The 54,407-nt window shown below is 51.3% G+C and carries 49 protein-coding genes, 3 pseudogenes and 1 other annotated feature; of the genes and pseudogenes, 36 read left to right on the forward strand and 16 right to left on the reverse strand.

Annotated features, from left to right (window positions below; genetic code table 11):
• Positions 1-84 precede the first annotated feature (84 nt).
• The 6 genes and pseudogenes from K0778_RS28605 to K0778_RS15885 form a co-directional block, all read left to right on the forward strand.
• A pseudogene (locus tag K0778_RS28605) lies at positions 85-529 on the forward strand (prophage tail fiber N-terminal domain-containing protein); the annotation flags it as partial.
• A gap of 2,928 nt (positions 530-3,457) precedes the next feature.
• Entirely contained in the window at positions 3,458-3,697 is a 240-nt protein-coding gene (locus K0778_RS15865) for a hypothetical protein (RefSeq protein ID WP_153449098.1), read from the forward strand.
• Positions 3,697-4,014, forward strand: coding sequence for a hypothetical protein (locus K0778_RS15870; protein WP_153449099.1), 318 nt, complete (start codon positions 3,697-3,699; stop codon positions 4,012-4,014). The genes K0778_RS15865 and K0778_RS15870 overlap by 1 nt, the downstream gene beginning before the upstream one ends.
• Before the next feature lie 172 nt (positions 4,015-4,186).
• Positions 4,187-4,372, forward strand: a pseudogene (locus tag K0778_RS15875) (hypothetical protein); the annotation flags it as partial.
• Entirely contained in the window at positions 4,372-4,956 is a 585-nt protein-coding gene (locus K0778_RS15880) for a tail fiber assembly protein (protein ID WP_153449100.1), read from the forward strand. The pseudogene K0778_RS15875 and the gene K0778_RS15880, both read left to right, overlap by 1 nt.
• A gap of 30 nt (positions 4,957-4,986) precedes the next feature.
• Positions 4,987-5,217 (forward strand): annotated as a pseudogene (locus tag K0778_RS15885) (recombinase family protein).
• 183 nt (positions 5,218-5,400) lie between these two features.
• Here K0778_RS15885 and K0778_RS15890 read toward each other — a convergent pair.
• Positions 5,401-7,005 carry a TIR domain-containing anti-phage reverse transcriptase gene (locus tag K0778_RS15890; protein ID WP_029365257.1) on the reverse strand — a complete coding sequence of 535 codons (1,605 nt, stop codon included), beginning with the start codon at positions 7,003-7,005 and terminating at the stop codon, positions 5,401-5,403.
• A 357-nt stretch (positions 7,006-7,362) separates the two neighbouring features.
• Complete coding sequence (locus K0778_RS15895; protein ID WP_001217545.1) at positions 7,363-7,623, reverse strand: DinI-like family protein; 261 nt, start codon at positions 7,621-7,623, stop codon at positions 7,363-7,365.
• A gap of 219 nt (positions 7,624-7,842) precedes the next feature.
• On the opposite strand from K0778_RS15895, the gene prfC reads away from it, so the two are divergent.
• The 5 genes from prfC to K0778_RS15920 all read left to right on the forward strand — a co-directional run bounded on the left by prfC (position 7,843) and on the right by K0778_RS15920 (position 12,689).
• Complete coding sequence (gene prfC / locus K0778_RS15900) at positions 7,843-9,429, forward strand: peptide chain release factor 3 (protein WP_000202564.1); 1,587 nt, start codon at positions 7,843-7,845, stop codon at positions 9,427-9,429.
• Positions 9,430-9,821: 392 nt separating this feature from the next.
• A complete protein-coding gene (gene osmY / locus K0778_RS15905) occupies positions 9,822-10,427 on the forward strand; it encodes a molecular chaperone OsmY (protein WP_001295748.1) in 606 nt (201 codons plus the stop codon).
• Positions 10,428-10,553: 126 nt separating this feature from the next.
• Positions 10,554-10,715: a DUF1328 domain-containing protein gene (locus K0778_RS15910; protein WP_000490275.1), complete on the forward strand. Its 162-nt coding sequence runs from the start codon at positions 10,554-10,556 to the stop codon at positions 10,713-10,715.
• A 121-nt stretch (positions 10,716-10,836) separates the two neighbouring features.
• On the forward strand, positions 10,837-11,910 hold the full coding sequence (locus K0778_RS15915) for a patatin family protein (protein ID WP_001299799.1): 1,074 nt from the start codon (positions 10,837-10,839) through the stop codon (positions 11,908-11,910).
• Entirely contained in the window at positions 11,907-12,689 is a 783-nt protein-coding gene (locus tag K0778_RS15920; protein ID WP_000563058.1) for a metal-dependent hydrolase, read from the forward strand. The genes K0778_RS15915 and K0778_RS15920 overlap by 4 nt, the downstream gene beginning before the upstream one ends.
• A gap of 314 nt (positions 12,690-13,003) precedes the next feature.
• On the opposite strand, the gene K0778_RS15925 is transcribed toward K0778_RS15920, so the two are convergent.
• Together K0778_RS15925 and K0778_RS15930 are read right to left on the reverse strand one after the other, a co-directional pair.
• Positions 13,004-13,867 (reverse strand): YjjW family glycine radical enzyme activase, encoded by an 864-nt coding sequence (locus tag K0778_RS15925; protein ID WP_001088378.1) that lies wholly within the window; start codon positions 13,865-13,867, stop codon positions 13,004-13,006.
• Positions 13,839-15,389, reverse strand: a complete 1,551-nt coding sequence (locus K0778_RS15930) for a YjjI family glycine radical enzyme (protein ID WP_063084553.1) — start codon at positions 15,387-15,389, stop codon at positions 13,839-13,841. Before K0778_RS15930 ends, K0778_RS15925 begins: the two co-directional genes overlap by 29 nt.
• A 257-nt stretch (positions 15,390-15,646) precedes the next feature.
• Between K0778_RS15930 and deoC the strand changes: the two genes are divergently transcribed.
• The 4 genes from deoC (at position 15,647) to deoD (ending at position 19,949) form a co-directional block, all read left to right on the forward strand.
• Positions 15,647-16,426, forward strand: coding sequence for a deoxyribose-phosphate aldolase (gene deoC, locus K0778_RS15935; RefSeq protein WP_001295412.1), 780 nt, complete (start codon positions 15,647-15,649; stop codon positions 16,424-16,426).
• A gap of 126 nt (positions 16,427-16,552) precedes the next feature.
• Positions 16,553-17,875 (forward strand): thymidine phosphorylase, encoded by a 1,323-nt coding sequence (gene deoA, locus K0778_RS15940; protein WP_000477811.1) that lies wholly within the window; start codon positions 16,553-16,555, stop codon positions 17,873-17,875.
• Positions 17,876-17,926: 51 nt separating this feature from the next.
• The gene (gene deoB, locus K0778_RS15945) at positions 17,927-19,150 is read left to right on the forward strand and encodes a phosphopentomutase (protein WP_000816471.1); all 1,224 of its coding nucleotides are present in this window, start codon (positions 17,927-17,929) and stop codon (positions 19,148-19,150) included.
• Positions 19,151-19,229: 79 nt separating this feature from the next.
• Positions 19,230-19,949, forward strand: a complete 720-nt coding sequence (deoD, locus tag K0778_RS15950) for a purine-nucleoside phosphorylase (protein ID WP_000224879.1) — start codon at positions 19,230-19,232, stop codon at positions 19,947-19,949.
• Positions 19,950-20,109: 160 nt separating this feature from the next.
• Here the strand turns inward: deoD and K0778_RS15955 are convergent, their stop codons facing one another.
• The 3 genes from K0778_RS15955 to K0778_RS15965 are packed head-to-tail and all read right to left on the reverse strand — an operon-like array spanning position 20,110 to position 22,093.
• Positions 20,110-20,373 carry a helix-turn-helix domain-containing protein gene (locus tag K0778_RS15955; protein ID WP_000566155.1) on the reverse strand — a complete coding sequence of 88 codons (264 nt, stop codon included), beginning with the start codon at positions 20,371-20,373 and terminating at the stop codon, positions 20,110-20,112.
• Between the two features lie 31 nt (positions 20,374-20,404).
• Positions 20,405-21,421 carry a lipoate--protein ligase LplA gene (gene lplA, locus K0778_RS15960; protein WP_000105890.1) on the reverse strand — a complete coding sequence of 339 codons (1,017 nt, stop codon included), beginning with the start codon at positions 21,419-21,421 and terminating at the stop codon, positions 20,405-20,407.
• A 27-nt stretch (positions 21,422-21,448) separates the two neighbouring features.
• The gene (locus K0778_RS15965; protein ID WP_000124615.1) at positions 21,449-22,093 is read right to left on the reverse strand and encodes a YtjB family periplasmic protein; all 645 of its coding nucleotides are present in this window, start codon (positions 22,091-22,093) and stop codon (positions 21,449-21,451) included.
• A gap of 105 nt (positions 22,094-22,198) precedes the next feature.
• Here K0778_RS15965 and serB point away from each other — a divergent pair, with 105 nt between their 5' ends.
• From serB to nadR, 3 genes are read left to right on the forward strand one after another with little or no spacing between them, the layout of a single operon-like run.
• Positions 22,199-23,167 (forward strand): phosphoserine phosphatase, encoded by a 969-nt coding sequence (serB, locus tag K0778_RS15970; RefSeq protein ID WP_001132956.1) that lies wholly within the window; start codon positions 22,199-22,201, stop codon positions 23,165-23,167.
• A gap of 48 nt (positions 23,168-23,215) precedes the next feature.
• Positions 23,216-24,598 carry a DNA repair protein RadA gene (gene radA / locus K0778_RS15975; protein WP_001029698.1) on the forward strand — a complete coding sequence of 461 codons (1,383 nt, stop codon included), beginning with the start codon at positions 23,216-23,218 and terminating at the stop codon, positions 24,596-24,598.
• 20 nt (positions 24,599-24,618) lie between these two features.
• Positions 24,619-25,851, forward strand: coding sequence for a multifunctional transcriptional regulator/nicotinamide-nucleotide adenylyltransferase/ribosylnicotinamide kinase NadR (gene nadR, locus K0778_RS15980; protein ID WP_000093813.1), 1,233 nt, complete (start codon positions 24,619-24,621; stop codon positions 25,849-25,851).
• Positions 25,852-26,157: 306 nt separating this feature from the next.
• Here nadR and ettA read toward each other — a convergent pair whose 3' ends face one another.
• The gene (ettA, locus tag K0778_RS15985; RefSeq protein ID WP_000046749.1) at positions 26,158-27,825 is read right to left on the reverse strand and encodes an energy-dependent translational throttle protein EttA; all 1,668 of its coding nucleotides are present in this window, start codon (positions 27,823-27,825) and stop codon (positions 26,158-26,160) included.
• A 210-nt stretch (positions 27,826-28,035) separates the two neighbouring features.
• Here ettA and sltY point away from each other — a divergent pair, with 210 nt between their 5' ends.
• Both sltY and trpR read left to right on the forward strand, forming a co-directional pair.
• Positions 28,036-29,973, forward strand: a complete 1,938-nt coding sequence (sltY, locus tag K0778_RS15990) for a murein transglycosylase (RefSeq protein WP_063084552.1) — start codon at positions 28,036-28,038, stop codon at positions 29,971-29,973.
• 89 nt (positions 29,974-30,062) lie between these two features.
• Positions 30,063-30,389, forward strand: a complete 327-nt coding sequence (gene trpR / locus K0778_RS15995; protein ID WP_000068679.1) for a trp operon repressor — start codon at positions 30,063-30,065, stop codon at positions 30,387-30,389.
• Between the two features lie 84 nt (positions 30,390-30,473).
• Here trpR and yjjX read toward each other — a convergent pair whose 3' ends face one another.
• Positions 30,474-30,995 (reverse strand): inosine/xanthosine triphosphatase, encoded by a 522-nt coding sequence (yjjX, locus tag K0778_RS16000; RefSeq protein ID WP_001341279.1) that lies wholly within the window; start codon positions 30,993-30,995, stop codon positions 30,474-30,476.
• A 51-nt stretch (positions 30,996-31,046) separates the two neighbouring features.
• Between yjjX and gpmB the strand changes: the two genes are divergently transcribed.
• The gene (gene gpmB, locus K0778_RS16005; protein WP_000942344.1) at positions 31,047-31,694 is read left to right on the forward strand and encodes a 2,3-diphosphoglycerate-dependent phosphoglycerate mutase GpmB; all 648 of its coding nucleotides are present in this window, start codon (positions 31,047-31,049) and stop codon (positions 31,692-31,694) included.
• Here the strand turns inward: gpmB and robA are convergent.
• Positions 31,691-32,560, reverse strand: a complete 870-nt coding sequence (gene robA / locus K0778_RS16010) for an MDR efflux pump AcrAB transcriptional activator RobA (protein ID WP_000371666.1) — start codon at positions 32,558-32,560, stop codon at positions 31,691-31,693. The genes gpmB and robA overlap by 4 nt on opposite strands.
• A gap of 210 nt (positions 32,561-32,770) precedes the next feature.
• On the opposite strand from robA, the gene creA reads away from it, so the two are divergent.
• Genes creA through creD form a run of 4 tightly spaced genes read left to right on the forward strand, consistent with a single transcriptional unit; the run spans position 32,771 to position 36,780 of the window.
• Positions 32,771-33,244 (forward strand): protein CreA, encoded by a 474-nt coding sequence (gene creA / locus K0778_RS16015; RefSeq protein ID WP_000875487.1) that lies wholly within the window; start codon positions 32,771-32,773, stop codon positions 33,242-33,244.
• A gap of 12 nt (positions 33,245-33,256) precedes the next feature.
• Positions 33,257-33,946 (forward strand): two-component system response regulator CreB, encoded by a 690-nt coding sequence (gene creB, locus K0778_RS16020; protein ID WP_001188663.1) that lies wholly within the window; start codon positions 33,257-33,259, stop codon positions 33,944-33,946.
• Positions 33,946-35,370, forward strand: coding sequence for a two-component system sensor histidine kinase CreC (gene creC, locus K0778_RS16025; protein ID WP_001219614.1), 1,425 nt, complete (start codon positions 33,946-33,948; stop codon positions 35,368-35,370). The genes creB and creC overlap by 1 nt, the downstream gene beginning before the upstream one ends.
• A 57-nt stretch (positions 35,371-35,427) precedes the next feature.
• Entirely contained in the window at positions 35,428-36,780 is a 1,353-nt protein-coding gene (gene creD, locus K0778_RS16030; RefSeq protein WP_153449102.1) for a cell envelope integrity protein CreD, read from the forward strand.
• Positions 36,781-36,839: 59 nt separating this feature from the next.
• On the opposite strand, the gene arcA is transcribed toward creD, so the two are convergent.
• Entirely contained in the window at positions 36,840-37,556 is a 717-nt protein-coding gene (gene arcA, locus K0778_RS16035; protein WP_001194358.1) for a two-component system response regulator ArcA, read from the reverse strand.
• 95 nt (positions 37,557-37,651) lie between these two features.
• Here arcA and yjjY point away from each other — a divergent pair, with 95 nt between their 5' ends.
• From yjjY to K0778_RS16070, 7 genes are all read left to right on the forward strand, one after another.
• Positions 37,652-37,792 (forward strand): protein YjjY, encoded by a 141-nt coding sequence (gene yjjY, locus K0778_RS16040; RefSeq protein WP_001303782.1) that lies wholly within the window; start codon positions 37,652-37,654, stop codon positions 37,790-37,792.
• 399 nt (positions 37,793-38,191) lie between these two features.
• Complete coding sequence (locus K0778_RS16045) at positions 38,192-38,878, forward strand: tRNA/rRNA methyltransferase (RefSeq protein ID WP_001223181.1); 687 nt, start codon at positions 38,192-38,194, stop codon at positions 38,876-38,878.
• A gap of 213 nt (positions 38,879-39,091) precedes the next feature.
• On the forward strand, positions 39,092-39,157 hold the full coding sequence (thrL, locus tag K0778_RS16050; protein ID WP_001386572.1) for a thr operon leader peptide: 66 nt from the start codon (positions 39,092-39,094) through the stop codon (positions 39,155-39,157).
• Positions 39,093-39,212 (forward strand) — a sequence feature (Thr leader region). (Overlaps the previous gene by 65 nt.)
• A gap of 25 nt (positions 39,213-39,237) precedes the next feature.
• Positions 39,238-41,700 (forward strand): bifunctional aspartate kinase/homoserine dehydrogenase I, encoded by a 2,463-nt coding sequence (thrA, locus tag K0778_RS16055; RefSeq protein ID WP_001264699.1) that lies wholly within the window; start codon positions 39,238-39,240, stop codon positions 41,698-41,700.
• A gap of 1 nt (position 41,701) precedes the next feature.
• On the forward strand, positions 41,702-42,634 hold the full coding sequence (gene thrB, locus K0778_RS16060) for a homoserine kinase (protein WP_000241648.1): 933 nt from the start codon (positions 41,702-41,704) through the stop codon (positions 42,632-42,634).
• The gene (gene thrC, locus K0778_RS16065; protein ID WP_000781063.1) at positions 42,635-43,921 is read left to right on the forward strand and encodes a threonine synthase; all 1,287 of its coding nucleotides are present in this window, start codon (positions 42,635-42,637) and stop codon (positions 43,919-43,921) included. It abuts the gene before it with no gap.
• A gap of 213 nt (positions 43,922-44,134) precedes the next feature.
• Complete coding sequence (locus K0778_RS16070; protein ID WP_000738721.1) at positions 44,135-44,431, forward strand: DUF2502 domain-containing protein; 297 nt, start codon at positions 44,135-44,137, stop codon at positions 44,429-44,431.
• A 152-nt stretch (positions 44,432-44,583) separates the two neighbouring features.
• Here K0778_RS16070 and yaaA read toward each other — a convergent pair whose 3' ends face one another.
• Positions 44,584-45,360: a peroxide stress protein YaaA gene (gene yaaA / locus K0778_RS16075; RefSeq protein WP_000906203.1), complete on the reverse strand. Its 777-nt coding sequence runs from the start codon at positions 45,358-45,360 to the stop codon at positions 44,584-44,586.
• 69 nt (positions 45,361-45,429) lie between these two features.
• On the reverse strand, positions 45,430-46,860 hold the full coding sequence (locus K0778_RS16080; RefSeq protein ID WP_001112563.1) for a sodium:alanine symporter family protein: 1,431 nt from the start codon (positions 46,858-46,860) through the stop codon (positions 45,430-45,432).
• A gap of 278 nt (positions 46,861-47,138) precedes the next feature.
• Here K0778_RS16080 and tal point away from each other — a divergent pair, with 278 nt between their 5' ends.
• Both tal and mog read left to right on the forward strand, forming a co-directional pair.
• Positions 47,139-48,092, forward strand: a complete 954-nt coding sequence (gene tal, locus K0778_RS16085; RefSeq protein WP_000130189.1) for a transaldolase — start codon at positions 47,139-47,141, stop codon at positions 48,090-48,092.
• Positions 48,093-48,206: 114 nt separating this feature from the next.
• On the forward strand, positions 48,207-48,794 hold the full coding sequence (mog, locus tag K0778_RS16090; RefSeq protein ID WP_001094682.1) for a molybdopterin adenylyltransferase: 588 nt from the start codon (positions 48,207-48,209) through the stop codon (positions 48,792-48,794).
• Positions 48,795-48,828: 34 nt separating this feature from the next.
• Here the strand turns inward: mog and satP are convergent, their stop codons facing one another.
• From satP to K0778_RS16105, 3 genes are all read right to left on the reverse strand, one after another.
• Complete coding sequence (gene satP / locus K0778_RS16095; protein WP_000528538.1) at positions 48,829-49,395, reverse strand: acetate uptake transporter; 567 nt, start codon at positions 49,393-49,395, stop codon at positions 48,829-48,831.
• Positions 49,396-49,543: 148 nt separating this feature from the next.
• Positions 49,544-50,257: an acidic protein MsyB gene (msyB, locus tag K0778_RS16100; RefSeq protein WP_001102383.1), complete on the reverse strand. Its 714-nt coding sequence runs from the start codon at positions 50,255-50,257 to the stop codon at positions 49,544-49,546.
• Positions 50,258-50,282: 25 nt separating this feature from the next.
• Entirely contained in the window at positions 50,283-50,687 is a 405-nt protein-coding gene (locus K0778_RS16105; RefSeq protein WP_000843568.1) for a DUF2541 family protein, read from the reverse strand.
• 376 nt (positions 50,688-51,063) lie between these two features.
• Between K0778_RS16105 and dnaK the strand changes: the two genes are divergently transcribed.
• On the forward strand, positions 51,064-52,980 hold the full coding sequence (dnaK, locus tag K0778_RS16110) for a molecular chaperone DnaK (protein ID WP_000516135.1): 1,917 nt from the start codon (positions 51,064-51,066) through the stop codon (positions 52,978-52,980).
• A gap of 88 nt (positions 52,981-53,068) precedes the next feature.
• Entirely contained in the window at positions 53,069-54,199 is a 1,131-nt protein-coding gene (gene dnaJ / locus K0778_RS16115; protein ID WP_001118464.1) for a molecular chaperone DnaJ, read from the forward strand.
• Positions 54,200-54,407 lie beyond the last annotated feature (208 nt).

Below are 54,407 nucleotides of genomic sequence, written 5' to 3' on the forward strand. Positions count from 1 at the left end.
GTGTCGGTTATAAGTTCTGATTAGCCAGGTAACACAGTGTTATGACAGCCCGCCGGTTCAGGCGGGCTTTTTTGTGGGGTGAATATGGCAGTAAAGATTTCAGGTGTACTGAAAGACGGCACAGGAAAACCGGTACAGAACTGCACAATCCAGCTGAAAGCAAAACGTAACAGCACCACGGTGGTGGTGAACACGCTGGCCTCAGAAAATCCGGATGAAGCCGGGCGTTACAGCATGGACGTTGAGTACGGTCAGTACAGCGTTATTCTGTTGGTGGAAGGCTTCCCGCCATCGCATGCCGGGACCATCACCGTGTATGAAGACTCACAACCGGGTACGCTGAATGATTTTCTCGGTGCCATGACGGAGGATGATGCCCGTCCTGAGGCACTGCGCCGTTTTGAACTGATGGTGGAAGAGGTGGCGCGTAACGCGTCCGCGGTGGCACAGAACACGGCAGCCGCGAAGAAGTCAGCCAGACAGGCCGAAGAGTACAAGAATGATGCCTCTGAATATGCACGGAATAAGTTCACATTCTATAAAACCTCAAGCGATCCAGATGGCACCATCGCAGGGCTGGCAGCAACTACAGACGGCCAGTCGTTCTGGGTAGCCCAGGGGCCAGATGCGCTTTCTGCTGCATGGCAGTATCAAAACAAAGCAGGTGTGGCCGTACTGCAGGCGAAGCAGCCCGGCACTGCTGCGGTAACAGGAACCATCCGAGTATTTCCGACAACAACGGCAGCCCAGGCAGATGCAGATGCTGGTAATATTTTAAATGGGGGAAAATGCTTTGCATTAAACGCATCAGAAAATATTATTGCTGATGAATATACAAATACCTCAGGAACTTTAACGCCTACAGGGAGAAAAATAGCCAGCAGGAAGTCAGTGGTAATTGGGTGTGTTGATTCGTGGGTTAATAACAACCTTTATCCCTTTGATTCATTGTCATCGCCGAATGAAAACTCGGTATCGATGAATGTAGCTGCTGTAAGCACTATTGCATACCGAGAGGCTTACTCTGCTTTATTATCTCCTGTTGCTGTAGGAGATATTATCACTGTCCGTTATAAATACAGCGGAACCGGAGGCGCCCCAACCATTGGATTAAAAACATCGCTGAACGGCACATTTGTGAGTAATCAGCCAACGTTGACCTCTTCAAATGACTGGCAGGAATTGCAGCTTACCGCTACCGCAGCTACAGCAACGCTCCTGGCTATCAGCGTTAATACAAGGCTTGCAACCACTGTTCAGTTATCGATTATCGCCTACGCATCGAAGAAGAATGCTATTACTACAGCAATTCTTAACTCACTGGATAGCATTTCCAGTTTAAATGGGAAGGTGCGTATTGGTTCTGTAGATTCGTGGGTTAATAACAACGGATACCCATTCTCTGTTTTCTCGCAGGTTAATAACAACCGAGTAAATTACGTCAATTCGACGGGCGTCTATTCGGAGATGTATGCGAATATTAACGTGGCATCCGGGGCAACAGTTGAGCTTAATTATGCACTGAATATAACTTCCGGCAGGCTTTTTGCGCGTCTGGCTAATGGTAGTACATGGACTGGTGACGAAGTGCAGTTGGCTGGGGGTGGAGTACGGCAGACAGTTAAACTTGTCGCTTCAGCTGACACTAAACAACTTAAAATATACTCAAAAGCAGAAGTTTCATCAGGGAGTATATTTGCAGAGGTAAACTATGGACAGAAAAATGCTCTGACAGAACAGATCGATTCTCTGTATTCAGCCATCGCTTCAGCTAATGCTATTCTTGCGATCTTGTCACAAGATTCTACCTTCGACTCTTTCGTTAAAAGTTCACCTTACACATATACGCTTTCTGATGCTGGAACCGCGTATAAGCAATTGTTGAACACAATCAACGCAATATCCGACGCGTCAACCGTGAAGATGATGTACAAAATCACATCAGAAGACGCAGCGCTGAAAATCCAGAGTAGGAACGGTAACGCGTGGGGGGCGAACGAAAAGGCGCTAATCGCTGACGGGAAATACCACGAGGTAGACCTCGCAATCGCATCGGGTCAGGTTTTCTCCGGGTGGGGCGTATATTCTCCTGCCAAATCTGGCGGTTACACAGCCGATGTGACGATGATTCCGATTTCGGCAGATGGGGTATTTTTCACCCCGGCAACGGCCATCCTGTACGGGCTAATGGCATCTTCTATTTCCCTTGACAGCCGCGTAACAGCCCTGGAGAGTGGGCAGGTAACAAACCAGAATACCGACGTTATTTTTCCATCATACTTCTACGCAGTGGATGGTCGCCCGCAGCGCTTCTACGGTGCCAACATGGTCAGCGGTGACAGGCCTTGGCGTAATGGAGCAGATATCGTCCTGTCAAGTCATGGTTATGAAGGTAAATCGGTACTGCTTAAAGATGCGGTTCCTGACGCGATGATAATGCCATCGGAAATTAATGGCCCAACGCTGAATATTAATGCCCGCGCAGACGGCTCTGGGAATGTATTCCGGAAGAAAGCAGCCTTCACCAAGCTGGCGGCGACTCAAACAGGAAGCGTAAAAGTCGCCACAATAATGGACAGCCTTGGAGAGCGGTGCGTCCCGTGGCTTTATTTTGCCATTAATGCTACGGGCGCCACCTATGTCGGGGCTGGTTCAAGGACCACTCGCGGCATGACCGATGACGGCGGCTATGTTCTGCCAAATACACCGGCTGCAGGCATCCCATTTGACGGTCGTGGGGGCTGGACGACGTTCGACTATATCGGGAAGACGCAGAAGACGAACTTCTCGCAGCCCTTCCTGCGAGATGCGGTAGCTGCCGATTTCGCCGCTTATCCACAGTACTGTTACGACAAGGCCTACTCTGGCCAGAGCTATGCAGATAACCCTAATCTGGCGGGGTATCACATTTTTGATGTCACTGCGTGGATGGCGGCGTCAGGGGTGAGCACCAGCGACAAACTGGTAGTTGTTATTCAGCTAGGATACAACGACCTCTACTATAGCTATACGCCTCAGCAGACCGTTGATGCGCAGGAATTCATGATCGCCAAATTCAGGGAGAAAATAGCGAATTCCCGTTTCGTTATTTCTCACCAGGCATTTGGCTGGTCAGGAGTCAGCGCACCGCAGAACTGGCCTGACTTTGCCAAATGGATAACGGAGAAGATCAGGAAGTTCGACAATCGCCTGAGCGAAAAGATAATTGTGGCGCCTGCATGGGCACAGCTGAGCTACAAATACGGGATGAACGAAACTATCACAGCAACCAGTGATACGGGTGTTCAGACTGTATCGTTACCTGATGACGTCCACCCCGGAGAGCTTGGGGGAGCGCAGTGGGGTGATGCTCTGGTTGCTCCTGTTCTTGCAGCATGGAACTGGTAGAGAAGGGTCTTGATCTGCTCTCGCTTTAAAACTACTGTATATAAAAACAGTGTTTATCGGAGGGCAGATCATGCTTCGACAGTCAGACATCGCCGCGGCTTTCCGCGAGTCAATTTTGCGCAGTTCCAAGTGGTTCCAGTACCTTCACACCCGCGACTTCGTTACTTCGCTGCGCCGGCGCGGCATCCACTTTTCCGAGGTGGAGGCTAACGCCTGGATCGCACGCGAGCAGACGTATTTCGTCGATAAGACGCCGGACCATAGCGAAAACAGGCTGTGGATGATGGCCAACATGGGGAGGGTGATCTAATGGGATTCCCTTCACCCGCGACGGACTACGTCGAGCAAAGGTTGTCTGTTAACTTGATCTGCAATGTCGGCCCAAACACGCTAGTTTTCGAGCGATCTGGTGGTTACGTTGTACTGGATATCTCCCTGAAGCCGAAGCAGGGTAGCCAACTACTTATACAGCACGGCGGCGGGACGGAGCTTGCCACGCTGAGAGGAAAGTCACTGATTACTGAAGATGGTGAAGCGATCGAGGGCGAGGCCTTGGACGATGTTAATGTCATCGGCGTCGTGACGTTTACTATCTGCGATGTGCGCCAGGACAATGCGGTTGTTTAGTTGCTGTCAATTGATGGGAGATTTCGCGTGGCAGGCCTCTTGGGGCATGGGTGGGGCATGAAAAATCAGTGAATTTCGCCAAACATTGCAAACAACACATGTTGATTGCTATCTCCAGCCATTGAAAATGGCGCTCCTGGACGATATTTGTCGATTTTTAAATTTACCGCGTCACGCGCACTCTGTATCGGGTACTGCTGCAAGCGCAGGCGCACATGCACATACTGTCAGTATTGGTGCTCATACGCACTCGGTTGCGATTGGCTCACATGGACACACCATCACCGTTAACGCTGCTGGTAACGCGGAAAACACCGTCAAAAACATCGCATTTAACTATATTGTGAGGCTTGCATAATGGCATTCAGAATGAGTGAACAAGCACGGACCATAAAAATTTATAATCTGTTGTCCGGAACTAATGAATTTATTGGTGAAGGTGACGCATATATTCCACCTCATACAGGTCTGCCTGCAAACAGTACCGATATTGCACCGCCAGATATTCCTGCTGGCTTTGTGGCTGTTTTCAACAGTGATGAGGCATCGTGGCATCTCGTTGAAGACCATCGGGGAAAAACGGTCTATGACGTGGCTTCCGGCGACGCGTTATTTATTTCTGAACTCGGCTCATTACCGGAAAATGTCACCTGGTTGTCGCCGGAAGGGGAATATCAGAAGTGGAACGGCACAGCCTGGGTGAAAGATGCAGAAGCAGAAAAACTGCTCCGGATCCGAGAGGCGGAAGAAACAAAAAACAGCCTGATGCAGGTAGCCAGTGAGCATATTGCGCCGCTTCAGGATGCTGCAGATCTGGAAATCGCAACGGAGGAAGAAACCTCGTTGCTTGAAGCCTGGAAGAAGTATCGGGTGTTGCTGAATCGTGTTGATACATCAACTGCACCTGATATTGAGTGGCCTACAGTACCTGTTATGGAATAATCGTTACTGCTGTAGCCATAATAACGTCATATACAAGAGCTTGCTGGATTACGAAGTATGCGCGCTGATTTTGAAGATAAAATCAGTGGTACAAAGTCCGAAAGGCCTGGGCTGAAAAAACTACTCAGAATATTATCGGCAGGTGACACACTGATTGTCTGAAAGCTGGACTGACTGGGGGCGTTTTTTCTTCCATGTTATGGGGCTCAGGCCGAAATGGAACGTGAACTGACTGTTAAGAGAACAATAGTCGGGTTTTGAGGCTGCGAGATTACATAGAGTTAATTGGTTGATTAATAGGGTATAGAGGTTATCCAACTATTCGTTACGACATATATTGTTGTTACCTACAAGTTATGAAAAATATATTATTTTATTGATTTTTTGTATGTGCAGATTAATACTTAATACGCATCAATCTGCACATTTGCTTTTGTGAGAGAATTATCGTTGTAAGAGTGATTTAATATTGTTGGCGACTACTTCAGGATTATTATCATAGACCATATAATACTTATCACTAAGTAAAGGTAATGATAGGTTTACGACCTCCTCGTCTTCTTTTTTTAATAAGGTCAAAAGTTTTACGTCGCCACTCGATATTTCGCTGGCTAAAACTGCCCTTAATTCTTTTTGAGGCCATTCCTTATTGACTGAATTAGCAGATAAAATAGCGATGACATATTTTGATTTAACTAGTGCTGCATTTATTTTCTCAATTAAGGAGTCGCCCCATTTTATCTCAACATGATCTATGAAGGCTGAAATTTTAAGTTTAGTTAACTCGTCATATATTGGAATTGCAATGTCTTTTTTGTCTTCGCTTGCATGGCATATAAAAACATCAAAGTTTTCTGTTTCTTTCATTGCTCGCAATCCTTCTTGGGTTTTTAATGGATCGTTATGACTCATGTATGACATCAGTTTTAAATATCCTGGATAGTCTTTCCCTCTAACCATTTTTATAAAGCTAAGCCTTCCATAAATATGATTTCGGAAAATTTGAATTGCGTGGTTATTATCCTTTGCCTGATATCCTTTTTCTGTAGCAAAGAGAAGTGCATACTTTAGCTTATCATCTGTCCATCTATGAATCATTGAACGTGTAATTCTTATATATCTTCTGTTAATGTTAACTTTATCATTAACCACTAAGCCAGTAACACTTTGTCTTGTATTTCTGGTTTGAACTCTAAATTTATCATAATTTATTTTAAAGCCATTTTTTGAAATAATATTGTCTATAGTTTCACTAAGACTATAACTTCCGTCGTCGTTTTTTTTGATTATATCAATATTTCTCTGATTGAAAGAAAAAGTTATGTCGTCAGCATACCTAGAATAAGATATTTTTTTTCTTCCTGCAAATTGGGTGAGCTGTTTGTCTAGAGAAGCTGATGCAATATTTGCTAATATTGGCGATGTACACGCACCTTGAGGTAATTTTCCATTGTGAGTACATAACTGAGCTAAAACAGTAGCTGCTGGATGAGCAAAATTAAAAGGTTTACTTTTAAATATTCCATAAACCCTAGCAAAACTTATTGATTCGAAATAGTTTTCTAGGTCAATGTTTACGACAAAATTTTTTTTAATATGCATCCCAGCATTAGTAATGATGCTCTTTCCTTTTATAAAACCATGAGCAGATTTCTTTGGCCTGTAGAAATATTCAAGAACAGGCTTTAGTCTCGTTTGGAGTATCGATAGACCGCCACAAGGAGCATTAATGACTCTTTTTTTACCATTCTTCTTTTCTATTTCAAAAGTACGATAATTATCTTTTTTATGATATAGTATATAAAGTAATTGGCCAGCAGGAACTCCAAGTAAATTGGCAATATCACTTACTGATGTTATAGCAATTTCCCCTGACTCAATCAATATGCATATTTTAATCAGGTTATCAGGGGGAGTAACTTCAGTGCTAGTAAGTGTGTGGTTTATCCATTTAATTTTATGTCCATTGCTGTATGGTTTAGGTTCAATTTGAGGAAGTTCAGATATGAAGTCAGGGCTTTTTTTATTGGCTAATGCGAAGTTATGCATTAATAATTTATCATGTAGCGACAAAACCAACTCCTATCGGATTGTAAACGTTTCGGCTCTGCCCAATCACTTTGCGCATCACTTAGCGGACCACTAGTTAAGAAGCGTTACCATCGACTGAACGGTGGCGTATGTCCTAACATTAGTTCCTTCGAGGCGAAACAACCTCACAAATTTAAGGCAGAGCCGTAGTTTATGATTATCATATTAATAACTAAAAGTGAAGTAAAAATATGCTACTGGAAATCTATTGTTCACTATACAGCTGGTTTCTCCGTTATGAGTATTTATTCAGTAAGTGCATCTTGTCTGTCTATATAGTAGTAGCGCGTTTCTCGCTCACAATAGTCATTAACTTCATTTATGGTTGGAGTATACAAACCACTCGTCAGCAGACTCCCAGGTATCTTTCAGAGTTTCCTGAACAAAAGTTTTAGCTAAATCTTTATCAGTGGTGCGCGTAACAGAAAGGCCATCATTGCTGGTGGCTTTTACGATCACCTCTACATCGTCATAACGCTTACTGATGCGTCGGGTTAATTCTTCCTTTAACGCATCCACAGCACCGTTTGGCATTTTAGTCATTTTCTCTTTGGCTATGCAGATCTCAATACGCATAAAACTCCCTCTACACTGTGTTTGCATACAGCATTATTTTTAACTGTATAAATAAACAGTGTCAATAGAGCAAAGATTGCTGCATGTACAAATGTTCTTTGGCTACAAATACACCTACTGATCATGTTCTGCTATGCTCTGATACCTCCAAAATGTACAATCAGCGGCATGAATTTTTCTTTGTACATATGATTGTACATAATCAAAGAGACAACAATTATGACAAGCCTTTTGGCCGCAGAGGTAGCGAAAAGAAGAACCTTTGCAATTATTTCTCACCCGGACGCCGGTAAGACTACCATCACCGAGAAGGTGCTGCTGTTCGGACAGGCCATTCAGACCGCCGGTACAGTAAAAGGCCGTGGTTCCAACCAGCACGCTAAGTCGGACTGGATGGAGATGGAAAAGCAGCGTGGGATCTCCATTACTACGTCTGTGATGCAGTTTCCGTATCACGATTGCCTGGTTAACCTGCTAGACACCCCGGGGCACGAAGACTTCTCGGAAGATACCTATCGTACCCTGACGGCGGTGGACTGCTGCCTGATGGTTATCGACGCCGCAAAAGGTGTTGAAGATCGTACCCGTAAGCTGATGGAAGTTACCCGTCTGCGCGACACGCCGATCCTCACCTTTATGAACAAACTTGACCGTGATATCCGCGACCCGATGGAACTGCTCGATGAAGTTGAGAACGAGCTGAAAATCGGCTGCGCACCGATCACCTGGCCGATTGGCTGCGGCAAGCTGTTTAAAGGCGTTTACCACCTTTATAAAGACGAAACCTATCTCTATCAGAGCGGTAAAGGTCACACCATTCAGGAAGTCCGCATTGTTAAAGGGCTGAATAACCCGGATCTCGATGCTGCGGTTGGTGAAGATCTGGCGCAGCAGCTGCGTGACGAACTGGAACTGGTGAAAGGCGCGTCTAACGAGTTCGACAAAGAATTGTTCCTTGCGGGCGAAATCACTCCGGTATTCTTCGGTACTGCGCTGGGTAACTTCGGTGTCGATCATATGCTGGATGGCCTGGTGGAGTGGGCTCCTGCGCCGATGCCGCGTCAGACTGATACCCGTACCGTAGAAGCGAGCGAAGACAAATTTACCGGCTTCGTATTTAAAATTCAGGCCAACATGGACCCGAAACACCGCGACCGCGTGGCGTTTATGCGCGTGGTATCCGGTAAATATGAAAAAGGCATGAAGCTGCGCCAGGTGCGCACCGCGAAAGACGTGGTGATCTCTGACGCGCTGACCTTTATGGCGGGTGACCGTTCGCACGTTGAAGAAGCGTATCCTGGCGATATCCTCGGCCTGCACAACCACGGCACCATTCAGATCGGCGACACCTTTACCCAGGGTGAGATGATGAAGTTCACCGGTATTCCGAACTTCGCACCAGAACTGTTCCGTCGTATCCGCCTGAAAGATCCGCTGAAGCAAAAACAGCTGCTCAAAGGGCTGGTACAGCTTTCCGAAGAGGGCGCGGTGCAGGTGTTCCGTCCGATCTCCAACAACGATCTGATCGTTGGTGCAGTTGGTGTGCTGCAGTTTGATGTAGTGGTATCGCGCCTGAAGAGCGAATACAACGTTGAAGCAGTATATGAATCAGTCAACGTTGCCACCGCCCGCTGGGTAGAATGTGCAGACGCGAAGAAATTCGAAGAGTTCAAGCGTAAGAACGAAAGCCAACTGGCGCTTGATGGCGGCGATAACCTCGCTTACATCGCTACCAGCATGGTCAACCTGCGCCTGGCGCAGGAACGTTATCCGGACGTTCAGTTCCACCAGACCCGCGAGCATTAATTCTTGCCTCCAGGGCGCGGTAGCCGCTGCGCCCTGTCAATTTCCCTTCCTTATTAGCCGCTTACGGAATGTTCTTAAAACATTCACTTTTGCTTATGTTTTCGCTGATATCCCGAGCGGTTTCAAAATTGTGATCTATATTTAACAAAGTAATGACATTTCTGACGGCGTTAAATACCGTTCAATGCGTAGATATCAGTATCTAAAGCCGTCGATTGTCATTCTACCGATATTAATAACTGATTCAGAGGCTGTAATGGTCGTTATTCATCACCCATCGCTTTTGTGATGGCGACCATTGACTTCTGTAGAGGGTGAAGTCTCTCCCTATTCAGCAATGCAACCTCGTGTTGCCAGGCTCAAATTACGAGCAAACATACAGGAATAAATCGATGACTATGACAAGACTGAAGATTTCGAAAACTCTGCTGGCTGTAATGTTGACCTCTGCCGTCGCGACCGGCTCTGCCTACGCGGAAAACAACGCACAGACTACCAATGAAAGCGCAGGGCAAAAAGTCGATAGCTCTATGAATAAAGTCGGTAATTTCATGGATGACAGCGCCATCACCGCGAAAGTGAAGGCGGCGCTGGTGGATCATGACAACATCAAGAGCACCGATATCTCTGTCAAAACCGATCAAAAAGTCGTGACCCTGAGCGGTTTCGTTGAAAGCCAGGCTCAGGCCGAAGAGGCAGTGAAAGTGGCGAAAGGCGTTGAAGGGGTGACCTCTGTCAGCGACAAACTGCACGTTCGCGACGCTAAAGAAGGCTCTGTGAAGGGCTACGCGGGTGACACCGCCACCACCAGTGAAATCAAAGCCAAACTGCTGGCGGACGATATCGTCCCTTCCCGTCATGTGAAAGTTGAAACCACCGACGGCGTGGTTCAGCTCTCCGGTACCGTCGATTCCCAGGCACAGAGCGACCGTGCTGAAAGTATCGCCAAAGCGGTAGATGGTGTGAAAAGCGTTAAAAATGATCTGAAAACTAAGTAATTCGTCGTAATTCGTCCTCCCGAACTTTGTCGGGAGGCGCGATGTGCACCACACTAAAAATATCGCATTGAGTGATTTTCACGCTCATATCAAGCGGTGACATTAACTATGGTAAAGGAGACGCTTATGTTTCGTTGGGGCATCATATTTCTGGTTATCGCGTTAATCGCCGCCGCACTTGGGTTTGGTGGTCTGGCCGGTACCGCTGCAGGCGCAGCTAAAATTGTCTTTGTCGTCGGGATTATTCTGTTCCTGGTGAGTTTGTTCATGGGCCGAAAACGACCCTAGATTTCAGACCATTAAGAAAATTTTATCCAAAGCCAGTCCAGCGGACTGGCTTTTGCGGTTTTAGCGAATAATAAATTGCGTTACTTTGTCATTCTTTCACAACAAAAACAGGAAGGCAGAGGTGGGGCAGCGAATACCTGTAACGCTTGGTAATATTGCGCCGTTGTCGCTAAGGCCGTTCCAGCCTGGACGAATAGCTCTGGTGTGCGAAGGCGGCGGACAGCGTGGAATTTTCACGGCTGGCGTGCTGGATGAGTTTATGCGCGCGCAGTTTAATCCTTTCGATCTTTATCTCGGCACATCTGCCGGGGCGCAGAACCTCTCGGCGTTTATCTGCAATCAGCCCGGTTACGCGCGCAAAGTCATCATGCGCTATACCACAAAACGCGAATTTTTCGATCCATTGCGCTTTGTCCGTGGAGGAAATCTTATCGATCTCGACTGGCTGGTGGAGGCCACCGCAAGCCAGATGCCGTTGCAAATGGATACCGCCGCGCGGTTGTTTGACAGCGGCAAATCGTTTTATATGTGCGCCTGTCGTCAGGATGACTACGCGCCTAATTACTTTTTACCAACCAAACAAAACTGGCTGGATGTGATTCGCGCCTCCAGTGCGATACCTGGCTTTTATCGTAGCGGAGTGTCGCTGGAAGGCATTAACTACCTGGATGGCGGGATCAGTGATGCGATTCCGGTTAAAGAGGCGGCAAGGCAGGGCGCTAAAACGTTGGTCGTCATCCGCACTGTGCCGTCACAAATGTACTACACGCCGCAGTGGTTCAAACGCATGGAACGCTGGCTGGGTGACAGTAGCCTGCAGCCGCTGGTCAATCTGGTGCAGCATCATGAAACCAGCTATCGTGACATTCAGCAATTTATTGAGAAACCACCGGGCAAGCTGCGGATATTCGAAATTTATCCACCGAAACCATTACATAGTATCGCGCTTGGCAGTCGGATTCCGGCGCTGCGTGAAGACTATAAACTTGGGCGTTTATGCGGTCGTTATTTCCTCGCCACGGTTGGCAAGCTATTAACTGAAAAAGCGCCGCTTACCCGCCATCTGGTGCCAGTGGTGACGCCGGAATCGATCGTTATTCCGCCTGCGCCAGTCGCCAACGATACGCTGGTTGCCGAAGTGAGCGATGCTCCGCAGGCGAACGACCCGACATTTAACAATGAGGATCTGGCTTGATTTGCCGTTTTATCGATACCCACTGCCATTTTGATTTCCCGCCGTTTAGTGGCGATGAAGAGGCCAGCCTGCAACGCGCGGCACAAGCGGGCGTAGGCAAGATCATTGTTCCGGCGACAGAGGCGGAAAATTTTGCCCGCGTGCAGGCGTTAGCGGAAAAATATCAACCGCTGTATGCCGCATTGGGGTTGCATCCGGGGATGTTGGAAAAACATAGCGATGTGTCTCTTGATCAGCTACAGCAGGCGCTGGAAAGGCGTCCGGCGAAGGTGGTGGCGGTGGGGGAGATCGGTCTGGATCTCTTCGGCGACGATCCGCAATTTGAGAGGCAGCAGTGGTTACTCGACGAACAGCTGAAACTGGCGAAACGCTACGATCTGCCGGTGATCCTTCATTCCCGGCGTACACACGACAAACTGGCGATGCATCTTAAACGTCACGATTTACCGTGCACTGGCGTGGTTCACGGTTTTTCCGGCAGCCTGCAACAGGCCGAGCGGTTTGTACAGCTGGGCTACAAAATCGGCGTAGGCGGTACTATCACCTATCCACGCGCCAGTAAAACCCGCGATGTCATCGCAAAATTACCGCTGGCATCGTTGTTGCTGGAAACCGACGCGCCGGATATGCCGCTCAACGGCTTTCAGGGGCAGCCTAACCGACCGGAACAGGCTGTGCGGGTGTTTGACGTGCTTTGCGAGTTGCGCCCGGAACCAGAAGATGAGATTGCCGAAGTGTTGCTTAATAATACGTATGCGTTGTTTAGCGTTAGTGGGTAGTTTACCCTTCGTAGGCAGCATCCGGCAGTCGGCGCATAATGCCTGATGCGACGCTTGTCGCGTCTTATCATGCCTACAGGTTTGTGCCGAACCGTAGGCCGGATAAGGCGTTCACGCCGCATCCGGCAGTTGGCGCACAATGCCTGATGCGACGCTTGTCGCGTCTTATCATGCCTACAGGTTTGTGCCGAACCGTAGGCCGGATAAGGCGTTCACGCCGCATCCGGCAGTCGGCGCATAATGCCTGATGCGACGCTTGTCGCGTCTTATCATGCCTACAGGTCTGTGCCGAACCGTAGGCCGTATCCGGCATGTCACAAATAGAGCGCCGGAAATATCAACCGGCTCACCCCGCGCACCTTTAACGCATCAGCCAACGGCTCAACGTCTTCCGGCGTGGCGCTCGCCCAGCTTTGCGCCTCGCCATACACGCCGTGGGCATGAAACGCGTTCAGGCGTACCGGAACATCGCCAAGTCCCTTGATAAACACCGCCAGTTCTTCGATGTGTTGCAAATAATCCACCTGGCCAGGGATTACCAGCAAACGCAGTTCCGCCAGCTTACCGCGCTCTGCCAGCAAACAGATGCTGCGCTTAATCTGCTGATTATCGCGTCCGGTTAATTGTTGATGACATTCGCTCCCCCACGCTTTGAGATCGAGCATTGCGCCGTCACACACCGGGAGTAATTTTTCCCAGCCGGTTTCGCTCAACATACCGTTACTGTCCACGAGGCAGGTGAGGTGGCGCAGTTGCGGATCGTTTTTGATGGCTGTAAACAGCGCCACCACAAACGGCAGCTGGGTCGTGGCTTCGCCGCCGCTTACCGTTATCCCTTCGATAAACAGCACCGCTTTGCGGATATGGCTAAGCACCTCATCCACGCTCATGGATTGCGCCATTGGCGTGGCATGTTGCGGACACATCTTCAGGCAGGTATCACACTGCTCGCAGACCACAGCGTTCCACAGCACTTTGCCGTCAACAATCTGCAACGCCTGATGCGGACACTGTGGCACGCACTCTCCGCAATCATTGCAGCGTCCCATCGTCCACGGATTGTGACAGTTTTTGCAGCGCAGATTGCAGCCCTGCAAAAACAGAGCCAGACGACTGCCTGGCCCGTCAACGCAGGAGAAGGGGATAATCTTACTGACTAAAGCGCATCTGCTGTTCATGGCTTATCACGCGCGGCTGGCGTTCCAGAATACGAGTGTTGCGTGCGGCTTCTTCGCCCAGCCAGGTGGTGTTGGTGCGTGAACCTTCGGCGCGATATTTTTCTAAATCCGACAAACGCACCATATAACCGGTAACGCGAACCAGATCGTTACCGCTGACATTGGCGGTAAATTCACGCATTCCGGCTTTAAAGGCACCGAGGCAAAGATGTACCAGTGCCTGCGGGTTACGTTTGATGGTTTCGTCGAGGGTCAGAATGTCGCTGATGCCGGAATAATAATAAGCATGATGCGGGGCGACAGTTTGCAGATGGGTGATCGGATCTGGCTCATCGCCATACGGCAAACGCGCGCCCGGCGTGGTGCCGATATCGGAACTGATCCCCGACTGTGCGTGTAACATGGCGCGTTTTTGCCAGCCATATTTCACGGGGGTATTGGCGACAAACTCCGCCAGTTGCGCGCTGATGCGATAACCCACTTCATTTGCGGCGGCTTCTTTACCGTAGCGCGCGGCAATCCCTTCTTTCTCACACAGCAAGTTAACCGCTTCCGCCAGCCCATACATGCCAAACATTGGCACAAAACGTTCAGGGTTAATCAGCCCTTCTTTCACCAGGAAGCTATTCTCAAAGAAGTGTGATTGTTGATAGAGGAATTCACACCGCGCATCGATGATGGCGATCTGCTGCTGGCAGTAGTGCGGTAGAGTGCGCGTAAAGAAGTCATCCAGCGATTCGCTGCGCTCGGCAATGGCTTTCAGGTTAAGGCGTACCAGCGTGCTGCCACCACCCGCCAGCGGCAGTGAGTTGTAACAGCTCACAATCCCGTAGCCCCCTTTTGTGAAAATTTTATCATGCACCGGACCGTTGGCGATGTGCGGTTTGCTACATTCACAGATGTTCTTCGCCACTTCCAGCAGCAGGTCATCAGGGGTGATTTCTGGATCGTAGATAAAGGTCAGGTTCGGTGAAACCTGCTTCAACTCTGCATCTGCACGTAATATCGCACGGGTGATGGGCGAATCAGACGGGCCGATATTGGCGTGCATAAAGGCGTCTGGCAGGGTTCTGTCGAGGTAACGCCAGAAACGTTTTATTCGAATATCGATCTCGTCTTGTGTTAGAATTCTAACATACGGTTGCAACAACGCATCCAGTTGCCCCAGGTAGACCGGCATCGATGTGACCGACGGTACGTGGTGGTAAAGAATGGTCAGCAGAGAGAGTGCGTCATCAAGATCTTTCGCGCCTTCCAGCTCCAGCCATTCGGAACCGTTCGCCAGAAAACGGGCGTAATCGGGTAAGACATAGCGCGGTTTGTACGGCGCATGACCTTCAAACATATCGCAGATTACACCCTCATCCAGCGCGCGGCGGGCCTCGGCAGGCAGCTGCGGATAAGGCAGATTGTTTTCTGCTTCCAGTGCCAGAAAATGGCGCTTCTGCTCCGGGCTAAGCACTGGGCTGGTGACAATTTGCTGGCAACGTTGTTGCAGTGCATTTTCATGAGAAGTGGGCATCTTCTTTTCCTTTTATGCCGAAGGTGATGCGCCATTGTAAGAAGTTTCGTGATGTTCACTTTGATCCTGATGCGTTTGCCACCACTGACGCATTCATTTGAAAGTGAATTATTTGAACCAGATCGCATTACAGTGATGCAAACTTGTAAGTAGATTTCCTTAATTGTGATGTATATCGAAGTGTGTTGCGGAGTAGATGTTAGAATACTAACAAACTCGCAAGGTGAATTTTATTGGCGACAAGCCAGGAGAATGAAATGACTGATCTGAAAGCAAGCAGCCTGCGTGCACTGAAATTAATGGACCTGACCACCCTGAATGACGACGACACCGACGAGAAAGTAATTGCTCTGTGTCATCAGGCCAAAACCCCGGTCGGCAATACCGCCGCTATCTGTATCTATCCTCGCTTTATCCCGATTGCTCGCAAAACGCTGAAAGAGCAGGGCACCCCGGAAATCCGAATCGCTACGGTAACCAACTTCCCACACGGTAACGATGACATCGAAATCGCGCTGGCAGAAACCCGTGCGGCAATCGCCTACGGTGCAGATGAAGTTGACGTTGTGTTCCCGTACCGCGCGCTGATGGCGGGCAACGAGCAGGTTGGTTTTGACCTGGTGAAAGCCTGTAAAGAGGCTTGCGCGGCAGCGAATGTACTGCTGAAAGTGATCATCGAAACCGGCGAACTGAAAGACGAAGCGCTGATCCGTAAAGCGTCTGAAATCTCCATCAAAGCGGGTGCGGACTTCATCAAAACCTCTACCGGTAAAGTGGCTGTGAACGCGACGCCGGAAAGCGCGCGCATCATGATGGAAGTGATCCGTGATATGGGCGTAGAAAAAACCGTTGGTTTCAAACCGGCGGGCGGCGTGCGTACTGCGGAAGATGCGCAGAAATATCTCGCCATCGCAGATGAACTGTTTGGTGCTGACTGGGCTGATGCGCGTCACTACCGCTTTGGTGCTTCCAGCCTGCTGGCAAGCCTGCTGAAAGCGCTGGGTCACGGCGACGGTAAGAGCGCCAGCAGCTACTAAGTAAGATGCTTTACGCCTGATGCGCTGCGCTTATCAGGCCTACGAGACGTATCTACCCGTAGGCCGGATAAGGCGTAGACGCATCCGGCAAAAGCCGCCTCATACTCTTTTCCTCGGGAGGTTACCTTGTTTCTCGCACAAGAAATTATTCGTAAAAAACGTGATGGTCATGCGCTGAGCGATGAAGAAATTCGTTTCTTTATCAACGGTATTCGCGACAACACTATCTCCGAAGGGCAGATTGCCGCCCTCGCGATGACCATTTTCTTCCACGATATGACAATGCCTGAGCGTGTCTCGCTGACCATGGCGATGCGAGATTCAGGAACCGTTCTCGACTGGAAAAGCCTGCATCTGAATGGCCCGATTGTTGATAAACACTCGACCGGCGGCGTCGGCGATGTGACTTCGCTGATGTTGGGGCCGATGGTCGCAGCCTGCGGCGGCTATATTCCGATGATCTCTGGTCGCGGCCTCGGTCATACTGGCGGTACGCTCGACAAACTGGAATCCATCCCTGGCTTCGACATTTTCCCGGATGACAACCGTTTCCGCGAAATTATTAAAGACGTCGGCGTGGCGATTATCGGTCAGACCAGCTCACTGGCTCCGGCGGATAAACGTTTCTACGCGACCCGTGATATTACCGCAACCGTGGACTCTATCCCGCTGATCACTGCCTCGATCCTGGCGAAGAAACTGGCGGAAGGTCTGGATGCGCTGGTGATGGACGTGAAAGTGGGTAGCGGCGCGTTTATGCCGACCTACGAACTCTCTGAAGCCCTTGCCGAAGCGATTGTTGGCGTGGCTAACGGCGCTGGCGTGCGCACCACCGCGCTGCTCACCGACATGAATCAGGTACTGGCCTCCAGTGCAGGTAACGCGGTTGAAGTTCGTGAAGCGGTGCAGTTCCTGACGGGTGAGTATCGTAACCCGCGTCTGTTTGATGTCACGATGGCGCTGTGCGTGGAGATGCTGATCTCCGGCAAACTGGCGAAAGATGACGCCGAAGCGCGCGCGAAATTGCAGGCGGTGCTGGACAACGGTAAAGCGGCAGAAGTCTTTGGTCGTATGGTAGCGGCACAAAAAGGCCCGACCGACTTCGTTGAGAACTACGCGAAGTATCTGCCGACAGCGATGCTGACGAAAGCAGTCTATGCTGATACCGAAGGTTTTGTCAGTGAAATGGATACCCGCGCGCTGGGGATGGCAGTGGTTGCAATGGGCGGTGGACGCCGTCAGGCATCTGACACCATCGATTACAGCGTCGGCTTTACTGATATGGCGCGTCTGGGCGACCAGGTAGACGGTCAGCGTCCGCTGGCGGTTATCCACGCGAAAGACGAAAACAGCTGGCAGGAAGCGGCGAAAGCGGTGAAAGCGGCAATTAAACTTGCCGATAAAGCACCGGAAAGCACACCAACTGTCTATCGTCGTATCAGTGAATAACGGTATACTGATCTGATCATTTAAATTTGAAGCACTGAGTACGGAGAACATATGAAACGTGCATTTATTATGGTGCTGGACTCATTCGGCATCGGCGCTACAGAAGATGCAGAACGCTTTGGTGACGTCGGGGCTGACACCCTGGGTCATATCGCAGAAGCCTGTGCCAAAGGCGAAGCTGATAACGGTCGTAAAGGCCCGCTCAATCTGCCAAATCTGACCCGTCTGGGGCTGGCGAAAGCACACGAAGGTTCTACCGGTTTCATTCCGGCGGGAATGGACGGCAACGCTGAAGTTATCGGCGCGTACGCATGGGCGCACGAAATGTCATCCGGTAAAGATACCCCGTCTGGTCACTGGGAAATCGCCGGTGTCCCGGTTCTGTTTGAGTGGGGATATTTCTCTGATCACGAAAACAGCTTCCCGCAAGAGCTGCTGGATAAACTGGTCGAACGCGCTAATCTGCCGGGTTACCTCGGTAACTGCCACTCTTCCGGTACGGTCATTCTGGATCAGCTGGGCGAAGAGCACATGAAAACCGGCAAGCCGATTTTCTATACCTCCGCTGACTCTGTGTTCCAGATTGCCTGCCACGAAGAAACCTTTGGCCTGGATAAACTCTACGAACTGTGCGAAATCGCCCGTGAAGAGCTGACCAACGGCGGCTACAACATCGGTCGTGTTATCGCTCGTCCGTTTATCGGTGACAAAGCCGGTAACTTCCAGCGTACCGGTAACCGTCACGACCTGGCTGTTGAGCCGCCAGCACCGACCGTGCTGCAGAAACTGGTTGATGAAAAACACGGTCAGGTGGTTTCTGTCGGTAAAATTGCCGACATCTACGCCAACTGCGGTATCACCAAGAAAGTGAAAGCAACTGGCCTGGACGCGCTGTTTGACGCCACCATCAAAGAGATGAAAGAAGCGGGTGATAACACTATCGTCTTCACCAACTTCGTTGACTTCGACTCTTCCTGGGGCCACCGTCGCGACGTCGCCGGTTATGCTGCGGGTCTGGAGCTGTTCGACCGCCGTCTGCCGGAGCTGATGTCTCTGCTGCGCGATGACGACATCCTGATCCTCACTGCTGACCACGGTTGTGATCCGACCTGGACCGGTACTGACCACACGCGTGAACACATTCCGGTACTGGTTTACGGCCCGAAAGTAAAACCGGGCTCACTGGGTCACCGTGAAACCTTCGCGGATATCGGCCAGACTCTGGCAAAATATTTTGGTACTTCTGATATGGAATATGGCAAAGCCATGTTCTGATAATGGGTGCGGCTTGATGCCCTCACCCCGGCCCTCTCCCACAGGGAGAGGGTGAAAACATGTAGATAAGGATAAAACAATGGCTACCCCACACATTAATGCAGAAATGGGCGATTTCGCTGACGTAGTTTTGATGCCAGGCGACCCGCTGCGTGCAAAGTATATTGCTGAAACTTTCCTTGAAGATGCCCGTGAAGTGAACAACGTTCGCGGTATGCTGGGCTTCACCGGTACTTACAAAGGCCGCAAAATTTCCGTAATGGGTCACGGTATGGGTATCCCGTCCTGCTCCATCTACACCAAAGAACTGATCACCGATTTCGGCGTGAAGAAAATTATCCGCGTGGGTTCCTGTGGCGCAGTTCTGCCGCACGTAAAACTGCGCGACGTCGTTATCGGTATGGGTGCCTGCACCGATTCCAAAGTTAACCGCATCCGTTTTAAAGATCATGACTTTGCCGCTATCGCTGACTTTGACATGGTGCGTAACGCGGTAGACGCGGCTAAAGCACTGGGCGTTGATGCTCGCGTGGGTAACCTGTTCTCCGCTGACCTGTTCTACTCTCCGGACGGCGAAATGTTCGACGTGATGGAAAAATACGGCATCCTCGGCGTGGAAATGGAAGCGGCTGGTATCTACGGCGTGGCTGCAGAGTTTGGCGCGAAAGCCCTGACCATCTGCACCGTGTCTGACCACATCCGCACTCACGAGCAGACCACTGCCGCTGAGCGTCAGACCACCTTCAACGACATGATCAAAATCGCACTGGAATCCGTTCTGCTGGGCGATAAAGAGTAATTGTGTTTCGCTGAAAGGCGAACGTCGTGTTAAGCCGGAGCAGGAGACTGCTCCGGCTTTTTAGTATCTATTCATCAATAGCAACTGATTTATAGATTTACTATTATTTTTCATATGGATAGAAAATAAAATCCATTCAAGTATCTATTCACGAATCTATTCATTTATGTTCAGCCGTCATCCAGGAAGGGCATATCAGCAACTCTGGTGGACAACCATAAATTTCTGCCATTTTGCTTTTGATGTTTGAGCTAAGCCGTTCCGTCTTTTCGATCTGTTTTAGAGAATTAATCGAGATACCTAACATTTTACTTACTTCAGCAAGCGATAATTTATGCCTGATACGCACGGCGGCTAGCCAGGAAATACGCTGGCTTAACATTAAATTGATAATCTCCCGCTCCTGGTTTTCCAGATCGATCATATTCCCTTCCTTTGGTATTTTAATCAGCGAGTTACCTTACCGCCCCCGCTATCCACGTCGACAACTCCCGTAGCTCTTTTTCCTGGTCCGGGAAGTCAACCAACAGCGCTTCGCACTCTTGTTGCAGCATATCCGCGCGGTACAGGCAGCCTTGCAGTCGCCCGGCGAGGGCTTCCAGCGGCGCGGGGTTGAGGCTGTCGGTAAACACCTGGGCGCGGGTGATATGGCCTTTTTCAACGTCGAAATGCAGTTCCACGCCGCCCCAGCTAAAGCGTTCATCCAGCAGATGCGAGAATGCCGGAGCCTGACCGAAGTTCCATTCCCAGCTACTCTGACGGGCAAAGGTTTCGGCGAAGTTTGGCAAGTCTGGCGTTTTGTCCGGGGAGATGATTTCCGCTTCTACACGCTCGCCATAATGGGCGAAAAAGGCCTTGGTTATGACCTCGCAAACCTGCTCATGGGTGATCCCCGGCAGCAGCTCGGTGAGGTTGGTCACGCGGGAACGCACTGAGGTAATGCCTTTCGCCGCCAGTTTCTTTTTATCCGGATTGAGATAGTTTGCCAGGCGGCTAAGGTCGGCATTGAGCAGCAAAGTGCCGTGGTGGAAGCCACGATCTTTGGTTTCGCGATAGGCCGAGCCTGAGACTTTGCGGTCGCCTTCGACTGTTTTCACCACCAGATCGTTACGCCCGGACGCTTCGGCGCTGACGCCGAGCGCGTTCAGCGCATTGAGCACAATCGACGTAGAGATGGTTTTATCGTACTCCGGCTTGCCAGCCATAAAGGTAAAGCAGGTATTGCCGAGATCGTGGAACACCGCGCCGCCACCGCTACTGCGCCGCGCCAGGCGGACGTTATCTTCTTCCATCCGCCGGGTATTACACTCTTTCCACGGGTTCTGCGCGCGACCAATCACTACCGTGTCGGCATTGCGCCAGAGAAACAGAACGCGCTGCGTGGCGGGCATTTGGCGAAAAATACACTCTTCCACCGCCAGGTTAAACCACGGGTCGTAAGAGTCAGAGATGAGCAGGCGTAATGTGGACATAACGATTTCCTTTCTTGTAGTAATGGGTCACTCTTTTTTCTCGCTTTCTTCCTCTTCCGGCACCGGTTTGCTGGCGGTTAACAGGAAGGGCGATTGCTGCCAGCGGGTGCGTTTACCCTGTAGCAGCGTGCGGGTCAGCACTACGCCGATTGCCAGTGAGAGCAGCAACATCAGGCGTAAAATGTTAGTGGTGTTATCCACCTGTTGGGCTTCGGTGGCGAGCGTATGGGTGTCGAGTGTCAGGCGCAGATAGCCGAGCGGTCCGTTTTTACCCGCAATTGGCTCGACAATCTGCTGGTTAAAATAGCCGCCTGCTTTTTTACCGTCGAGCGCCAGCCGGTCGCGCACTTCGACGCTTTCGCCTGAACGGGCGATAAGATCGCCTTGTTCGTCATACACACCCGCGTCGAGGATGCGGCTTTCATCCGTTAACTGATCGAGGATCGCCTGAATGCGTTTTTCATCTGGTGAGTCGGTACGCATCAGCGGTGCAACGTTCAGCGTCACCTGACGCGCCAGGGTGCGGGCCAGTTCTTCCAGCTGTGGATTACGCTGTCGCTGGTGGTTTTGACTAAACCATGACGCCCCCTGCATCAGTGCCACTAACAAGGCAAGACAGAACAGGACAATCACTGCCCGATGCAGCCGGAATTTCAGTTTTGTGCGAGCCATCTTCCACCCTTTGAAAATTTGAGACTTAATGTTGCCAGAAGCAATGGATACAAGGTAGCCTCATGCGTTATTTTCCCTGCTTCGAACGATTTTACAGGAGCCTTAATGCCTAACATTACCTGGTGCGACCTGCCTGAAGATGTCTCTTTATGGCCGGGTCTGCCTCTTTCATTAAGTGGTGATGAAGTGATGCCACTGGATTACCACGCAGGTCGTAGCGGCTGGCTGCTGTATGGTCGTGGGCTGGATAAACAACGCCTGACCCAATACCAGAGCAAACTGGGCGCGGCGATGGTGATTGTTGCCGCCTGGTGCGTGGAAGATTATCAGGTGATTCGTCTGGCAGGTTCACTCACCGCGCGCGCTACGCGCCTGGCCCATGAAGCGCAACTGGATGTCGCGCCGCTGGGGAAAATCCCGCACCTGCGCACGCCGGGTTTGCTGGTGATGGACATGGATTCCACCGCCATCCAGATTGAATGTATTGATGAAATTGCCAAACTGGCCGGAACGGGCGAGATGGTGGCGGAGGTAACCGAACGGGCGATGCGCGGCGAACTCGATTTTACCGCCAGCCTGCGCAGCCGCGTGGCGACGCTGAAAGGCGCTGATGCCAATATTCTGCAACAGGTGCGTGAAAATCTGCCGCTGATGCCAGGCTTAACGCAGCTGGTGCTCAAGCTGGAAACGCTGGGCTGGAAAGTGGCGATTGCCTCCGGCGGCTTTACTTTCTTTGCTGAATACCTGCGCGACAAGCTGCGCCTGACCGCCGTGGTAGCCAATGAACTGGAGATCATGGACGGTAAATTTACCGGCAATGTGATCGGCGACATCGTTGACGCGCAGTACAAAGCGAAAACTCTGACCCGCCTCGCGCAGGAGTATGAAATCCCGCTGGCGCAGACCGTGGCGATTGGCGATGGAGCCAATGACCTGCCGATGATCAAAGCGGCAGGGCTGGGGATTGCCTACCATGCCAAGCCAAAAGTGAATGAAAAGACGGAAGTCACCATCCGTCACGCTGACCTGATGGGGGTATTCTGCATCCTCTCTGGCAGCCTGAATCAGAAGTAATTGCCTGCCCGTCATCCTGCGGGCGGCACAGCATTAACGAGGTACACCGTGGCAAAAGCTCCAAAACGCGCCTTTGTTTGTAATGAATGCGGGGCCGATTATCCGCGCTGGCAGGGGCAGTGCAGTGCCTGTCATGCCTGGAACACCATCACCGAGGTGCGTCTTGCTGCGTCGCCAACGGTGGCGCGTAACGAGCGTCTCAGTGGCTATGCCGGTAGCGCCGGGGTGGCAAAAGTCCAGAAACTCTCCGATATCAGCCTTGAAGAGCTGCCGCGTTTTTCCACCGGATTTAAAGAGTTCGACCGCGTACTAGGCGGCGGCGTGGTGCCAGGAAGTGCCATTCTGATTGGCGGTAACCCTGGTGCGGGGAAATCCACGCTGTTGCTGCAAACGCTGTGCAAACTGGCCCAGCAGATGAAAACGCTGTATGTCACCGGCGAAGAGTCGCTGCAACAGGTGGCAATGCGCGCTCATCGCCTTGGCCTGCCGACTGACAATCTCAATATGTTGTCGGAAACCAGCATCGAGCAGATCTGCCTGATTGCTGAAGAAGAGCAACCGAAGCTGATGGTAATTGACTCCATCCAGGTGATGCATATGGCGGATGTACAGTCATCGCCTGGTAGCGTGGCGCAGGTGCGTGAAACGGCGGCTTATTTGACACGCTTCGCCAAAACGCGCGGTGTGGCGATTGTCATGGTTGGACACGTAACCAAAGATGGCTCGCTGGCGGGCCCTAAAGTGCTGGAACACTGTATCGACTGTTCGGTGCTTTTGGATGGCGATGCCGACTCCCGTTTTCGCACCTTGCGCAGCCATAAAAACCGCTTCGGCGCGGTGAATGAGCTGGGCGTCTTCGCGATGACCGAACAGGGGCTGCGTGAAGTCAGCAACCCTTCGGCAATTTTCTTAAGTCGCGGAGATGAAGTGACCTCCGGCAGCTCCGTGATGGTGGTGTGGGAAGGAACGCGTCCGTTGCTGGTGGAGATTCAGGCGCTGGTCGATCACTCGATGATGGCGAATCCGCGCCGCGTGGCGGTAGGTCTGGAGCAAAACCGTCTGGCAATCCTGCTGGCTGTCTTGCACCGTCACGGTGGTCTGCAAATGGCCGATCAGGATGTATTTGTGAACGTGGTCGGTGGTGTGAAGGTAACCGAAACCAGTGCCGACTTAGCGTTACTGCTGGCGATGGTTTCCAGCCTGCGTGACAGACCGCTACCGCAGGATCTGGTGGTGTTTGGTGAAGTCGGGCTGGCAGGGGAGATCCGCCCGGTGCCCAGCGGTCAGGAGCGAATCTCTGAAGCGGCGAAACACGGTTTTCGCCGGGCGATTGTTCCGGCGGCTAACGTGCCGAAAAAAGCGCCGGAAGGGATGCAGATTTTTGGCGTTAAAAAACTCTCCGACGCGCTTAGCGTGTTCGACGACTTATAATGAGAGATACGGAGGGAGATATGTCGTCATTTGATTACCTGAAAACTGCCATCAAGCAACAGGGCTGCACGTTACAGCAGGTAGCTGATGCCAGCGGTATGACCAAAGGGTATTTAAGCCAGTTACTGAATGCCAAAATTAAAAGCCCCAGCGCGCAAAAGCTGGAGGCGTTGCACCGTTTTTTGGGGCTTGAATTTCCCCGGCAGAAGAAAACCATTGGTGTCGTATTCGGTAAGTTCTACCCGCTGCATACCGGACATATCTACCTTATCCAGCGCGCCTGTAGCCAGGTTGACGAGCTGCATATCATTATGGGTTTTGACGATACCCGCGACCGCGCGTTGTTTGAAGACAGCGCCATGTCGCAGCAGCCCACGGTGCCGGATCGTCTGCGCTGGTTATTGCAAACTTTTAAATATCAGAAAAATATTCGCATTCATGCTTTCAACGAAGAGGGCATGGAGCCGTATCCGCATGGCTGGGATGTGTGGAGCAACGGCATCAAAAAGTTTATGGCTGAAAAGGGGATCCAGCCGGACCTGATCTACACCTCGGAAGAAGCCGATGCGCCACAGTATATGGAACATCTGGGGATCGAGACGGTACTGGTCGATCCGAAACGTACCTTTATGAGTATCAGCGGTGCGCAGATCCGCGAAAACCCGTTCCGCTACTGGGAATATATTCCTACGGAAGTGAAGCCGTTCTTTGTGCGTACCGTGGCGATCCTTGGCGGCGAGTCGAGCGGTAAATCCACCCTGGTAAACAAACTTGCCAATATCTTCAATACCACCAGTGCGTGGGAATATGGTCGCGATTATGTCTTTTCACACCTCGGCGGTGATGAGATCGCATTGCAGTATTCCGACTACGATAAAATCGCGCTGGGCCACGCACAATACATTGATTTTGCAGTGAAATACGCCAATAAAGTGGCGTTTATTGACACTGATTTTGTCACTACCCAGGCGTTCTGCAAAAAGTACGAAGGGCGTGAGCATCCGTTCGTGCAGGCGTTGATTGATGAATACCGTTTCGATCTGGTGATCCTGCTGGAGAACAACACGCCGTGGGTGGCGGATGGTTTACGCAGCCTCGGCAGTTCGGTGGATCGCAAAGAGTTCCAGAACTTGCTGGTGGAGATGCTGGAAGAGAACAATATCGAATTCGTGCGGGTTGAAGAGGACGATTATGACAGCCGTTTCCTGCGCTGCGTGGAGCTGGTGCGGGAGATGATGGGGGAGCAGAGATAACCGCGATGAAACGGCTCAAAGGCGAGGTATAAAATAAGTTTTTTGATGAGTTGAAAACCTTTCTGGAAGAGGCTGTCGAGATTAAACAAGGTTTGAAAAAACCTGCACGGGTGACCCGCTACGAAATTGCGGATACTAAGGCTGTTGTAGGCCGGAAAAGGCGTTCACGCCGTATCCGGCATTCGGTGCTCAATGCCTGATGCGACGCTTACCGCGTCTTATCAGGCCTGGAGATTCACAACGTATTGAAATTTCTTGGTTTGTAGGCCGGATAAGGCGTTCACGCCGCATCCGGCATTTTACGCATTACTTCGCAATACGCTTGTACTTGATACGCTTCGGCTCCAGTGCGTCTGCGCCCAGCGTGCGTTTCTTGTACTCTTCGTACTCAGTAAAGTTACCTTCGAAGAACTCAACTTTACCTTCATCCTGGTAGTCCAGGATGTGCGTGGCGATACGGTCGAGGAACCAACGGTCGTGCGAGATAACCATCGCACAGCCCGGGAACTCCAGCAGGGCGTTTTCCAGCGCGCGCAGGGTTTCGATATCCAGGTCGTTGGTTGGTTCGTCGAGCAGCAGCATGTTGCCGCCAACCTGCAGCAGCTTCGCCAGATGCAGACGACCGCGCTCACCACCGGAAAGTTCACCAACGCGTTTACCCTGATCAACCCCTTTAAAGTTAAAGCGGCCAACGTAGGCGCGGCTTGGCATCTCGGTGTTGCCGATCTTCATAATATCCAGCCCGCCGGAAACTTCTTCCCAAACGGTTTTGCTGTTATCCATTGAGTCACGGAACTGATCAACCGATGCCAGTTTCACCGTTTCACCTAAAGTGATGGTGCCGCTGTCCGGCTGTTCCTGACCAGAGATCATACGGAACAGGGTCGATTTACCCGCGCCGTTCGGACCGATGATCCCGACGATTGCCCCTTTCGGGATCGAGAAGCTCAGGTCATCAATCAGCAGGCGATCACCGTAGGATTTACGCAGGTTGCTGACTTCCAGCACTTTATCGCCCAGACGCGGTCCAGGTGGAATAAACAGTTCGTTGGTTTCGTTACGTTTCTGATATTCGGTGCTGTTCAGCTCTTCAAAGCGTGCCAGACGTGCTTTACCTTTCGACTGGCGGCCTTTAGTTCCCTGACGTACCCACTCCAGCTCTTTCTCGATCGACTTACGACGCGCCGCTTCTTGTGAAGCTTCCTGCGCCAGGCGCTGATCTTTCTGCTCCAGCCAGGAGGAGTAGTTGCCTTCCCACGGAATACCTTCACCGCGGTCAAGTTCGAGGATCCAGCCTGCAACGTTATCGAGGAAGTAACGGTCGTGGGTAATCGCCACCACGGTGCCCTCGAAGTCGTGCAGGAAGCGTTCCAGCCAGGCCACGGATTCGGCATCCAGGTGGTTGGTCGGTTCGTCGAGCAGCAGCATGTCTGGTTTTTCCAGCAGCAGGCGGCACAACGCTACGCGACGACGCTCACCACCGGAGAGGTTAGCGATTTTCGCGTCCCAGTCCGGCAGACGTAGCGCATCCGCCGCACGCTCCAGCTGTACGTTCAGGTTATGACCGTCGTGAGCCTGAATGATCTCTTCCAGACGGCCTTGTTCAGCGGCCAGCTTGTCAAAATCGGCATCCGGATCGGCGTACAGCGCATACACTTCATCCAGGCGTTTCAGGGCGTTAACCACTTCAGAAACCGCTTCTTCAATGGACTCACGCACGGTGTGTTCCGGGTTCAGCTGCGGTTCCTGCGGCAGGTAACCAATCTTGATGTCTGGCTGCGGACGCGCTTCACCTTCGATGTCTTTATCAATGCCCGCCATAATGCGCAGCAGGGTAGACTTACCCGCGCCGTTCAGACCCAGGACACCAATTTTTGCCCCAGGGAAGAAACTCAGAGAGATGTTTTTCAAAATATGACGTTTCGGCGGAACAACTTTGCCGACACGATGCATGGTATAAACGAATTGAGCCACGTTGGACTTCGCCTCTATGTTTATCGTGATGATGAGTTTTCAAAGGCGAAGTGTAGCCTTTTTCCCCGCCTAATCCCAGTTGGTCGATCACCTTCGCAGTAAAAGTAAAAAAGTGTCCGTAACGTGGCGTAAACGGCAATGACTGGTTAGCATAAATCTATTACGCGGCATGACGCTGCATTGATGTATTTACACTTAGAGGATGCGCTTGTGGAAAAAGCCAAACAAGTTACCTGGCGGCTGTTGGCTGCCGGTGTCTGTCTGCTGACGGTCAGCAGCGTGGCGCGAGCCGACTCACTGGATGAGCAGCGTAGCCGTTACGCGCAAATCAAGCAGGCCTGGGATAATCGACAAATGGATGTGGTCGAACAAATGATGCCTAGACTGAAGGATTATCCGCTTTATCCCTACCTGGAATACCGCCAGATCACCGATGATCTGATGAATCAACCGGCGGTGACGGTCACTAACTTTGTTCGCGCTAACCCCACGCTTCCTCCCGCTCGCACGCTGCAATCTCGTTTCGTCAATGAACTGGCGCGGCGTGAAGACTGGCGTGGCTTGTTAGCCTTTAGCCCGGAAAAGCCCGGAACTACCGAAGCGCAATGTAATTACTACTATGCGAAATGGAACACCGGGCAGAGTGAAGAAGCCTGGCAAGGGGCGAAAGAGCTGTGGCTAACCGGCAAGAGCCAGCCTAACGCCTGTGACAAGTTATTTAGCGTCTGGCGTGCGTCAGGTAAACAAGATCCGCTGGCTTATTTAGAGCGTATCCGTCTGGCGATGAAAGCGGGTAACACTGGCCTGGTAACAGTGCTGGCAGGGCAGATGCCTGCCGATTACCAGACTATCGCCTCGGCAATCATTTCACTGGCGAACAACCCTAATACGGTACTGACCTTCGCGCGTACAACCGGAGCGACCGATTTTACCCGTCAAATGGCGGCGGTGGCGTTTGCCAGTGTGGCGCGGCAGGATGCTGAAAATGCACGGCTGATGATCCCGTCGCTTGCCCAGGCGCAGCAGCTTAATGAAGATCATATTCAGGAGCTGCGCGATATCGTCGCCTGGCGTTTGATGGGCAACGATGTCACCGACGAGCAGGCGAAATGGCGCGATGACGCCATTATGCGCTCGCAATCCACGTCGTTGATTGAACGCCGTGTGCGAATGGCACTTGGCACCGGCGATCGTCGCGGCCTGAATACCTGGCTGGCGCGTCTGCCGATGGAAGCAAAAGAGAAAGATGAATGGCGTTACTGGCAGGCGGATTTATTGCTGGAACGCGGACGTGAAGCTGAAGCGAAAGAGATTTTGCATCAACTCATGCAACAGCGTGGTTTCTACCCGATGGTTGCAGCACAACGCATCGGAGAAGAGTATGAGCTGAAGATTGATAAAGCGCCGCAGAATGTTGACAGCGCCCTGACTCAGGGGCCGGAGATGGCGCGCGTGCGCGAGTTGATGTACTGGAATCTCGATAACACCGCGCGTAGCGAGTGGGCCAATCTGGTGAAGAGCAAGTCAAAAACAGAGCAGGCTCAACTGGCTCGGTATGCTTTCAATAACCAATGGTGGGATCTTAGCGTTCAGGCAACGATCGCCGGGAAGCTTTGGGATCATCTGGAAGAGCGATTCCCGCTGGCTTACAACGATCTTTTCAAACGTTACACCAGTGGGAAAGAGATCCCGCAAAGCTATGCGATGGCGATTGCCCGTCAGGAGAGCGCCTGGAATCCGAAAGTGAAATCACCGGTAGGGGCCAGCGGCCTGATGCAGATTATGCCTGGTACAGCGACCCATACGGTGAAGATGTTCTCTATTCCTGGTTATAGCAGCCCTGGGCAATTGCTGGATCCGGAAACGAATATCAACATTGGCACCAGTTACCTGCAATATGTTTATCAGCAGTTTGGCAATAACCGTATTTTCTCCTCAGCAGCTTATAACGCCGGACCTGGACGGGTGCGAACCTGGCTTGGCAACAGCGCCGGGCGTATCGACGCTGTGGCATTTGTCGAGAGTATTCCGTTCTCCGAGACGCGCGGTTATGTGAAGAACGTGCTGGCTTATGACGCTTACTACCGCTATTTCATGGGGGATAAACCGACGTTGATGAGCGCCACGGAATGGGGACGTCGTTACTGATCCGCACGTTTATGATATGCTATCGTACTCTTTAGCGAGTACAACCGGGGGAGGCATTTTGCTTCCCCCGCTAACAATGGCGACATATTATGGCCCAACAATCACCCTATTCAGCAGCGATGGCAGAACAGCGTCACCAGGAGTGGTTACGTTTTGTCGACCTGCTTAAGAATGCCTACCAAAACGATCTCCATTTACCGTTGTTAAACCTGATGCTGACGCCAGATGAGCGCGAAGCGTTGGGGACTCGCGTGCGTATTGTCGAAGAGCTGTTGCGCGGCGAAATGAGCCAGCGTGAGTTAAAAAATGAACTCGGCGCGGGCATCGCGACGATTACGCGTGGATCTAACAGCCTGAAAGCCGCGCCCGTTGAGCTGCGCCAGTGGCTGGAAGAGGTGTTGCTGAAAAGCGATTGATTTTGTAGGCCTGATAAGACGCGGCAGCGTCGCATCAGGCATCGTGCACCGAATGCCGGATGCGGCGTGAACGCCTTATCCGTCCTACAATGCCTGATACACGGCATTATGAAACGGACTCAGCGCCAGGATCACCGCCTGGTGATAGACGCTGGCGCGGGTGAGTTTCCCGGCGGTAAACACGCCGATCGCCCCTTCCTTACGACCAATCTCATCAATACCGGTATAACGCGACATCACGGGGCCGAGCGCCTCGCCTTCACGCACTTTTTCCAGAATCACCGCAGGCAACGGCAAAGTAGCCGAACGCGCCTCGCCGCGCTGGCTGGCGTTTTCAATCACCACCCAACTGAAAGTGCTGTCACCATCGATGCCAGCTTCAATCGCCACCCAAAAATCAGCCTCTGGAAGTAAACGGCGGGCATTTGCTACCCGATTTCGTGCGCCAGCGCGCGTTTCCTCACTGCCAAAGGGTTGTTCCGGTACACCGCTCTCGACGGCAACGGATGCAATATGGCAGGATCCTTCGCCGAAGATCTCGTGAAATGCCTGCAGAATGGCCTGAATTTTAGCGGGATTGGTGGTCGCACAGACAACTTGGTGCATAATCAGCATTACTCAGAAAATTAACGTTACAGCAGTATACGGAAAAAAAGCATGTTACAGGTATACCTAGTCCGCCACGGTGAAACGCAGTGGAACGCCGAGCGACGTATTCAGGGCCAGTCTGACAGCCCGCTGACCGCCAAAGGTGAGCAACAGGCGATGCAGGTGGCAACCCGTGCCAAAGAGCTTGGCATTACGCATATCATCAGTAGCGATTTAGGACGCACCCGGCGTACGGCGGAAATCATCGCCCAGGCCTGCGGCTGTGACATCATCTTTGATTCTCGCCTGCGTGAATTAAACATGGGTGTGCTGGAAAAAAGACATATCGATTCTCTGACCGAAGAAGAAGAGAACTGGCGTCGGCAGCTGGTCAATGGCACCGTTGACGGGCGTATTCCTGAAGGCGAGTCAATGCAGGAGCTCAGCGATCGCGTCAATGCGGCACTGGAATCTTGCCGGGACTTACCGCAGGGAAGCCGACCGCTGCTGGTGAGTCATGGTATTGCACTGGGATGCCTGGTGAGTACGATTCTCGGATTACCAGCATGGGCAGAGCGCCGCTTACGTCTGCGTAACTGTTCTATTTCGCGCGTGGATTATCAGGAAAGCCTGTGGCTGGCGTCTGGCTGGGTTGTTGAAACCGCAGGGGACATCTCGCATCTGGACGCCCCTGCATTAGATGAGTTGCAGCGTTAACGACGGATCGGAATCAGCAGTTCACAGCGCAGATTAATTGGGCGATCTCCTGCTTTGGCATCTTCTGCCGGGTAGTATCGCTCAATATCCTGACCTTTACGGCGCGTCAGGTTAAGCATTGGCATGCATGTTCCATATACCGTCAGGATAAACTCCTGCACGCCGGTTCCCAGACCTTCATAGGTAAACATCACATATTCGCCGCCCTGCAGCATCACCGGATGCCCCGTCAGTACATAGCCATCTGCCTGATCCTGGGCTAACGCGGTGGTATAGAATACTTCTTGTTCGTCGTCTTTATCCTGACTCGGACGCGTTTCATTCAGGCCGTAGAGCACCGGCGGAATGGTCGGCGCGTTGCCGAGAAAATCGTGCCAGAACTGATAACGCATTTCATGGCGGAAATCAGAGATTTGCTCCAGCGAACAGGAGTAGCTCTGGGTAACACCAATCAGCGGCGTATCTTCCAGGGTGACAAATTTGTGCTCTGGCATAGTGAATTCACCCAGACGTAGCGGCGGGCGAATACCAAAGGCGCTCCATTCAGGAGAACGGCGGTAAAGTGCAGGAGTCTGGGCAAACTGCTTCTTGAATGCGCGGGTAAATGTCTGTTGAGAGTCGAAGCGGTATTGCAGCGCGATGTCCAGAATCGGACGCGCAGTCAGGCGTAGTGCGACCGCCGATTTCGACAAACGACGAGCACGAATATACGCGCCAATAGCATGGCCAGTGACATCTTTAAACATTCTCTGTAAGTGCCACTTGGAATAACCTGCTTTCGCCGCTACATTGTCGAGCGACAGGGGCTGATCCAGATGACCTTCCAGCCAGATTAAAAGGTCGCGAATAATGCCGGCCTGATCCATAAAATATCCTCATCCTTTCAACAACGAGCACCTGACATCAGGTAATTGGATAATAGCATTTTTTGCTGTTTTAGCATTCAGTGTTTTTTTCTTAGTAGAGTATGTTTTAGGGCTTGACGGAAATAAAAGTATTGAGATTTTGTTCTTAATCAATATGTTATTTACCGTGACGAACTAATTGCTCGTGTAATAGATAAAAATGGTAACAATATGAAATACAAGCATTTGATCCTGTCTTTAAGCCTGATAATGCTGGGGCCATTGGCTCATGCAGAGGAGATTGGTTCGGTCGACACCGTATTTAAAATGATCGGCCCGGATCACAAAATTGTTGTGGAAGCCTTTGACGATCCCGATGTGAAAAATGTCACCTGTTATGTGAGCCGGGCGAAAACCGGGGGTATTAAAGGGGGATTGGGTCTGGCGGAAGATACCTCCGATGCGGCTATTTCTTGTCAGCAAGTCGGGCCGATTGAACTGTCGGATCGTATTAAAAACGGCAAAGCTCAGGGCGAGGTAGTATTCAAAAAACGCACGTCCCTGGTCTTTAAGTCGTTACAGGTCGTGCGCTTTTATGACGCCAAACGCAACGCGCTCGCTTATCTGGCTTACTCCGACAAAGTTGTAGAAGGTTCGCCGAAAAACGCGATTAGCGCGGTTCCTGTCATGCCGTGGCGGCAATAACAGAGGCGATTTATGCAACGGGAAACGGTCTGGTTAGTGGAAGATGAGCAAGGGATAGCCGACACGCTGGTCTACATGTTGCAGCAGGAAGGTTTTGCCGTCGAGGTCTTTGAGCGAGGCTTGCCGGTGCTGGATAAAGCTCGCCAGCAGGCTCCCGACGTCATGATTCTCGATGTTGGTTTGCCTGATATCAGCGGCTTTGAATTATGCCGCCAGTTACTGGCGCTCCATCCGGCGTTACCTGTACTGTTCCTGACGGCCCGAAGTGAAGAGGTCGATCGCCTGCTTGGGCTGGAAATTGGCGCTGACGACTATGTGGCTAAACCGTTTTCACCCCGCGAAGTGTGCGCCAGGGTGCGCACCTTACTGCGTCGGGTGAAGAAGTTCTCGTCGCCGTCTCCCGTCATCCGTATTGGTCATTTTGAATTGAATGAACCCGCGGCGCAGATCAGCTGGTTTGACACGCCATTAACGCTGACGCGGTATGAGTTTTTATTGCTGAAGACGTTACTCAAGTCGCCAGGCCGCGTCTGGTCCCGCCAGCAACTAATGGATAGCGTGTGGGAAGATGCGCAGGACACCTACGATCGCACCATTGATACCCACATTAAAACGTTGCGTGCCAAGCTGCGCGCCATCAACCCCGATCTTTCACCGATTAATACTCATCGCGGCATGGGATATAGCCTGAGGGGCCTGTAATGCGTATCGGCATGCGGTTGCTGCTGGGCTATTTTTTACTGGTGGCGGTGGCGGCCTGGTTCGTACTGGCTATTTTTGTCAAAGAAGTTAAACCGGGCGTGCGAAGAGCAACGGAGGGGACGTTAATCGATACCGCAACGTTGCTGGCGGAGCTGGCGCGTCCCGATTTGCTCTCTGGGGACCCAACGCATGGGCAACTGGCGCAGGCGTTTAATCAGCTACAACATCGCCCGTTTCGCGCCAATATCGGTGGCATTAACAAAGTGCGCAATGAATATCATGTCTATATGACCGATTCGCAGGGTAAAGTATTGTTCGATTCGGCAAATAAAGCCGTTGGGCAGGATTATTCGCGCTGGAATGACGTCTGGCTAACGTTGCGTGGTCAGTATGGTGCGCGCAGCACGTTGCAAAATCCTGCCGATCCCGAAAGTTCGGTGATGTATGTTGCCGCGCCGATTATGGACGGCTCGCGGCTTATTGGCGTTTTGAGCGTAGGCAAACCGAACGCGGCGATGGCTCCGGTCATTAAGCGTAGTGAGCGGCGAATTTTATGGGCCAGCGCCATTTTGCTGGGGATTGCACTGGTGATTGGCGCAGGCATGGTTTGGTGGATCAACCGCTCCATTGCCCGGCTCACTCGCTATGCCGATTCCGTCACTGACAATAAGCCCGTTCCTCTTCCTGAACTCGGCAGTAGCGAGTTGCGTAAGCTTGCGCAGGCGCTGGAAAGTATGCGCGTGAAGCTGGAAGGGAAAAACTATATTGAGCAGTATGTTTATGCGTTAACCCATGAGCTAAAAAGCCCACTGGCGGCGATTCGTGGCGCGGCGGAAATTTTACGCGAAGGTCCGCCACCGGAAGTGGTGGCTCGTTTTACCGACAACATTCTGACGCAAAATGCGCGTATGCAGGCATTGGTAGAAACGTTACTACGCCAGGCAAGACTGGAGAATCGTCAGGAAGTCGTTCTGACTGTTGTTGATGTGGCGGCATTATTTCGCCGCGTCAGCGAAGCGCGCACCGTGCAGTTGGCAGAAAAAAACATCACTCTACATGTTATGCCCACTGAGGTTAATGTTGCTGCTGAACCGGCGTTACTGGAGCAGGCGCTGGGGAATTTACTGGATAACGCCATCGATTTTACCCCCGAGAGCGGTCGCATAACGCTAAGCGCCGAAGTGGATCAGGAACACGTCGCCCTTAAGGTGCTGGATACCGGTAGTGGTATTCCTGACTACGCGCTGTCACGTATTTTTGAACGCTTTTACTCTTTGCCGCGTGCAAATGGGCAAAAAAGCAGCGGTCTGGGGTTGGCGTTCGTCAGTGAGGTCGCCCGTTTGTTTAACGGCGAAGTCACGCTGCGCAACGTGCAGGAAGGTGGCGTGCTGGCCTCGCTTCGACTTCACCGTCACTTCACATAGCTTCAAATTCTTCCCACATAGCCTTCGTATCCTGCTGCCATTGCAAAGGAGAAGACTATGTTGAAATCCCCCCTGTTCTGGAAAATGACCACCTTGTTTGGTGCAGTATTGCTGTTGTTGATTCCGATAATGCTGATTCGGCAAGTGATTGTCGAACGTGCCGATTACCGTAGCGATGTGGAAGATGCGATTCGCCAAAGTACCAGCGGGCCGCAAAAACTCGTTGGGCCGCTTATCGCTATTCCTGTGACCGAGCTTTATACGGTGCAGGAAGAGGATAAAACCGTGGAGCGGAAACGAAGTTTTATCCATTTTTGGTTACCTGAGTCATTGATGGTTGATGGCAATCAGAACGTGGAAGAACGCAAGATAGGGATTTATACCGGTCAGGTCTGGCACAGTGATTTAACGCTAAAAGCCGATTTCGATGTTTCGCGTCTTAGCGAGCTCAACGCGCCAAATATCATCTTAGGCAAGCCCTTTATTGTGATTAGCGTCGGGGATGCGCGTGGTATTGGTGTGGTGAAAGCGCCTGAAGTTAACGGAACGGCGCTGACCATTGAACCCGGCACCGGGTTAGAGCAAGGCGGGCAGGGCGTGCATATCCCTTTACCCGAAGGGGACTGGCGGAAGCAGAACCTGAAGCTGAATATGGCCCTGAATTTAAGCGGTACCGGCGATCTTTCTGTGATGCCTGCCGGGCGTAATAGCGAAATGACCTTAACCAGCAACTGGCCGCATCCCAGTTTTTTAGGTGATTTTTTGCCAGCCAAACGGGAAGTTAGCGAGTCAGGTTTTCAGGCGCAATGGCAAAGCAGCTGGTTTGCTAATAATCTCGGTGAGCGTTTTGCTTCAGGCAATGATACCGGCTGGGAAAACTTCCCCGCGTTTAGCGTCGCAGTGACGACGCCAGCCGATCAATACCAATTAACGGACCGGGCGACTAAGTACGCCATTCTGCTGATTGCACTGACTTTTATGGCGTTCTTTGTTTTTGAAACGCTCACCGCGCAACGTTTACACCCAATGCAATATTTGCTGGTGGGGCTTTCATTGGTGATGTTTTATTTGCTCTTGCTGGCGCTTTCTGAACATATCGGTTTTACCGTGGCATGGATAATCGCCAGTCTGATTGGGGCGTTAATGAACGGTATTTATTTGCAGGCGGTATTGAAAGGCTGGCGCAACAGCATGTTGTTTACCCTCGCGCTGTTGTTGCTGGATGGTGTGATGTGGGGACTGCTCAACTCTGCCGATAGCGCGCTGTTGTTGGGAACCAGTGTGCTGGTGGTGGCGCTGGCCGGCATGATGTTTGTGACTCGTAATATCGACTGGTATGCGTTTTCACTGCCGAAAATGAAAGCCAGTAAAGAAGTTACAATGGACGATCAATTACGTATCTGGAAATAAGGTTGAAAAATAAAAACGGCGCTAAAAAGCGCCATTTTTTTTGACGGTGGTAACGCCGATTAATCTTCCAGATCACCGCAGAAGCGATAACCTTCACCGTGGATGGTGGCGATGATTTCCGGCGTATCCGGCGTAGATTCGAAATGTTTACGAATACGGCGGATCGTCACGTCTACAGTACGGTCGTGTGGTTTCAGCTCACGGCCGGTCATTTTCTTCAGCAGTTCAGCACGGGACTGAATTTTGCCTGGGTTTTCACAGAAGTGAAGCATGGCGCGGAACTCGCTGCGCGGCAGCTTGTACTGCTCGCCATCAGGGCCGATCAACGAACGGCTGTTGATGTCCAGTTCCCAACCATTGAACTTGTAGCTTTCAACGCTACGACGTTCTTCGCTGACAGTACCCAGATTCATGGTACGGGACAGCAGGTTGCGTGCACGAATCGTCAGTTCACGCGGGTTGAACGGTTTGGTGATGTAGTCATCTGCACCGATTTCGAGGCCGAGAATTTTATCGACTTCGTTGTCACGGCCAGTCAGGAACATCAACGCAACATTCGCCTGCTCGCGCAGTTCACGCGCTAACAGAAGACCGTTCTTACCCGGCAGATTGATATCCATGATCACCAGGTTGATGTCATATTCAGAGAGGATCTGATGCATTTCCGCGCCATCTGTCGCTTCGAAAACATCATAGCCTTCCGCTTCGAAAATACTTTTCAACGTGTTGCGTGTTACCAACTCGTCTTCAACGATAAGAATGTGCGGGGTCTGCATGTTTGCTACCTAAATTGCCAACTAAATCGAAACAGGAAGTACAAAAGTCCCTGACCTGCCTGATGCATGCTGCAAATTAACATGATCGGCGTAACATGACTAAAGTACGTAATTGCGTTCTTGATGCACTTTCCATCAACGTCAACAACATCATTAGCTTGGTCGTGGGTACTTTCCCTCAGGACCCGACAGTGTCAAAAACGGCTGTCATCCTAACCATTTTAACAGCAACATAACAGGCTAAGAGGGGCCGGACACCCAATAAAACTACGCTTCGTTGACATATATCAAGTTCAATTGTAGCACGTTAACAGTTTGATGAAATCATCGTATCTAAATGCTAGCTTTCGTCACATTATTTTAATAATCCAACTAGTTGCATCATACAACTAATAAACGTGGTGAATCCAATTGTCGAGATTTATTTTTTATAAAATTATCCTAAGTAAACAGAAGGATATGTAGCATTTTTTAACAATTCAACCGTTAGTACAGTCAGGAAATAGTTTAGCCTTTTTTAAGCTAAGTAAAGGGCTTTTTCTGCGACTTACGTTAAGGATTTGTAAATTCGCGCCGCGTAATAAGTTGACAGTGATCACCCTGTTCGCGGTCATTTGGTCAAGAAGAGTGGCAATATGCGTATAACGATTATTCTGGTCGCACCCGCCAGAGCAGAAAATATTGGGGCAGCGGCGCGGGCAATGAAAACGATGGGGTTTAGCGAACTGCGGATTGTCGATAGTCAGGCACATCTGGAGCCAGCCACTCGCTGGGTCGCACATGGATCTGGTGATATTATTGATAATATTAAAGTTTTCCCGACACTGGTTGAATCGTTACACGATGTCGATTTCACTGTCGCCACCACTGCGCGCAGTCGGGCGAAATATCATTACTACGCCACGCCAGTTGAACTGGTGCCGCTGTTAGAGGAAAAATCTTCATGGATGAGCCATGCCGCGCTGGTGTTTGGTCGCGAAGATTCCGGGTTGACTAACGAAGAGTTAGCGTTGGCTGACGTTCTTACTGGTGTGCCGATGGTGGCGGATTATCCTTCGCTCAATCTGGGGCAGGCAGTGATGGTCTATTGCTATCAATTAGCAACATTAATACAACAACCGACGAAAAGTGACACAACGGCAGACCAACATCAACTGCAAGCTTTACGCGAACGAGTCATGGCATTGCTGACGACTCTGGCAGTGGCAGATGACATAAAACTGGTCGACTGGTTACAGCAACGCCTGGGGCTTTTAGAGCAACGAGACACGGCAATGTTGCACCGTTTGCTGCATGATATTGAAAAAAATATCACCAAATAAAAAACGCCTTAGTAAGTATTTTTCAGCTTTTCATTCTGACTGCAATGGGCAATATGTCTCTGTGTGGATTAAAAAAAGAGTCTCTGACAGCAGCTTCTGAACTGGTTACCTGCCGTGAGTAAATTAAAATTTTATTGACTTAGGTCACTAAATACTTTAACCAATATAGGCATAGCGCACAGACAGATAAAAATTACAGAGTACACAACATCCATGAAACGCATTAGCACCACCATTACCACCACCATCACCATTACCACAGGTAACGGTGCGGGCTGACGCGTACAGGAAACACAGAAAAAAGCCCGCACCTGACAGTGCGGGCTTTTTTTTCGACCAAAGGTAACGAGGTAACAACCATGCGAGTGTTGAAGTTCGGCGGTACATCAGTGGCAAATGCAGAACGTTTTCTGCGGGTTGCCGATATTCTGGAAAGCAATGCCAGGCAGGGGCAGGTGGCCACCGTCCTCTCTGCCCCCGCCAAAATCACCAACCACCTGGTGGCGATGATTGAAAAAACCATTAGCGGCCAGGATGCTTTACCCAATATCAGCGATGCCGAACGTATTTTTGCCGAACTTTTGACGGGACTCGCCGCCGCCCAGCCGGGATTCCCGCTGGCGCAATTGAAAACTTTCGTCGACCAGGAATTTGCCCAAATAAAACATGTCCTGCATGGCATTAGTTTGTTAGGGCAGTGCCCGGATAGCATTAACGCTGCGCTGATTTGCCGTGGCGAGAAAATGTCGATCGCCATTATGGCCGGCGTGTTAGAAGCGCGTGGTCACAACGTTACCGTTATCGATCCGGTCGAAAAACTACTGGCAGTGGGGCATTACCTCGAATCTACCGTCGATATTGCTGAGTCCACCCGCCGTATTGCGGCAAGTCGTATTCCGGCTGATCACATGGTGCTGATGGCAGGCTTCACCGCCGGTAATGAAAAAGGCGAACTGGTGGTACTTGGACGCAACGGTTCCGACTACTCCGCGGCGGTGCTGGCTGCCTGTTTACGCGCCGATTGTTGCGAGATTTGGACGGACGTTGACGGGGTCTATACCTGCGACCCGCGTCAGGTGCCCGATGCGAGGTTGTTGAAGTCGATGTCCTACCAGGAAGCGATGGAGCTTTCCTACTTCGGCGCTAAAGTTCTTCACCCCCGCACCATTACCCCCATCGCCCAGTTCCAGATCCCTTGCCTGATTAAAAATACCGGAAATCCTCAAGCACCAGGTACGCTCATTGGTGCCAGTCGTGATGAAGACGAATTACCGGTCAAGGGCATTTCCAATCTGAATAACATGGCAATGTTCAGCGTTTCCGGCCCGGGGATGAAAGGAATGGTCGGCATGGCGGCGCGCGTCTTTGCCGCGATGTCACGCGCCCGTATTTCCGTGGTGCTGATTACGCAATCATCTTCCGAATACAGTATCAGTTTCTGCGTTCCGCAAAGCGACTGTGTGCGGGCTGAACGGGCAATGCAGGAAGAGTTCTACCTGGAACTGAAAGAAGGCTTACTGGAGCCGCTGGCGGTGACGGAACGGCTGGCCATTATCTCGGTGGTAGGTGATGGTATGCGTACCTTGCGTGGGATCTCGGCGAAATTCTTTGCCGCGCTGGCCCGCGCCAATATCAACATTGTCGCTATTGCTCAGGGATCTTCTGAACGCTCAATCTCTGTCGTGGTAAATAACGATGATGCGACCACTGGCGTGCGCGTTACTCATCAGATGCTGTTCAATACCGATCAGGTTATCGAAGTGTTTGTGATTGGCGTCGGTGGCGTTGGCGGTGCGCTGCTGGAGCAACTGAAGCGTCAACAAAGCTGGCTGAAGAATAAACATATCGACTTACGTGTCTGCGGTGTTGCCAACTCGAAGGCACTGCTCACCAATGTGCATGGCCTAAATCTGGAAAACTGGCAGGAAGAACTGGCGCAAGCCAAAGAGCCGTTTAATCTCGGGCGCTTAATTCGCCTCGTGAAAGAATATCATCTGCTGAACCCGGTCATTGTTGACTGCACCTCCAGCCAGGCAGTGGCGGATCAATATGCCGACTTCCTGCGCGAAGGTTTCCACGTTGTCACGCCGAACAAAAAGGCCAACACCTCGTCGATGGATTACTACCATCTGTTGCGTCATGCGGCGGAAAAATCGCGGCGGAAATTCCTCTATGACACCAACGTTGGGGCTGGATTACCGGTTATTGAAAACCTGCAAAATCTGCTCAATGCTGGTGATGAATTGATGAAGTTCTCCGGCATTCTTTCAGGATCGCTTTCTTATATCTTCGGCAAGTTAGACGAAGGCATGAGTTTCTCCGAGGCGACCACGCTGGCACGGGAAATGGGTTATACCGAACCGGATCCGCGAGATGATCTTTCTGGTATGGATGTGGCGCGTAAACTATTGATTCTCGCCCGTGAAACGGGACGTGAACTGGAGCTGGCGGATATTGAAATTGAACCTGTGCTGCCCGCAGAGTTTAACGCCGAGGGTGATGTTGCCGCTTTTATGGCGAATCTGTCACAGCTCGACGATCGCTTTGCCGCGCGCGTGGCGAAGGCCCGTGATGAAGGAAAAGTTTTGCGCTATGTTGGCAATATTGATGAAGATGGCGTCTGTCGCGTGAAGATTGCCGAAGTGGATGGTAATGATCCGCTGTTCAAAGTGAAAAATGGCGAAAACGCCCTGGCCTTCTATAGCCACTATTATCAGCCGCTGCCGTTGGTGCTGCGCGGATATGGTGCGGGCAATGACGTTACCGCTGCTGGTGTCTTTGCCGATCTGCTGCGTACCCTCTCATGGAAGTTAGGAGTCTGACATGGTTAAAGTTTATGCCCCGGCTTCCAGTGCCAATATGAGCGTCGGGTTTGATGTGCTCGGGGCGGCGGTGACACCCGTTGATGGTGCATTGCTCGGAGATGTAGTTACGGTTGAGGCGGCAGAGATATTCAGTCTCAACAACCTCGGGCGCTTTGCCGATAAGCTGCCGTCAGAACCACGGGAAAATATCGTTTATCAGTGCTGGGAGCGTTTTTGCCAGGAGCTTGGCAAGCAAATTCCAGTGGCGATGACTCTGGAAAAGAATATGCCGATCGGTTCGGGCTTAGGCTCCAGCGCCTGTTCGGTGGTCGCGGCGCTGATGGCGATGAATGAACACTGCGGCAAGCCGCTTAATGACACTCGTTTGCTGGCTTTGATGGGCGAGCTGGAAGGACGTATCTCCGGCAGCATTCATTACGACAACGTGGCACCGTGTTTTCTAGGTGGTATGCAGTTGATGATCGAAGAAAACGACATCATCAGCCAGCAAGTGCCTGGGTTTGATGAGTGGCTGTGGGTGCTGGCGTATCCGGGGATTAAAGTCTCGACGGCAGAAGCCCGGGCTATTTTACCGGCGCAGTATCGCCGCCAGGATTGCATTGCGCACGGGCGACATCTGGCAGGCTTCATTCACGCCTGCTATTCCCGTCAGCCTGAGCTTGCCGCGAAGCTGATGAAAGATGTTATCGCTGAACCCTACCGTGAACGATTACTGCCAGGCTTCCGGCAGGCGCGGCAGGCGGTCGCGGAAATCGGCGCGGTAGCGAGCGGTATCTCCGGCTCCGGCCCGACCTTGTTCGCTCTGTGTGACAAGCCGGATACCGCCCAGCGCGTTGCCGACTGGTTGGGTAAGAACTACCTGCAAAATCAGGAAGGTTTTGTTCATATTTGCCGGCTGGATACGGCGGGCGCACGAGTACTGGAAAACTAAATGAAACTCTACAATCTGAAAGATCACAACGAGCAGGTCAGCTTTGCGCAAGCCGTAACCCAGGGGTTGGGCAAAAATCAGGGGCTGTTTTTTCCGCATGACCTGCCGGAATTCAGCCTGACTGAAATTGATGAGATGCTGAAGCTGGATTTTGTCACCCGCAGTGCGAAGATCCTCTCGGCGTTTATTGGTGATGAAATCCCGCAGGAAATCCTGGAAGAGCGCGTGCGCGCGGCGTTTGCCTTCCCGGCTCCGGTCGCCAATGTTGAAAGCGATGTCGGTTGTCTGGAATTGTTCCACGGGCCAACGCTGGCATTTAAAGATTTCGGCGGTCGCTTTATGGCACAAATGCTGACCCATATTGCGGGTGATAAGCCAGTGACCATTCTGACCGCGACCTCCGGTGATACCGGAGCGGCAGTGGCTCATGCTTTCTACGGTTTGCCGAATGTGAAAGTGGTTATCCTCTATCCACGAGGCAAAATCAGTCCACTGCAAGAAAAACTGTTCTGTACATTGGGCGGCAATATCGAAACTGTTGCCATCGACGGCGATTTCGATGCCTGTCAGGCGCTGGTGAAGCAGGCGTTTGATGATGAAGAACTGAAAGTGGCGCTGGGGTTAAACTCAGCTAACTCGATTAACATCAGCCGTTTGCTGGCGCAGATTTGCTACTACTTTGAAGCTGTTGCGCAGCTGCCGCAGGAGGCGCGCAACCAGCTGGTTGTTTCGGTACCAAGCGGAAACTTCGGCGATTTGACGGCGGGTCTGCTGGCGAAGTCACTCGGTCTGCCGGTGAAACGTTTTATTGCTGCGACCAACGTGAACGATACCGTGCCACGTTTCCTGCACGACGGTCAGTGGTCCCCCAAAGCGACTCAGGCGACGTTATCCAACGCGATGGACGTGAGTCAGCCGAACAACTGGCCGCGTGTGGAAGAGTTGTTCCGCCGCAAAATCTGGCAACTGAAAGAGCTGGGTTATGCAGCCGTGGATGATGAAACCACGCAACAGACAATGCGTGAGTTAAAAGAACTGGGCTACACCTCGGAGCCGCACGCTGCCGTAGCGTATCGTGCGCTGCGTGACCAGTTGAATCCAGGCGAATATGGCTTGTTCCTCGGCACCGCGCATCCGGCGAAATTTAAAGAGAGCGTGGAAGCGATTCTCGGTGAAACGTTGGATCTGCCAAAAGAGCTGGCAGAACGTGCTGATTTACCCTTGCTTTCACATAATCTGCCCGCCGATTTTGCTGCGTTGCGTAAATTGATGATGAATCATCAGTAACATCTATTCATTATCTCAATCAGGCCGGGTTTGCTTTTATGCAGCCCGGCTTTTTTGTGAAGAAAATATGGAGAGAAACGACAGGGAAAAAGGAGAAATTCTCAATAAATGCGGTAACTTAGAGATTAGGATTGCGGAGAATAACAACCGCCGTTCTCATCGCGTAATCTCCGGATATCGACCCATAACGGGCAATGATAAAAGGAGTAACCTGTGAAAAAGATGCAATCTATCGTACTCGCACTTTCCCTGGTTCTGGTCGCTCCCATGGCAGCGCAGGCTGCGGAAATTACGTTAGTCCCGTCAGTAAAATTACAGATAGGCGATCGTGATAATCGCGGTTATTACTGGGATGGCGGTCACTGGCGCGACCACGGCTGGTGGAAACAACATTATGAATGGCGAGGCAATCGCTGGCACCCACACGGACCGCCGCCACCGCCGCGTCACCATAAGAAAGCTCATCATGATCATCACGGCGGTCATGGTCCAGGCAAACATCACCGCTAAATGACAAATGCCGGGTAACAATCCGGCATTCAGCGCCTGATGCGACGCTGGCGCGTCTTATCAGGCCTACGTGAATTCTGCAATATATTGAATCTGCATGCTTTTGTAGGCCGGATAAGGCGTTCACGCCGCATCCGGCATTGACTGCAAACTTAACGCTGCTCGTAGCGTTTAAACACCAGTTCGCCATTGCTGGAGGAAGCTTCATCAAAGAAGTAACCTTCGCTATTAAAACCAGTCAGTTGCTCTGGTTTGGTCAGCCGATTTTCAATAATAAAACGACTCATCAGACCGCGTGCTTTCTTAGCGTAGAAGCTGATTATCTTAAATTTGCCGTTCTTCTCATCGAGGAACACCGGCTTGATAATCTCGGCATTCAATTTCTTCGGCTTCACCGATTTAAAATACTCATCTGACGCCAGATTAATCACCACATTATCGCCTTGTGCTGCGAGCGCCTCGTTCAGCTTGTTGGTGATGATATCTCCCCAGAATTGATACAGATCTTTCCCTCGGGCATTCTCAAGACGGATCCCCATTTCCAGACGATAAGGCTGCATTAAATCGAGCGGGCGCAGTACGCCATACAAGCCGGAAAGCATTCGCAAATGCTGTTGGGCAAAATCGAAATCGTCTTCGCTGAAGGTTTCGGCCTGCAAGCCGGTGTAGACATCACCTTTAAACGCCAGAATCGCCTGGCGGGCATTCTCCGGCGTGAAATCTGGCTGCCAGTCATGAAAGCGAGCGGCGTTGATACCCGCCAGTTTGTCGCTGATGCGCATCAGCGTGCTAATCTGCGGAGGCGTCAGTTTCCGCGCTTCATGGATCAACTGCTGGGAATTGTCTAACAGCTCCGGCAGCGTATAGCGCGTGGTGGTCAACGGGCTTTGGTAATCAAGCGTTTTCGCAGGTGAAATAAGAATCAGCATATCCAGTCCTTGCAGGAAATTTATGCCGACTTTAGCAAAAAAAGAGAATGAGTTGATCGATAGTTGTGATTACTCCTGCGAAACATCATCCCACGCGTCCGGAGAAAGCTGGCGGCCGATATCCGGATAACGCAACGGATCAAACACCGGGCGCACGCCGAGTTTACGCTGGCGTAGATAATCACTGGCAATGGTATGAACCACAGGCGAGAGCAGTAAAATGGCGGTCAAATTGGTAATAGCCATGCAGGCCATTATGATATCTGCCAGTTGCCACATCAGCGGAAGACTTAGCAAGGTGCCGCCGATGACCGTTGCGAAGGTGCAGATCCGCAAACACCAGATCGCTTTAGGGTTGTTCAGGCGTAAAAAGAAGAGATTGTTTTCGGCGTAAATGTAGTTGGCAACGATGGAGCTGAAGGCAAACAGAATAACCACGAGGGTAACAAACTCAGCACCCCAGGAACCCATTAGCACCCGCATCGCCTTCTGGATAAGCTGAATACCTTCCAGCGGCATGTAGGTTGTGCCGTTACCCGCCAGTAATATCAGCATGGCGCTTGCCGTACAGATGACCAGGGTGTCGATAAAAATGCCAATCATCTGGACAATCCCTTGCGCTGCCGGATGCGGAGGCCAGGACGCCGCTGCCGCTGCCGCGTTTGGCGTCGACCCCATTCCCGCCTCATTGGAAAACATACTGCGCTGAAAACCGTTAGTAATCGCCTGGCTTAAGGTATATCCCGCCGCGCCGCCTGCCGCTTCCTGCCAGCCAAAAGCACTCTCAAAAATAGACCAAATGACGTGGGGAAGTTGCCCGATATTCATTACGCAAATCACCAGGCTGGTCAGTACCCAGATTATCGCCATCAACGGGACAAACCCCTGCATGAGCCGGGCGACGCCATGAAGACCGCGAGTGATCGCCAGCAGAGCAAAGACAGCGAGAATAATACCTGTCACCAGCGGGGGAAAATCAAAAGAAAAACTCAGGGCTCGCGCAACGGCGTTCGCCTGAATTCCGCTGAAAATTATGCCGTAGGCGATGAGCAAAAAGACGGCGAACAGAACGCCCATCCAGCGCATCCCCAGCCCGCGCGCCATATACCATGCCGGTCCGCCACGAAACTGCCCATTGGCATCACGTTCTTTATAAAGCTGTGCGAGGGAACATTCGGCAAACGAGGTCGCCATGCCGATAAACGCGGCAACCCACATCCAGAAGACGGCTCCAGGTCCACCGGCGGTAATTGCCAGCGCAACGCCGGCCAGGTTGCCGCTACCCACGCGCGCCGCAAGACTGGTACACAATGACTGAAATGAGGTTAAACCGCCTGGCTGTGGATGAATGCTATTTTTAAGACTTTTGCCAAACTGGCGGATGTAGCGAAACTGCACAAATCCGGTGCGAAAAGTGAACCAACAACCTGCGCCGAAGAGCAGGTAAATCATTACCGATCCCCAAAGGACGCTGTTAATAAAGGAGAAAAAATCTGGCATGCATATCCCTCTTATTGCCGGTCGCGATGACTTTCCTGTGTAAACGTTACCAATTGTTTAAGAAGTATATACGCTACGAGGTACTTGATAACTTCTGCGTAGCATACATGAGGTTTTGTATAAAAATGGCGGGCGATATCAACGCAGTGTCAGAAATCCGAAACAGTCTCGCCTGGCGATAACCGTCTTGTCGGCGGTTGCGCTGACGTTGCGTCGTGATATCATCAGGGCAGACCGGTTACATCCCCCTAACAAGCTGTTTAAAGAGAAATACTATCATGACGGACAAATTGACCTCCCTTCGTCAGTACACCACCGTAGTGGCCGACACTGGGGACATCGCGGCAATGAAGCTGTATCAACCGCAGGATGCCACAACCAACCCTTCTCTCATTCTTAACGCAGCGCAGATTCCGGAATACCGTAAGTTGATTGATGATGCTGTCGCCTGGGCGAAACAGCAGAGCAACGATCGCGCGCAGCAGATCGTGGACGCGACCGACAAACTGGCAGTAAATATTGGTCTGGAAATCCTGAAACTGGTTCCGGGCCGTATCTCAACTGAAGTTGATGCGCGTCTTTCCTATGACACCGAAGCGTCAATTGCGAAAGCAAAACGCCTGATCAAACTCTACAACGATGCTGGTATTAGCAACGATCGTATTCTGATCAAACTGGCTTCTACCTGGCAGGGTATCCGTGCTGCAGAACAGCTGGAAAAAGAAGGCATCAACTGTAACCTGACCCTGCTGTTCTCCTTCGCTCAGGCTCGTGCTTGTGCGGAAGCGGGCGTGTTCCTGATCTCGCCGTTTGTTGGCCGTATTCTTGACTGGTACAAAGCGAATACCGATAAGAAAGAGTACGCTCCGGCAGAAGATCCGGGCGTGGTTTCTGTATCTGAAATCTACCAGTACTACAAAGAGCACGGTTATGAAACCGTGGTTATGGGCGCAAGCTTCCGTAACATCGGCGAAATTCTGGAACTGGCAGGCTGCGACCGTCTTACCATCGCACCTACACTGCTGAAAGAGCTGGCTGAGAGCGAAGGGGCTATCGAACGTAAACTGTCTTACACCGGCGAAGTGAAAGCGCGTCCGGCGCGTATCACTGAGTCCGAGTTCCTGTGGCAGCACAACCAGGATCCAATGGCAGTAGATAAACTGGCGGAAGGTATCCGTAAGTTTGCTATTGACCAGGAAAAACTGGAAAAAATGATCGGCGATCTGCTGTAATCATTCTTAGCGTGACCGGGAAGTCGGTCACGCTACCTCTTCTGAAGCCTGTCTGTCACTCCCTTCGCAGTGTATCATTCTGTTTAACGAGACTGTTTAAACGGAAAAATCTTGATGAATACTTTACGTATTGGCTTAGTTTCCATCTCTGATCGCGCATCCAGCGGCGTTTATCAGGATAAAGGCATCCCTGCGCTGGAAGAATGGCTGACATCGGCGCTAACCACGCCGTTTGAACTGGAAACCCGCTTAATCCCCGATGAGCAGGCGATCATCGAGCAAACGTTGTGTGAGCTAGTGGATGAAATGAGTTGCCATCTGGTGCTCACCACGGGCGGAACTGGCCCGGCGCGTCGTGACGTAACGCCCGATGCGACGCTGGCAGTAGCGGACCGCGAGATGCCTGGCTTTGGTGAACAGATGCGCCAGATAAGCCTGCATTTTGTACCAACTGCGATCCTTTCGCGTCAGGTTGGTGTGATTCGCAAACAGGCGCTGATCCTTAACTTACCCGGTCAGCCGAAGTCTATTAAAGAGACGCTGGAAGGTGTGAAGGACGCTGCGGGTAACGTTGTGGTACACGGTATTTTTGCCAGCGTACCGTACTGCATTCAGTTGCTGGAAGGGCCATACGTTGAAACGGCACCAGAAGTGGTTGCTGCATTCAGACCGAAGAGTGCAAGACGCGACGTTAGCGAATAAAAAGATCCCCCCGAGCGGGGGGATCTCAAAACAATTAGTGGGATTCACCAATCGGCAGAACGGTGCGACCAAACTGCTCGTTCAGTACTTCACCCATCGCCAGATAGATTGCACTGGCACCACAGATCAGACCAATCCAGCCGGCAAAGTGGATGATTGCGGCGTTACCGGCAATGTTACCGATCGCCAGCAGGGCAAACAGCACAGTCAGGCTAAAGAAAACGAATTGCAGAACGCGTGCGCCTTTCAGCGTGCCGAAGAACATAAACAGCGTAAATACGCCCCACAGACCCAGGTAGACACCAAGGAACTGTGCATTTGGCGCATCGGTCAGACCCAGTTTCGGCATCAGCAGAATCGCAACCAACGTCAGCCAGAAAGAACCGTAAGAGGTGAATGCGGTTAAACCGAAAGTGTTGCCTTTTTTGTACTCCAGCAGACCGGCAAAAATTTGCGCGATGCCGCCGTAGAAAATGCCCATGGCAAGAATAATACCGTCCAGAGCGAAATAACCCACGTTGTGCAGGTTAAGCAGAATGGTGGTCATGCCGAAGCCCATCAGGCCCAGCGGTGCCGGATTAGCCAACTTAGTGTTGCCCATAATTCCTCAAAAATCATCATCGAATGAATGGTGAAATAATTTCCCTGAATAACAGTAGTGTTTTCAGGGCGCGGCATAATAATCAGCCAGTGGGGCAGTGTCTACGATCTTTTGAGGGGAAAATGAAAATTTTCCCCGGTTTACGGTGTCAGACCTGAGTGGCGCTAACCATCCGGCGCAGGCAGGCGATTTGCAGTACGGCTGGAATTGTCACGCGATAGGCACTGCCGCTGACCGCTTTAACCCCATTTAATGCTGCGCCCACAGGGCCTCCCAGACCCGCGCCGCGCAGCAAACCATGCCCAAGCACGCTCATTGCTGCGTGGGTGCGTAAAATGCGGGTCAATTGGCTGGAAAGCAAATGCGACACGCCTTTTGCCAATAATTTGTCTTTCATCAGCAGCGGCAGCAGCTCTTCCAGCTCATTCACCCTGGCATCGACCGCGTGCAGAAACTCCTGCTTATGTTCCTCGTCCATATTCTTCCAGGTGTTACGCAGAAATTGTTCCAGTAACTGTTGCTCAATCTCAAACGTAGACATCTCTTTGTCGGCTTTCAGCTTCAATCGTTTTGAAACATCGAGCAAAATGGCCCGATACAATTTACCGTGTCCGCGCAGTTTGTTGGCGATACTATCGCCACCAAAATGCTGTAATTCTCCAGCAATCAGCTGCCAGTTGCGGCGATGTTGCTCGGGATGCCCTTCCATCGATTTAAACAGTTCGTTGCGCATCAGTACGCTGGAGAGGCGAGTTTTGCCTTTTTCATTATGGGTGAGCAATCGGGCGAAATTTGCCAACTGTTCCTCACTACAATGCTGAAGAAAATCCAGATCTGAATCATTCAGGTAATTAACATTCATTTTTTGTGGTTTCTATATTCTGGCGTTAGTCGTCGCCGATAATTTTCAGCGTGGCCATATCCGATGAGTTCACCGTATGACCGGAAAAGGTGATTTTTGAGACGCAGCGTTTATTGTCGTTATCACTGTTAATGTTGATCCAGTCAGTGGTTTGCCCTTCTTTTATTTCTGAAGGAATATTCAGACTCTGACTGGCGCTACGGGCGGCTTTGAAATAAACCGATGCACCGCTTAACTGTAAATCGCCATGGTCGGCAGAGAGTTGTATGCGTTTCACAATGCGACAAACAGGAAGTTTCAGCGCCAGATCGTTGGTTTCGTTACGCGGCATTGCAATGACGCCGAGGAGTTTATGGTCGTTTGCCTGCGCCGTGCAGCACAGCATCAGGCTAATCGCCAGGCTGGCGGAAATCGTAAAAACGGATTTCATAAGGATTCTCTTAGTGGGAAGAGGTAGAGGGATGAATACCCACTAGTTTACTGCTGATAAAGAGAAGGTTCAGGTACGTAATCTTTTCTTTTTATTACAATTTTTTGATGAATGCCTTGGCTGCGATTCATTCTTTATCTGAATAAAATTGCTGTCAATTTTACGTCTTGTCCTGCCATATCGCGAAATTTCTGCGCAAAAGCACAAAAAATTTTTGCATCTCCCCCTTGATGACGTGGGTTACGACCCCATTTAGTAGTCAACCGCAGTGAGTGAGTCTGCAAAAAAATGAAATTGGGCAGTTGAAACCAGACGTTTCGCCCCTATTACAGACTCACAACCACATGATGACCGAATATATAGTGGAGACGTTTAGATGGGTAAAATAATTGGTATCGACCTGGGTACTACCAACTCTTGTGTAGCGATTATGGATGGCACCACTCCTCGTGTGCTGGAGAACGCCGAAGGCGATCGCACCACGCCTTCTATCATTGCCTATACCCAGGATGGTGAAACTCTGGTTGGTCAGCCGGCTAAACGTCAGGCAGTGACGAACCCGCAAAACACCCTGTTTGCGATTAAACGCCTGATTGGCCGCCGCTTCCAGGACGAAGAAGTACAGCGTGATGTTTCCATCATGCCGTTCAAAATTATTGCTGCTGATAACGGCGACGCATGGGTCGAAGTTAAAGGCCAGAAAATGGCACCGCCGCAGATCTCTGCTGAAGTGCTGAAAAAAATGAAGAAAACCGCTGAAGATTACCTGGGTGAACCGGTAACTGAAGCTGTTATCACCGTACCGGCATACTTTAACGATGCTCAGCGTCAGGCAACCAAAGACGCAGGCCGTATCGCTGGTCTGGAAGTAAAACGTATCATCAACGAACCGACCGCAGCTGCGCTGGCTTACGGTCTGGACAAAGGTACTGGCAACCGTACTATCGCGGTTTATGACCTGGGTGGTGGTACTTTCGATATTTCTATTATCGAAATCGACGAAGTTGACGGCGAAAAAACCTTCGAAGTTCTGGCAACCAACGGTGATACCCACCTGGGTGGTGAAGACTTCGACAGCCGTCTGATCAACTACCTGGTTGAAGAATTCAAGAAAGATCAGGGCATTGACCTGCGCAACGATCCGCTGGCAATGCAGCGCCTGAAAGAAGCGGCAGAAAAAGCGAAAATCGAACTGTCTTCCGCTCAGCAGACCGACGTTAACCTGCCGTACATCACTGCAGATGCGACCGGTCCGAAACACATGAACATCAAAGTGACTCGTGCGAAACTGGAAAGCCTGGTTGAAGATCTGGTAAACCGTTCCATTGAGCCGCTGAAAGTTGCACTGCAGGACGCTGGCCTGTCCGTATCTGATATCGACGACGTTATCCTCGTTGGTGGTCAGACTCGTATGCCAATGGTTCAGAAGAAAGTTGCTGAGTTCTTTGGTAAAGAGCCGCGTAAAGACGTTAACCCGGACGAAGCTGTAGCAATCGGTGCTGCTGTTCAGGGTGGTGTTCTGACTGGTGACGTGAAAGACGTACTGCTGCTGGACGTTACCCCGCTGTCTCTGGGTATCGAAACCATGGGCGGTGTGATGACGACGCTGATCGCGAAAAACACCACTATCCCGACCAAGCACAGCCAGGTGTTCTCTACCGCTGAAGACAACCAGTCTGCGGTAACCATCCATGTGCTGCAGGGTGAACGTAAACGTGCGGCTGATAACAAATCTCTGGGTCAGTTCAACCTGGATGGTATCAACCCGGCACCGCGCGGCATGCCGCAGATCGAAGTTACCTTCGATATCGATGCTGACGGTATCCTGCACGTTTCCGCGAAAGATAAAAACAGCGGTAAAGAGCAGAAGATCACCATCAAGGCTTCTTCTGGTCTGAACGAAGATGAAATCCAGAAAATGGTACGCGACGCAGAAGCTAACGCCGAAGCTGACCGTAAGTTTGAAGAGCTGGTACAGACTCGCAACCAGGGCGACCATCTGCTGCACAGCACCCGTAAGCAGGTTGAAGAAGCAGGCGACAAACTGCCGGCTGACGACAAAACTGCTATCGAGTCTGCACTGACTGCACTGGAAACTGCTCTGAAAGGTGAAGACAAAGCCGCTATCGAAGCGAAAATGCAGGAACTGGCACAGGTTTCCCAGAAACTGATGGAAATCGCCCAGCAGCAACATGCCCAGCAGCAGACTGCCGGTGCTGATGCTTCTGCAAACAACGCGAAAGATGACGATGTTGTCGACGCTGAATTTGAAGAAGTCAAAGACAAAAAATAATCGCCCTATAAACGGGTAATTATACTGACACGGGCGAAGGGGAATTTCCTCTCCGCCCGTGCATTCATCTAGGGGCAATTTAAAAAAGATGGCTAAGCAAGATTATTACGAGATTTTAGGCGTTTCCAAAACAGCGGAAGAGCGTGAAATCAAAAAGGCCTACAAACGCCTGGCCATGAAATACCACCCGGACCGTAACCAGGGTGACAAAGAGGCCGAGGCGAAATTTAAAGAGATCAAGGAAGCTTATGAAGTTCTGACCGACTCGCAAAAACGTGCGGCATACGATCAGTATGGTCATGCTGCGTTTGAGCAAGGTGGTATGGGCGGCGGCGGTTTTGGCGGCGGCGCAGACTTCAGCGATATTTTTGGTGACGTTTTCGGCGATATTTTTGGCGGCGGACGTGGTCGTCAACGTGCGGCGCGCGGTGCTGATTTACGCTATAACATGGAGCTCACCCTCGAAGAAGCTGTACGTGGCGTGACCAAAGAGATCCGCATTCCGACTCTGGAAGAGTGTGACGTTTGCCACGGTAGCGGTGCAAAACCAGGTACACAGCCGCAGACCTGTCCGACCTGTCATGGTTCTGGTCAGGTGCAGATGCGTCAGGGATTCTTCGCTGTACAGCAGACCTGTCCACACTGTCAGGGCCGCGGTACGCTGATCAAAGATCCGTGCAACAAATGTCATGGTCATGGTCGTGTTGAGCGCAGCAAAACGCTGTCCGTTAAAATCCCGGCAGGAGTGGACACTGGAGACCGCATCCGTCTTGCGGGCGAAGGTGAAGCGGGCGAGCATGGCGCACCGGCAGGCGATCTGTACGTTCAGGTTCAGGTTAAACAGCACCCGATTTTCGAGCGTGAAGGCAACAACCTGTATTGCGAAGTCCCGATCAACTTCGCTATGGCGGCGCTGGGTGGCGAAATCGAAGTACCGACCCTTGATGGTCGCGTCAAACTGAAAGTGCCTGGCGAAACCCAGACCGGTAAGCTTTTCCGTATGCGCGGTAAAGGCGTCAAGTCTGTCCGCGGTGGCGCACAGGGTGATTTGCTGTGCCGCGTTGTCGTCGAAACACCGGTAGGCCTGAACGAGAAGCAGAAACAGCTGCTGCAAGAGCTGCAAGAAAGCTTCGGTGGCCCAACCGGCGAGCACAACAGCCCGCGCTCAAAGAGCTTCTTTGATGGTGTGAAGAAGTTTTTTGACGACCTGACCCGCTAACCTCCCCAAAAGCCTGCCCGTGGGCAGGCCTGGGTAAAACCAGGGTGCGTTGAAGATATGCGAGCACCTGAAAAGTGGCGGGGATCACTCCCATAAGCGCTAACTTAAGGGTTGAACCATCTGAAGAATGCGACGCCTCGGTGCCTCGTTAAGACGATGCCTCGCGTTCTTCAATTGCGTTTTGTAGGCTGTCAGGGATACTGTCCCA

The organism is Escherichia sp. XD33 (assembly GCF_019375075.1).
GTDB lineage: Bacteria > Pseudomonadota > Gammaproteobacteria > Enterobacterales > Enterobacteriaceae > Enterobacter > Enterobacter flexneri_A.

What these genes read in the sequence shown, in the direction of transcription:
- creD (WP_153449102.1), top strand. Translation starts at nt 35,428, where the DNA reads ATGTTGAAATCCCCCCTGTTCTGGAAAATGACCACCTTGTTTGGTGCA.
- K0778_RS15880 (WP_153449100.1), top strand. Translation starts at nt 4,372, where the DNA reads ATGGCATTCAGAATGAGTGAACAAGCACGGACCATAAAAATTTATAAT.
- yjjX (WP_001341279.1), bottom strand. Translation starts at nt 30,995, where the DNA reads ATGCACCAAGTTGTCTGTGCGACCACCAATCCCGCTAAAATTCAGGCC.
- K0778_RS15865 (WP_153449098.1), top strand. Translation starts at nt 3,458, where the DNA reads ATGCTTCGACAGTCAGACATCGCCGCGGCTTTCCGCGAGTCAATTTTG.
- nadR (WP_000093813.1), top strand. Translation starts at nt 24,619, where the DNA reads ATGTCGTCATTTGATTACCTGAAAACTGCCATCAAGCAACAGGGCTGC.
- msyB (WP_001102383.1), bottom strand. Translation starts at nt 50,257, where the DNA reads ATGAATGTTAATTACCTGAATGATTCAGATCTGGATTTTCTTCAGCAT.
- serB (WP_001132956.1), top strand. Translation starts at nt 22,199, where the DNA reads ATGCCTAACATTACCTGGTGCGACCTGCCTGAAGATGTCTCTTTATGG.
- deoB (WP_000816471.1), top strand. Translation starts at nt 17,927, where the DNA reads ATGAAACGTGCATTTATTATGGTGCTGGACTCATTCGGCATCGGCGCT.
- K0778_RS15965 (WP_000124615.1), bottom strand. Translation starts at nt 22,093, where the DNA reads ATGGCTCGCACAAAACTGAAATTCCGGCTGCATCGGGCAGTGATTGTC.
- thrB (WP_000241648.1), top strand. Translation starts at nt 41,702, where the DNA reads ATGGTTAAAGTTTATGCCCCGGCTTCCAGTGCCAATATGAGCGTCGGG.
- prfC (WP_000202564.1), top strand. Translation starts at nt 7,843, where the DNA reads ATGACAAGCCTTTTGGCCGCAGAGGTAGCGAAAAGAAGAACCTTTGCA.
- K0778_RS15890 (WP_029365257.1), bottom strand. Translation starts at nt 7,005, where the DNA reads ATGCATAACTTCGCATTAGCCAATAAAAAAAGCCCTGACTTCATATCT.
- K0778_RS16105 (WP_000843568.1), bottom strand. Translation starts at nt 50,687, where the DNA reads ATGAAATCCGTTTTTACGATTTCCGCCAGCCTGGCGATTAGCCTGATG.
- K0778_RS16080 (WP_001112563.1), bottom strand. Translation starts at nt 46,860, where the DNA reads ATGCCAGATTTTTTCTCCTTTATTAACAGCGTCCTTTGGGGATCGGTA.
- K0778_RS15930 (WP_063084553.1), bottom strand. Translation starts at nt 15,389, where the DNA reads ATGCCCACTTCTCATGAAAATGCACTGCAACAACGTTGCCAGCAAATT.
- K0778_RS16045 (WP_001223181.1), top strand. Translation starts at nt 38,192, where the DNA reads ATGCGTATAACGATTATTCTGGTCGCACCCGCCAGAGCAGAAAATATT.
- lplA (WP_000105890.1), bottom strand. Translation starts at nt 21,421, where the DNA reads ATGTCCACATTACGCCTGCTCATCTCTGACTCTTACGACCCGTGGTTT.
- creA (WP_000875487.1), top strand. Translation starts at nt 32,771, where the DNA reads ATGAAATACAAGCATTTGATCCTGTCTTTAAGCCTGATAATGCTGGGG.
- mog (WP_001094682.1), top strand. Translation starts at nt 48,207, where the DNA reads ATGAATACTTTACGTATTGGCTTAGTTTCCATCTCTGATCGCGCATCC.
- K0778_RS15925 (WP_001088378.1), bottom strand. Translation starts at nt 13,867, where the DNA reads ATGAACAGCAGATGCGCTTTAGTCAGTAAGATTATCCCCTTCTCCTGC.
- deoC (WP_001295412.1), top strand. Translation starts at nt 15,647, where the DNA reads ATGACTGATCTGAAAGCAAGCAGCCTGCGTGCACTGAAATTAATGGAC.
- K0778_RS15955 (WP_000566155.1), bottom strand. Translation starts at nt 20,373, where the DNA reads ATGATCGATCTGGAAAACCAGGAGCGGGAGATTATCAATTTAATGTTA.
- K0778_RS15910 (WP_000490275.1), top strand. Translation starts at nt 10,554, where the DNA reads ATGTTTCGTTGGGGCATCATATTTCTGGTTATCGCGTTAATCGCCGCC.
- K0778_RS15895 (WP_001217545.1), bottom strand. Translation starts at nt 7,623, where the DNA reads ATGCGTATTGAGATCTGCATAGCCAAAGAGAAAATGACTAAAATGCCA.
- dnaK (WP_000516135.1), top strand. Translation starts at nt 51,064, where the DNA reads ATGGGTAAAATAATTGGTATCGACCTGGGTACTACCAACTCTTGTGTA.
- trpR (WP_000068679.1), top strand. Translation starts at nt 30,063, where the DNA reads ATGGCCCAACAATCACCCTATTCAGCAGCGATGGCAGAACAGCGTCAC.
- creC (WP_001219614.1), top strand. Translation starts at nt 33,946, where the DNA reads ATGCGTATCGGCATGCGGTTGCTGCTGGGCTATTTTTTACTGGTGGCG.
- tal (WP_000130189.1), top strand. Translation starts at nt 47,139, where the DNA reads ATGACGGACAAATTGACCTCCCTTCGTCAGTACACCACCGTAGTGGCC.
- yaaA (WP_000906203.1), bottom strand. Translation starts at nt 45,360, where the DNA reads ATGCTGATTCTTATTTCACCTGCGAAAACGCTTGATTACCAAAGCCCG.
- deoD (WP_000224879.1), top strand. Translation starts at nt 19,230, where the DNA reads ATGGCTACCCCACACATTAATGCAGAAATGGGCGATTTCGCTGACGTA.
- yjjY (WP_001303782.1), top strand. Translation starts at nt 37,652, where the DNA reads ATGACTAAAGTACGTAATTGCGTTCTTGATGCACTTTCCATCAACGTC.
- gpmB (WP_000942344.1), top strand. Translation starts at nt 31,047, where the DNA reads ATGTTACAGGTATACCTAGTCCGCCACGGTGAAACGCAGTGGAACGCC.
- osmY (WP_001295748.1), top strand. Translation starts at nt 9,822, where the DNA reads ATGACTATGACAAGACTGAAGATTTCGAAAACTCTGCTGGCTGTAATG.
- K0778_RS15870 (WP_153449099.1), top strand. Translation starts at nt 3,697, where the DNA reads ATGGGATTCCCTTCACCCGCGACGGACTACGTCGAGCAAAGGTTGTCT.
- creB (WP_001188663.1), top strand. Translation starts at nt 33,257, where the DNA reads ATGCAACGGGAAACGGTCTGGTTAGTGGAAGATGAGCAAGGGATAGCC.
- arcA (WP_001194358.1), bottom strand. Translation starts at nt 37,556, where the DNA reads ATGCAGACCCCGCACATTCTTATCGTTGAAGACGAGTTGGTAACACGC.
- thrC (WP_000781063.1), top strand. Translation starts at nt 42,635, where the DNA reads ATGAAACTCTACAATCTGAAAGATCACAACGAGCAGGTCAGCTTTGCG.
- robA (WP_000371666.1), bottom strand. Translation starts at nt 32,560, where the DNA reads ATGGATCAGGCCGGCATTATTCGCGACCTTTTAATCTGGCTGGAAGGT.
- dnaJ (WP_001118464.1), top strand. Translation starts at nt 53,069, where the DNA reads ATGGCTAAGCAAGATTATTACGAGATTTTAGGCGTTTCCAAAACAGCG.
- thrA (WP_001264699.1), top strand. Translation starts at nt 39,238, where the DNA reads ATGCGAGTGTTGAAGTTCGGCGGTACATCAGTGGCAAATGCAGAACGT.
- satP (WP_000528538.1), bottom strand. Translation starts at nt 49,395, where the DNA reads ATGGGCAACACTAAGTTGGCTAATCCGGCACCGCTGGGCCTGATGGGC.